The organism is Aquitalea sp. LB_tupeE, assembly GCF_013391415.1.
Classification (GTDB): domain Bacteria; phylum Pseudomonadota; class Gammaproteobacteria; order Burkholderiales; family Chromobacteriaceae; genus Aquitalea.
Genome location: NZ_JACAXB010000042.1, coordinates 56,187 through 113,857 on the forward strand (window position 1 = coordinate 56,187; position 57,671 = coordinate 113,857).

Below are 57,671 nucleotides of genomic sequence, written 5' to 3' on the forward strand. Positions count from 1 at the left end.
GCGGCTTTGTCATTGATAACAACAAGGGGCTAAGCCATGCAAACCCGCTTTACCGGCAGCGATCAATACGTTGCCACCGACGACCTGATGATGGCAGTCAATGCCGCCATCACGCTGCAACGCCCTTTGCTGGTGAAAGGTGAACCTGGCACCGGCAAGACCATGCTGGCCGAGGAAATTGCCGCCAGTCTGGGACGCAAGCTGATTGTCTGGCCGATCAAATCCAGCACCAAAGCACAGCATGGTCTGTACGAATACGATGCAGTCTCGCGCCTGCGCGACTCTCAACTTGGCGACGCCAAGGTCCATGACATCAGTAATTACATTATCAAGGGGCAGCTGTGGCAGGCCTTCGAGGCAGACACTGCCCCGGTATTGCTGATTGATGAAATTGACAAGGCGGACATTGAGTTTCCCAACGACTTGCTGCGCGAACTGGACCAGATGGAGTTTTTTGTCCACGAAACCCAGCAGTTTGTCAGTGCCCGGCAGCGCCCCATCATCATCATTACCTCTAATAACGAGAAGGAACTGCCAGATGCTTTTCTGCGCCGTTGCTTCTTCCATTACATCCGTTTTCCTGATCCGGCCACCATGCAGACCATCGTGGACGTACACTATCCCGGCCTGCAACAACAGCTGGTCAGCCAGGCACTGGAAGTCTTTTTTGCTATCCGCGAAATGCCCGGCCTGAAGAAAAAACCCACCACATCCGAATTATTGGACTGGCTGAAGCTGCTGGGCAGCGAAGGCATAGACAGCGCACAACTGGCTGCCCAACATCAGTCATCCAGCCTGCCACCACTGGCAGGTGCCCTGTTCAAGAACGAGCAGGACCTGACGCTGCTGGAGCGCCTGAGCAAAATGGCAGGCTTGCGCCGTGGCTGAGGCAGATATGCTGGCCGCGTTCCGTGACACGCTGCGGCTGCAAGGCAAGAGCCCGAACACGCTGGCTGCCTATCAGCGTGACCTGCAAGGCCTGCAAGTGCTACTGGGCAGCCGGGACATCCTGCAGGCGAAGACCGATGACATCCGCAAGGCCATGGCCACCCTGCATGCGCGTGGTCTGGGGAGCCGCAGCCTGGCACGCAAGCTCTCATCGTGGCGACAGTTCTACGACTGGCTGCAACAAAAACAGGCCATCGAGATCAACCCCTGCCTGGGCCTGCGCGCCCCCAAGCAGGACAAACCGCTGCCCAAAGCACTGCCGGTAGATGGCACCGCCGCCCTGCTGGAGCATATTCCGCATGACGAAACCCTCAGCCTGCGCGACCGAGCCCTGTTCGAACTGATGTACTCCTCCGGCTTGCGCCTGTCCGAAGCGGTAGGGCTGGACCTGGCTGATATGGATTTGCAGGAACAGCTGTTGCGGGTACGTGGCAAAGGAAACAAGACACGCTTACTGCCGATAGGACGTACCGCACTGGATTATCTGCAGCAATGGCTGGCCGAGCGGCAAGCCGAAGCGGGCTGCACCGCTGTGTTTATCGGTCGGCACGGCCACCGGCTCAGTGCACGACAAGTACAAAAACGCCTGGCGGAATGGTCAATCCGTACCGGCATGGACCGCCATGTGCACCCGCACATGCTGCGTCACTCATTTGCCAGCCATCTGTTGCAGTCCTCTGGCGATTTGCGGGCGGTACAAGAGCTGCTGGGCCATGCCAATCTGTCGACAACCCAGATCTACACCGCGCTGGACTTTCAACATCTGGCCAAGGTGTACGATGCCGCCCACCCCAGAGCCAAGAAAAAAGAAGAGCAAGAATAAAGACCCGGACATGCCGGGTCTTTTTCGTTTGCCATCCGCCGCAGGACAAGCGGCTTGATTAATGACAGCGCAGGTTTAGATACGTGCAGGCACGGCAGCCAGTACCGCCTTGAGCAACTGCCAGGCCTTGCCTACCGACTCCACCTCGACCCGCTCACCCGGCGCATGCGCACCACGGATGGTCGGACCAAACGATACCATGTCCATCGCCGGGTATTTGGCACCGATAATGCCGCATTCCAGGCCGGCATGAATCACCTGCACGCCGGATTCTGCGCCGAATTCTTGCTGGTAAACCTGCTGGAACAAGGCCAGTAGCGGGGACTGCGGGTTTGGTGCCCAGCCCGGATAGCCGCCTTCCATTTCCACGGTAAAGCCAGCCAGTCCAAACAGGCTTTCCACTTCGCGCGCCAGCATCCAGGTGCCGGAATCCAGCAAGGAGCGCACCATCAGGTTGGCAAATACCTTGCCGTCCTCCACGCGCACCACACCCAGATTGTTCGAGGTTTCCACCACGCCGCTGACACGCTGGCTCATGCGCTTCACACCATGCGGTGCCGCATGCAAGGCGGCCAGAATGGCGGCCTGGTCAGCCTTTTCCAGCACGCTGTCGGAATGCGTGGCTTCTGCCAGCACGCTCACGCCTTCATCCACCCCGGCCAGTTCGAAGCGCAGCAGCGACTGGAAGGCATCCAGCTTGGCGGCGACACGCGCAGCATCCTGCTCCGGGTACGCAACTGTTGCCGTGGCTTCGCGGGCTAGCGCATTACGGGCAGTGCCACCGCTGAAAGTAAGCAGTTGCAGATCGGTTTCGGCTTCCAGCTCGCGCAGCAGGCGCACCAGCAACTTGTTGGCATTACCGCGACCCAGATGAATATCGGCGCCGGAATGGCCGCCTTTCAGCCCCTTGATGTACAGCTTGACGACCTGATAACCGGCAGCAAGAGGGCGGGTGCGATACTCCCGCGTGACATTTACATCGACACCGCCAGCGCAGCCCATGTAGAACTCGCCCCACTCTTCGGTATCGATATTGATCATCATGCTGCCTTGCAGCAAACCCGGCTCCAGACCCAGCGCACCACCCATGCCCGCTTCTTCATCCAGCGTCATCAGCACTTCAACCGGGCCGTGTACCACATCGTCACTGGCCAGCACTGCCAGGCCCATGGCCACACCGATACCGTTATCGGCACCCAGGGTGGTGTTTTCGGCGACCAGCCAGCCATCTTTCAACACCGGGCGGATCGGATCTTTGAAAAAATCATGCTCGGTACCGGCATTGGCCTGGCACACCATGTCCAGATGGCCTTGCAACACCACACCCACACGGTTTTCCATGCCGGGCGTGGCAGGCTTGCGCACAATCAGGTTACCGGCAGCATCAACAACACTGGTCAGACCGCGCAACTCGGCCCAACCTTTCAGGTAATCACGCAACGCTTGCTCATGCTTGGAGGGACGGGGAATTTCACACAAGGTTTGGAAATGTTCCCATACTTCCGGCGGCTGCAGCTTGGCAATGTCGACCACAATGTTTCCTTATGACTATGCGGGGCAATGGGCATATTTTTGTGCCATCACCCAGGGATCAGGGCATGGTCTGTCACGGACAGACCACTTTTGTACACAATCGACTTTATCATGCACCAGCGCGCTGGTCATGTGGCAGTGCGCAACAATCTGCACCAAGCAGCCAACGCCATCCCTGCACAGCCATGCAGCGCGACTTGTGATACCACTTGCAAGCCGCGCTGCCGCACAGTCAAGCCAATCAGGCCAGGCAGACTGCGGGCATTGGCGTAGTCACCTCACCCACCCTGGCATCACGCATATAATGGTCCAGCAGCAAGCGCATGAACTGGTGACTCTTGCAAATGGCATTTTGCAACGCGGTGATGGTCTGCTTGTCCGGATGCAGCCCCACCAGCGCCACGATGATCTCCAGTGCTTCCCAAGGATGGGCATCATCATACTTGGCATGCAGCTTCAGCCACTTCATGGCCTTGGCACGGACCGACTCATCAAACAGCTGGGCGTAACGATCTTCCGAGCATACGCGGGCGGACCACTCGCCAGTGGCACCTTCAATGGCATAGTTGGTGGCCGCCATGGCAACCGCCAGCGACTCCCGGTCGCACACCTGCCAGCACCATTGACTCAGGCTCAATGTTTCTAGTGCCTGATGGCCGCTGAGCATGGCCGGGATGTCCACGCCAGATGCCGTCGCCCAGTTATGCCAGTGATCTGCATGGTTCTGTTCCACACGGATATTGCGGATCAGATAGCGCCGCGCCATATCCTGACCGGGATGTTGCCCGTAACGGATTTTCAGCAGGTTCATCGCCATGTACTGCGGGAACTGTTCGATCACCGGCCACCCCCCGGACAGAAATGCCTTATGGGTGGCATGGTCCAGCCGGGCTTCTTTCATGCAGGTAAACAGCTCGTGGTTCACCACCAGGCTTTTGTAACGGTCACAGTGATAAACCATTTCCTGTGTCCATTCCGGATAGCTGGTGACCTCCATCAAGGGACCTGTCCGAACAAATAGATGCTGATCTAGCATGTTTTCACTCTTCCTCAAAATGTGCCTGCCTCACTCCCGCCTTGGCAAGCGATAGGCAGCGACTTCCGGTTTGCCGAAAGGCGGGGAAATGAAAGGCGCCGGCTCGCCAATGTAGTAGCCCTGGGCATAGTCCACGCCGATTTCTACCAATACCTGCATGATTTCGGGAGCACTGACAAACTCTGCAATGGTTTTCTTGCCTGTCACATGCCCGATGCGGTTGATCATTTCCACCATGGCACGGTCTACCGAATCCTCGACCATGTCCTTGACGAAACTGCCATCAATTTTCAGGTAGTCCACTTGCAGATGCTTCAGATAAGCAAACGACGACATGCCGGTACCAAAATCATCCAGCGAGAAATGACAGCCCAGCTCGCGCAATTCGCTGATAAAGCGGGTAGCCTTTTGCAAATTGGAAATGGCACTGGTTTCGGTGACTTCAAAGCAGATCATCGACGGCGGAATGGCGTAGCTCACGAATTGGCGCCGGATGAAATCCAGGAAGTTGTCATCACACAAGGTGGCACCGGACAGATTGATGGCACACACTGCAATGGAGTGATCCCCATGGGCATGCATATGCCACAAGGTCTCGAAAGTCTGGCGTACCACGATGCGGTCGATATCCGGCATCAGGCCAAAACGCTCGGCAGCCGGGATGAAAGCGCCAGGCAGAATGATGGCGTTCGCCTCGTCACGCAGGCGCAGCAAAACCTCGATGTGACGACCGGTCTTTTTGCCTTCCGGACGAACCGGAACGATTTCCTGAAAGTAGAGACTGAACCGTTCTTCTTCCATGGCCGTGCGCAATCGCTGCACCCAGGCCATTTCAACCGAACGCACTGCCAACTCGGTGTCTTTGGAACTGTAAAGCTGAATCCGGTTACGACCCTTTTCCTTGGCCATGTAACAGGCAATATCCGCTGCTTGCAGGCTTTCGGCCAGGGTGGCACCCGCCTCGCCCAGAAACACCATGCCAATACTGGCACTGATGGAAAACGGAATGCCTTCCCAGTGGAAACCAGCCTGCTGTACTGCCCTGCGCAGGCGATCTGCCTTGTCCAGCGCGACGTCGATCCGGCAATCTTCCAGCAGCACACCGAACTCGTCGCCACCCAGCCTTGCCAACACGTCAGACAGTCCAAGCTGATCTTGCAATACGCGGCACACCTGGCGCAGCAATTCGTCACCCGCTGCATGCCCATTGGTGTCGTTAACCAGTTTGAATTGATCCAGGTCGACAAACAGCAGGGCGTGGGAGGTATCCGTTACCATCATGCGACTGAGAGCCCGCGTCACACGCTGCTCGAATTCGCGCCGGTTATATAGTCCGGTCAGCGCATCATGCGCCGCCTGCCAGCTCAGATGATTGATGTACTGCTGTTCGATGGACTTGTCGTGCAACACCAGCACCAGGCCATCTATCTCGCCGCGCGAATCATGAATGGGTGCAGCCACCAGGGAAATCATGTGGCTGCTGCCATCCACTCCTTGCAGGCGCAGGCTGGGATAGGTCTGCTTGTTTGCGCATTGCGCCCGCAACTGGCTGCTACCTAACTGATCCAGATTGCTGCCCGACAGGTCAATCATCGAAAACACATCTTCGAAGTAGCGGCCCAGCACCTGCTCACCGCCGCCTATCATGTGCAAGGCCACCGCATTCAGGTAGCGCAGCTTGCCGGACAGATCAATGGTGATCACCGCATCGCCAATGGAATTGAGCGTGGTCTCCGCCCTGTCCTTTTCGGCCTTCAGTTCGGCTTCAAAACGGGCGGATTGACGCAGCAACACCTGCACTTGCCGCACAGTCAGCAGCAGCAGCCCCAAACCAACCAGCACATTAACCCACCACAACAAGGCAGTAGCAAAGCGCGACCCCTCACCCAGCACTTCAGAAAACGCACGCGCAGGGGCCTTGAGTTCTTCGTTGATTTCAACAATGCGCCGGCTCAAGGCCATCAGCTCGTCTTCGCTGATATAGCCATGAGTGAAACCATCATGCAGTCGTTCGGCAATATTGGAAATTTCGATGACATAGCCATCACCGATCTCCCAATAACGAATGGCCTGGCTCAGATAGCTGACATGACGGAACCAGCGGAAAGTGGTAATGACGTTATCGATGTCACCGGGATGATTGCCCCCTTGCAGCAGGCCTGCCCGCGCAGCTTCCAGATCAGGCACGGCACGATCCAGTGCCAGGCGGGCCTGCCGGTCCCCCAGCTGAATGGAAATGGCACTCTTATAGGCATGAAAGTCCTGCTCGGAACGGCTGCCTGCATAGCGGCTGAGGTAATAAATGGCGTCTTTCTGGGCTTTGGACCACAAGCCCTCACCACCGACATAAGCACGAATGGTGGACAGGACATTCAGGCTGATGATGCTAAGCAACAGCAATGCGCCAACAATGGCCACAAAAGGCCAGACCACCCGGATCAGGTTGCGGTTGCCGTTTGCTTTCATAGCGGACATTCCCTCTCAATAACACAGAGCTGCAATTGCGTTGACATACGTCGGCCATCCCGCCGACCGGCGGCGTCATGCGGCCGAAACTGCCCCGGTGGCCGCATCCTGCACAGACTGGAGATACGATTCGTGAAGCAAGGAAATGCTGGCACTTTGACTGTGCGAGCAAGCACTGCTCTATTGAATGACTGCATACATCTATTAATGTTATTTAAATGTGAATCAAGCATTCTGTCAATGCTGCATGCTTTGCTGATAGCATATTTTATCTGAATACTGCATGTGAATACCGACAGTCTGATGGCAGGCAAAGGGCTGATGCAGCCTGGCAGGGTGAGGTCTGCCAGGCTGGAAGGATTTGGGAAGGAATTGACAGCGCTTACAGCATATTGCAGTACCGACTCAACCAAGGCGGCCAGCCAGCATCACAGGGTAAAATCCACCGGCACCAGCCCGGCAGTGAAAGACCGTGCGGGGATAATGCACAGGCGGCAGGAGGATACATCACACCGTCAGAGCAGACTCCTCGCCTTGCTCTTGCTGCAAACGCCACATTTCAGCATAACGCTCGTTTTGTTCCAGCAATTCACGGTGCGTGCCCCGCTCCAGCACCTTGCCATCATCCAGAACGATGATCTGATCGGCATCGACAATGGTAGAAAGACGATGGGCAATGATCAGCGTGGTGCGGTTGGCGGAAATAATGGCCAATTCATGCTGGATGGCTTTTTCGGTACGCGAATCCAGTGCACTGGTGGCTTCGTCAAAGATCAGAATGGCCGGATTCTTCAGAATAGTGCGCGCAATGGCCACGCGCTGCTTTTCTCCACCCGACAATTTCAGGCCACGCTCACCGACCTGTGTGTCATAACCATCAGGCAGGCTCATCACAAAGTCGTGAATATGCGCAGAACGGGCAGCCTCGATGACTTCATCCCGGCTGGCACCCGGTCGTCCATAGGCGATGTTGTAATAGATACTGTCATTAAACAGCACCGTATCCTGCGGCACGATGCCGATATGCGCGCGCAGACTGTCCTGGGTAAAGGCACGCAGATCCTCACCATTAATGGTGATACGCCCCGCGCTCACATCATAAAAACGGAACAGCAAACGGGCCAGCGTGGACTTGCCCGCCCCGCTCGCCCCGACCACTGCCAGCGAACTGCCAGCCGGAATGGCAAAATCCAGCCCGTGCAAAATGCTGCGCTTGGCATCATAGCCAAAATCCACCTGCTCGAAACGGACACTGGCATCACGGCTGGCCAGCAGCTTGGCCCCTGCCGCATCGTCCACTTCCTGATGGGTGGACAACAGTCCGAACATGCGCTCGATATCCGCCAGCGAATGTTTGATTTCGCGGTAGATAAAGCCAAGAAAGTTCAGCGGGGTGTACAGCTGGGTAATAAAGGTGGCCACCAGCACCACATCCCCCACCGTCATCTGGTGCTGCACCACGCTGCGTGCAGCCAGCACCATGATCAGCGTGACGCCACTGGCGATGATGATGCCCTGCCCGGCATTGAGCATGGACAGAGAAACCTGGTTCTTGATGGCAGATGCCTCCCACGCCGCCAGGTTACGGTCGTAGCGTTCTGCTTCGTAGGCTTCGTTATTGAAATACTTGACCGTTTCGTAGTTGATGAGCGCATCAATGGCCTTGGCATTGGCGCGTGAATCCAGGTCATTCATGCTGCGGCGGAATACCGTGCGCCATTCGGTCACCACCAGCGTGAAGCCGATATAGATGGCAATGGTGCCCAGCGTTACTGCGGCAAATTCCCAGGCATAACGATGAAACAGAATGAAAGACACCATGCCGATTTCCAGCAGGGTGGGCAGAATATTGAACACCATGAAGTTGAGCAGGAAACCGATACCCTTGGTTCCGCGCTCGATATCCCGGCTCATGCCGCCGGTCTGGCGCTCCAGATGAAAGCGCAACGACAGCCGGAACAAATGCTGGAACACGCCGCGCGCCACACTGCGTACCGCGCCTTGAATCACACGGGCAAAGATGGCGTCGCGCATTTCCCCCAGCACGCTGGAGGTCAGCCGCGCCAGGCCGTACCCCAGTAGTGCCATCACCGGCACCGCCAGCAGACTGGCCGGGACAGACAACTGGTCGACAATGTCTTTCAGATAAAGCGGCACGGTGACTGCCGCCACCTTGGCCAGGATCATGCAAGCCAGCGCCAGCAGCACCCGGCCCTTGAACGCCCACAAATAAGGCAGCAAGGTTTTCAGGGTTTGCAAGTCGTTACGATTCTCTGGTGCCGGGCCACTATGGGTAAAACGCATGAACACATCCTGTCAAGACGACTGGCAAACGCCAGTACAGTAAAAACCAAATTTCTCTGCAATCACCCGCAGGCCGTAAGCAAAAACTTGCTATAAGCGCGCTGGCGCTGGCACTCAGTGCAGCACGCGCGGTGCCACCAATGTCATTTCCGGAATGGTGACATCAAAACGCGTACCGTCATCGGCCAGCATCTGGTAACTGCCACGCATGGCGCCATACGGCGTTTTCAGATGGGTGGCGCTGCTATATTCAAATGTCTGCCCCGGTTCCAGCCGTGGCTGCTCGCCCACCACACCCATGCCACGAACTTCCTGCTCCTGATTATTGGCGTCACTGATGATCCAGTGACGGCTAATCAGTTGCGCAGGCTCGGTGCCGGTATTGGTCAGACGGATACGGTAGGCAAAGACGTAGATGTCGGTTGCCATATTGGATTGCTCGGCAACATAGTGCGGCTCGGCCTCCACTTCAATCCGGTAGGTTTTGTCAGCCATCTTCATTTCCTTGTGGTGGGTACTGCATTTTATCGCGCCATGCTCCGGTGGCGCGGTAGAATATGCGCCTGTTTGATGAATCCATCCGTGATTGCAAGGTAGACCATGCGCGACTTCCGTATTGCCCCCAGCCTCCTTTCCGCCGATTTTGCCTGTCTTGGCCAGGAGGTACGCGACGTCATCGCCGCCGGAGCCGACATCATTCATTTTGATGTCATGGACAACCATTATGTCCCCAATCTGACGGTTGGCCCGCTGGTTTGTGAAGCCATCCGTCCGCATACCAAAGCCCCGATCGATGTCCACCTGATGGTGAAACCGGTGGATAGCCTGGTGCCGATGTTTGCCAAGGCGGGCGCCGACATCATCACCTTCCATCCGGAAGCCTCCGAACACATCGACCGTACCCTGGGCCTGATCAAGGAATCCGGCTGCAAGGCAGGCCTGGTATTCAATCCGGGCACATCGCTGTCCTATCTGGACCACGTGATGGACAAGATTGACATGGTACTGATCATGTCGGTCAATCCCGGCTTTGGCGGTCAGTCCTTCATTCCGCATGCACTGGAAAAAGTGCGCGCCGCGCGCCAGCGTATCGACGAGTATACCGCCAAGCACGGCGGTGAAATCTGGCTGGAAGTGGATGGCGGGGTGAAAGTGGACAATATTGCTGCCGTTGCCGCGGCCGGTGCCGACACCTTCGTGGCCGGTTCCGCCATCTACGGCCAACCGGACTACCAGGCGGTGATTGCCGCCATGCGTGCCGAACTGGCCAAGGTGGCCTGATGCAAGCCGCCATCATCAGCGGTGCCTCCCGCGGCCTGGGCCTGGCCTTGTGTGCCGACCTGCTGCAGCGCGGCTGCATAGTGGTGGGCCTGGCGCGGGAACACAGCCCGGCGCTGCAAGAGCTGGCCCAGCGCCATCCGCAGCGCCTGCATTTCCTGCGCGCCGACCTGGCCGACAGCGACAGCCTGCACGGCATCATGGCCGAGGCCTTGCAATGCCTTCCGCTGGAGCACATTACGCAATTGCTGCTGATCAACAATGCCGGTGTGGTCAGCCCCATTGCCAGCGCCGGTTTCTATCCTACGGTGGAAGTATCCCGCGCCTTGGCCATCAACCTGGCAGCCCCCATTCTGCTGACTGATGCACTGCTGCGCCTGACCGATACGCTGGAATGCGAACTGCGCATCGCCTGCATTTCGTCAGGAGCCGCCGTCAAGGCCTATCCGGGCTGGGGCATCTATGGCAGCAGCAAAGCCGGGCTCGACCACTTTTGCCGCCATGTGGCTACAGAACAGCAAGCCGGCAATGTGCGCATTGCCGCCATTTATCCTGGCGTGATCGACACCGACATGCAGGCCAGCATTCGCCAAAGCGACCCGCAGCAGTTCCGCGAACTGGGGCGCTTTACCGCACTCAAGCGCGATGGCGGCCTGAGCACGCCGCAGCAAGCGGCCCGCAAGATTGCCGATTACCTGCTCAGCGCCATTTTCGGCGCGGAAACCGTGCTGGATATCCGGCAATTGCCCGATCCAACCGAATAACCGTTACCCATCAAGTCATGAACCTGAAACACATCAAAGCCCTTGCCTTCGATCTGGATGGCACCCTGGTTGACTCCATTCCCGACCTGGCCGCTGCGGCCAACGCCATGCGCGAGCATCTGGGCCTGCCCGCCCTCACCGACCTGCGCATTCAGGCGCATGTTGGCGACGGCATTGCCAGCCTGGTTCACCGCGCCATTACCGACGAACGTCACGGCCAGGCCGATGCCGCCGTCTGGGAACAAGGCTTCAACTTCTTCGTGCGTTATTACCACGCCCATCTGACGGACAACACCACGGTTTATCCGGGCGTGCGCGATGGCCTGGGCCTGCTGCGCGCCTTGCAGCTGCCGGTAGTGGTGGTTACCAACAAATCGGAATATCTGGCGGTACCGCTGCTGGAACAGCTGGATTTGCGCGACGCCTTCAGCCTGATCATCGGCGGCGACACCCTGGCAGAGAAAAAGCCTTCCGCCCTGCCCTTGCAGCATGTTTGCGATGTGCTGGGCATCCAGACCAGCGAACTGGCCATGGTGGGCGACTCGGAAAACGACGTCCTGTCCGCCCGTGCAGCAGGCGCCACCGCCATCGCCGTGAATTACGGCTATGCCGATGCCAGCCAGTTGCAAGCAGACCTCATCATCGGCAACCTTGCCGAACTGTACGATTTGATGAAAAAATAAAGCCCATACTTTTCATTCCACATGGATAAAGCCTGCATCATGACTTTCCTGCCCGCACCGGCCAGTTGGCGATGGCAACGCTGAGCCACATTCTGTCCATCCCTTTTGCTTTCAATCCGGTTTCAAGGTAGCGCACGCATGACGCATGAAGAATTCAACAAACTAGCCCAGGCTGGTTACAACCGCATTCCGGTCACGCTGGAATTGTTCGCCGACCTGGACACCCCGCTGTCGGTCTATCTGAAGCTGGCCAACCAGCCCTACTCCTATTTGCTGGAGTCGGTGGTGGGTGGCGAGCGCTTTGGCCGCTACTCCTTCATCGGCCTGCCGGCCACCACCCGCCTGCGCGTCAATGCAAACAAGGTGCAGGTGGAATATGGCGACAAGGTGATCGAGCAATATGAAGGCGACCCGCTGGCCTTCATCGAAAGTTTCCAGCAACGCTTTAGCGCCCCGCCTGTTGAAGGCCTGCCGCGCTTTACCGGCGGCCTGGTCGGTTATTTCGGCTATGACACCATACGCTATGTGGAAAAGCGCCTGGCCGACACCCGCAAGCCGGATCCCATCGGTACGCCGGACATTCTGTTGATGGTGTCCGAAGAGCTGGCTGTGGTGGACAATCTGTCCGGCAAGCTCTATCTCATCGTCTATGCCGACCCGGCTGTACCCAATGCACTGGTCAAGGCAGAAAGCCGTCTGGCGCAACTACGGGCTCGCTTGCGTGAACCCATGGACATCCCGTTGTCGCTGCCCTCGCAAATCAGCAAGGCGGTTTCCGAATATGGTCAGGAAGAATTCAAACAGGCCGTCGAACAGTGCAAGCGCTACATTGTGGATGGTGACATCATGCAAGTGGTGCTGGCCCAACGCATGCAAATGCCCTACGCCGACTCGCCGCTGTCACTGTACCGGGCGCTACGCAGCCTGAACCCGTCGCCTTATATGTTCTTCTACCATTTCGACGACTTCCATGTGGTGGGTTCATCGCCGGAAATACTGGTACGGCGCGAACAGGAAACCGTCACCGTGCGTCCGATTGCCGGCACCCGCGTGCGCGGCAAAAACCGCGAAGAAGACGAAGCACTGGCAGAAGAACTGCTGGCCGACCCCAAGGAAATTGCCGAACACGTGATGCTGATGGACCTGGGCCGCAACGATGTGGGCCGCGTGGCCAATACCGGCAGCGTCAACATTACCGACAATATGGTGATCGAACGTTACTCCCACGTGATGCATATTGTTTCCAGCGTGGAAGGCAGCGTCAAACCGGAAGTCTCCAATATCGACATCCTCAAGGCTACCTTCCCTGCCGGCACCTTGTCCGGTGCACCCAAGGTACGGGCCATGGAAATCATTGACGAGTTCGAGCCCACCAAGCGTGGCGTTTATGGCGGGGCGGTCGGTTATCTGGGTTTCAACGGGGATATGGATCTGGCCATTGCCATTCGTACCGCCGTGGTCAAAAACAAAATGCTCTACGTGCAATCAGGCGCCGGCATCGTGGCCGATTCGGTTCCGGAATCGGAATGGCAGGAAACGCAAAACAAGGCCCGTGCGGTGATTCGCGCGGCTGAGCTAGCCCAAGCCGGCCTGGATGCATAACAGGAAAGCAATCAACAACCCCGCTAATGCGGGGTTTTTTCTTTTCAGGCAGGCTGCAATACCAACTTTCTGGCATCCTGCCTCATCAGGTAAAGCACAAGAAAGATCATCGGCAAGGATGCCAGTGGCCAACCGACCAATCGGAATATCAGCAGATTGACTCCGACAAACCAGGACTCCTGAGTCAACAATACCCAGCAAGCCGCCGATATAAGCGCGGCAACCAGTTTGTTGACACAAACCAGAAAAATATCATTCAGCCCATACACACCATCCATGAAGTCATGCTGATTACCAGAAAAAATTCCAACCATAAAATATATGACTGCATCAAGAATCAGATATAGGATAATTAATCCACTACGTTCGATATAATAGAACCAGAGTGTAATAATGAGCAAATTGATCAACAAAATTGACCACCCCCTACGCCACCCTAATAACACTCCAGCCACGAACAGAAAATCACCTGCAAAATAAAAACTGATTCCAACCCGCAAATAAAGTAGCACACTCACAATCCACGAAAGAAACAACATCAACACCAACAGTGAATAGCGATATACTGACTGAGGAAATGAAAAGAACAAAGAACCACGCAACACGGCACGATCATGGCAAAACCGTAACAAAAAGCCTCGCAGCATGATCAACGCTACAAAATGAATAAGAACGTAAGGCACACACTTCATCATCGCCCCCACGCTGTACCTGACCATTTCAAATAAATCATTAATGTTGTACATTTTCCACTCCCTCAAAATGACTGCATACCTGGACTTGCCATACACCAATCCAAACCGTACTGGATGGTATTTATTAAGCAAGCAAACCAGCCACGCACAGAAAGGCCAGCAAAACAGCCTTCCAATCTAACAAGTGCCACCCTAAGAGATAATCAGATATTTCCGGTAATCAATAACAAATTATTAATACTTCTTTGTTTAAGATCGCCCCCATCCAAGCTCATACAGGTATAATCAGCCTATCGTCCCACCCACGACTGTCAGTCCGCCGCCGGCCCAAGGCCGGGACAGAACATGGCCGACTTAAAGAGAATCCTGTTACATGACCCGTTTGTTCAGCACCCTGCGCACCTTGACCCTGGCTCTCTCCATCACCAGCAGCCTACCGGCAATGGCCAGCAATACCGATACGCTCATCAGTGCCCGCGACGCCTACCGCAGCAACAATCTGGGCAAGCTCACCGCCATTGCAGGCGAGCTGCCCGCCAGTTACATCCTGAAAGACTATCCATCCTACTGGCTCACCCTGAAGGCACTAGACCGGGACAATGACAGTCAGGTCATCGGCTTTCTGAACAGCGTGCGTGAAGGCTGGATGCCAGAGAAAATCCGCAATGAATGGCTGAAGAAACTGGGCAAGCGCGAGGACTGGGACGGCTTTGCCGCTGAGTGGAAAAAACTGCCTGCCGAGGGCCGGGATGAGGAATCCTCCTGTTACAGCCAACTGCTGGACCTGCGCCAAGGTAAAAAGCCGGACGATCTGGACCGCTTTCTTGACATGCGCGCCACACCGGATGGCTGCAATCAGCTGATCACCGCTGCGGCGGCCAAAGGCATGCTGAGCCAGGACTGGCTGTGGCGGCGGGTTCGCCTGTTGCTGGCCGGCAATTTTGTCTCACAAGCCAGGCAACTGGCCGATGCCACCAATCTGCCGCTCAGTAATGCTGCCCTCAGCAATCCGGCCACGGCCAGTGCCGACTCCCCCGGCGGGCAGGAGGCCATGGTATTTGGCATTGTCAGCAAGGCACGTAATGACCTGGGCGGTGCGGCCAGCCGTCTGGCTGCCGTGGAAAGCGCGCTAAGCAAGGATCGTAGCGCCTTTGCCTGGGGCCAGCTCGCGCTGCTATCTGCACGCAAACAAGCAATGGGGCAGGCTTTGCAATGGTATGCCAAGGCAGACCCGCAGCAATTGACTGCCGATCAATGGGAATGGTGGGCACGTGCCGCCCTGCGCGGCGAGCAATGGGCTGTGCTGGAGCAGATTACCCGCAACATGCCGGCCAGCGTGGCTGGCAAACCCGCATGGCAATACTGGCGCGCCCGCAGCCTGAAACAGCTGGGCCGTGGCAATGAAGCACCCGCCCTGTTTGCCAAAGCCAGCATTGGCCACCACTACTATGCCTTGCTGTCGCTGGAGGAGCTGGGCAACACTCTGTCCACGCCAGCCAGCAAGACAGTGCCCAACAATGCCGATATAGCCGCCATGCGCGCCAACCCGGCCATCCAGCGCGCACTTGCCTTGCTGGATATCAGCAATAGCGAAGGGCGAGCCGAATTGCGCAGCGATGCACAGCGGGAATGGCGCTGGGCCATGCGTGGCCGCAGTGACATGGAACTGCTGGCTGCCGCGGAAATTGCCCGTCGCGAAGCCTTCTACGACATGGCCATTTACAGCGCCGAACGCACCAAGGAAGACCACGACTACTCGCTACGTTACCTCACGCCGTATCGTGACATTACTCAGCGCTATGCCCGCCAGCTGGACGTGGATGACGCCTGGGTTTACGGCCTGATCCGCCAGGAAAGCCGTTTCATTGTGGTTGCCCGCTCCGGCGTGGGGGCATCCGGCCTGATGCAATTGATGCCAGCAACGGCCAAATGGGTGGCAAAGAAAATGGGCCTGGGGAGCTTCTCGGTGAATGACATCGAAACCAATGTGCAACTGGGCACCTGGTATTTGCGCTATGTACGGGACAATCTGTCCGGCAATGAAGTCATGGCCACCGCCGCCTACAATGCCGGCCCGGCACGTGCCCGCGCCTGGCAGGATAGTCGCCCGCTGGATGGCACCATTTATGCAGAAACCATTCCATTCAGCGAAACCCGCGACTATGTTCAAAAGGTGATGGCCAATGCAGCCTACTACGCCAGCACTTTCGGCCATGACAATATCTCGCTCAAAACCCGCATGGGCACCATCCCGGCACGTTAAGCAAAACCCGTAACAGGAGAAAACAATGCATGAGCAGCGTATTTGCCTGATTGGCGGCAGTGGTTTCATTGGCAGCTATATTGCCGAGCGACTGGCAGAACAGGAAGTGTCACTCACCATTGCCACCCGCAACCGCGATCGTCATAAATCCTCGCTGATTATCTTGCCCAAAACCGAGCTGGTATCCACCAATGTGCATCACCCGCTGGCCTTGCAGGAATTGCTGGCAGGCCACGACGTGGTGATCAGCATGGTCGGCATTCTGCATGGCACGCGCAAACAGTTCGAGACCGCCCATGTGGAGTTGCTGGACAAGATCATTGCCGCCTGCCACAAGCAAGGCGTCAAGCGCATCATTCATATCAGCGCGCTGGGTGCTGACCCGCACGGCCCCAGTGACTACCAGCAAACCAAGGGTATAGCCGAACAGCATGTGCGCGATAGCGGGCTGGACTGGACCATCCTGCGTCCCTCTGTGGTATTTGGCCGTGGCGACAGCTTCCTCACCCTGTTTGCCAGTCTGCTGGACAAGCTGCCGCTACTGCCGCTGGCTGGAGCACATACCCGCTTTGCCCCGATCTGGGCCGACGACCTGGCCCGTGCAGTCGTCGCCTGCTTGCAACGCTCCGACACCATCGGCCAAAGCCTGGACCTCACCGGCCCTGCCAGCTATACCCTGGCCGAACTGGTGCGCTACATCGGCCGCCTGCGCGGCACTGCACGTCCCGTCATCCCCTTGCCTGCTGGTCTGGCCATGTTGCAGGCAGGGTTGATGGAAATGCTGCCCGGCCCCACCCTGATGAGCCGTGACAACGTCCGCTCGCTCGGTGTAGACAATATCAGCCCTCACCCCTTCCCGGCGGACTTGCTGGGCTTTAGCCCCACGTCGCTGGAAGTGGTGGCACCGCAGTATCTGGGTCAGGACGAATTCAATCTTGTGTTGTCGGCTTATCGCCGGGAAGCTGCGCGCTGATGCAGATATACAAGGTAGGAGGCGCGGTACGCGACCGTTTGCTCGGTCTGCCGGTAAAGGACCGTGACTGGGTGGTGGTGGGCGCCAGTGTCGAGGCCATGCTCAGCCAGGGCTATAAACCGGTGGGCAAGGATTTCCCGGTCTTCCTGCATCCACACAGTCACGAAGAATATGCACTGGCCCGCACTGAGCGCAAAACCGCCAAGGGTTATCACGGCTTTGCTTTTCATGCCGAAGAAAACGTCACGCTGGAGCAGGATCTGGCCCGACGCGACCTCACCATCAATGCCATGGCCGAGGATGAACAAGGCCGGCTGATTGACCCCTATCACGGCCAGCAGGACCTGCGCGCAGGTATATTGCGTCATGTCAGCCCGGCCTTTGCCGAAGACCCGGTGCGTATTTTGCGCCTGGCCCGTTTTGCCGCCCGCTTCGGTTTTTCCGTGGCAGATGAAACCCTGCTGCTGATGCGCAATATGGTGGCCACCGGTGAAGTAGACGCCCTGGTGGCCGAACGCGTATGGCAGGAAATGGCCAAGGCCCTGATGGAAGACAAGCCGTCGCGTTTCTTTCTGGTATTGCGCGAGTGTGGTGCCTTGCAACGTATTCTGCCGGAAATCGACGCCTTGTTCGGTGTGCCGCAGCGGGCGGATTACCACCCGGAAATCGACACCGGCGACCATGTCATGCGTGTCATCGACATGGCAGCCAGCATGCAGCAGCCATTAGCGGTGAGGTTTGCCGCCCTGACCCATGACCTGGGCAAGGCGCTGACGCCAGCCGATGTGCTGCCACGTCATATCGGCCATGAACAGCGTGGTGAAAAACCCTTGCTGGCACTGTGCGAACGACTGCGGGTTCCGGCGGAATGCCGTGATCTGGCGCGCATGACCGTGCTCAATCACACCAAGATTCACTGCACTGGTGAAATGAAGCCCGCCACCATCTTGCGGCTGTTCAAAGACTGCGATGCACTACGCCGACCAGAACGTTTCCGACAGATGCTGTGTGCCGTGCTGGCCGATGCCCGTGGCCGCTTGCATTTTGAAAACTGTGCCTATCCGCAAGTGGAGTGGATGGAGCATCTGCTGCAAGCCGCGCTAGCGGTAGACGCCGGAACCATTGCCCGCAATTGTGACGACCCGCGCCAGATCCCGGCCCAGGTAGAGGCGGCCCGCGTTGCCGCCATTACCCGGGCACGCCAAGCCTTGCCGCCCGCCACGGCCTGATGATGCCGATGTGCTAAACTGCCCGTTCCCCAGCCCAGGAGAACCCATATGAAAACCGTCCTCAGCCTGATGTTGCTGGCACTGAGCGCCAGCGCACTGGCCAACTCTGCCTGCGATAAACCCAAGAACGATTTTGACGGTCTGTATTGTCTGAACAAGGTATACAGCCAGGCAGACAAAGACCTGAATGAAAGCTATGGCGAGTTAGCGAAAATGCTGGATGCCAATGGCAAGAAATCACTCAAGAACGGCCAGCTGGAATGGATACGCCAGCGTAATGCCGACTGTAGCTATAGCGACGCGCGTGGCTTCTTTGTCAATCTGGATTGCGCCACCCGCACCACCATCGATCGCCTGCAGTTCATCAATGACCGCAAACGCGAATGCAAGAGCTCTGGCTGCATGAACAGCAAGCTGCAATAAGCCCGCGCAATGACACACCAGCCCTGCTGCCCTGGCGCATCAGGGCTTTTTGTTTGGCTCTGCCAGCGGGCAGCGCAACGCACCTGCCGTAATGGCGCGTGCCAGACGGCTGGCCACTGCCGGGGATGACAGGCGGGCTTCTTCCTGCGGGTTCACAATTACGCCATGCTCGATCAGCACCGCAGGCTGGCTGGCGGTCTTGAGCACGACCAGGTCATCAAACCAGTAAATGCCCAATGCGGGATCGGCCAGCGGGCGATTCTCGCCAGAAATCGGTTCGGCATGATGCAAGGTGGGTCGTTCGCCCGCCTCCTGCAAGGACAAGGCAATCTGGCGCGCACAGGCCAGGCTGGTTTCGGCAAACGGGTTCTTGCGTGATACAAACAGGGAATAGCCCTGAAAACGCCCTGCTTCCGGCAAATATTGCGGCTGGACCGAATCGTGATGGACCGACAGCAATAACTGCCGCCCCTGCGCCAACTGGGTGCGTTCGGTCAATTGCCTGATATTGCCTTGCTCACCAATCACGGTGACATCCACACCTTGCTCGCGCAGCATGCCGGCCAACAGCAAACCGGCACGCCGGTTGAAACTGAACTCAGTCTGACCGCTGGCACTGCGCGCACCCGGAGCCTGCAGGCTGTGGCCGACATCCACCGCCACCGATTGCAGCGCGGCTGCCTTGGCTGACCAGGAGAGCGCAGCGCCCAGACAAATGCTTAGCCAGGACTTCAGCATGGCTTTGTCGCCTCTTGCTGGCGCACACGTTCGAACAGACAGACCGTAGCTGCCATCGCCACATTCAGCGACTCTGCATGACCCGGCATCGGTATTCGCACCCGGGCATCAGCCAGCGCCAACAAGGCCGGGCTCACACCTGCGCCTTCATTACCGAACACCAGCGCCACCGGACCGGTCAGATCCTGGCTATACAGCGAGCAACTCCCTTCCAGATAAGTCACCAGCTTGCGGCCGGGAAATTGCGCCAGCGCGCTTGTCAGATCCACCTGCTCGTGAATGTGCAGCACAAAATGGGCCCCCATGCCGGCACGTAGCACTTTGGGGGAGTAAACATCGACACAGCCCTTGGACAGCAGCACCTCACGCACGCCAGAAGCGGCAGCACAACGCAGGATGGTGCCCAGATTACCCGGGTCCTGGATGTCTTCCAGCACCACGCGTGCGGCATCTGCCGCAGGCTGCGGCGGGCATGGACGCAGGCACAGCGCCAGCAGCTCGGGCGGACTGGCCAGCGCACTCACTTTGGCCATGATGCTTTCAGGCAGCATGATGACGGCAACACCGGCTGGCAATCGGGCCAGCAAGGTTTGTACTTCAGGGTGGTCGCTGGCCGCTTCGTTCAGGTACAGGCGTTGCGGCGACTGCCCCGCATCCAGGGCCGCAGCAGTCAGGTGGATGCCTTCGAGCACCATCACATCCTGCTTGCGCCGCTCCCGGCTGTTTTGCACCAGCCGGGTCAGCTGCTTGATTTCGTCGTTATGGGGCGAGCTTATGGTTTTAACGGTGTACAACATGCATCAATGGTGGGGCGTCAGCCTGGCCACCAGTTCCTTGAAACGGTGGTAGCTGGTGTCGTCAATCACGCGTCCGCTGCGGCCATTGTCCACATAGAACACCCCGACCAGACGATGGCCAAGGTACAGACTCATGATGGCGAATTCACTATCACCGATATGATCGAAAAAATCGTCCTGGTATTTGCGTACCAGTTGGTTACGCACACTCTCCGGTGCGTGGAAGCTTTGCGCCTTACTGGTGAGCAAGGTAAAGAAGGTGCCGGGTTCCAGCTCTACCGCCAGCTTGCGCAGCACATGGCCCTCTGCCAGGCCCACCTGGTATTTGAGGCGCAGGCTGTGGCTGTCGTGGTCGTAGCGGTAGTACAGCACGCGTTCGAACTTGAGGTCGTTAGACAGATGGCGGATCGATTCGCGAATGCCTTGCTCCAGCTGGTCCGGGCTGGTCAGTGTCACTGCCTTCTTCATCTCGGGCCGCTTGTATTCACCCTCGATAAACAGCAAGGCCCGCGCCGGGTAGGTATACGCAGGAGCGCGGGGTTGGCGTGCCACCGTGAGGCAAGCCTGCACCACCCCCAGATAAACCTGCTGCTGGCTGATACCGATCAACTTGCCCACCACATCCAGGCCGACATTCCACGGCCCGCGCCACCAGCCCTGCTCCAGGGTGTTGGCGGTGGCCACCGCCAGCTTGAGCAATTGCTTGCGCTTGCTGGGCGCACCGCCACCTAGCAAGGTAAGCAGGCCAATGGGCAGCGGGACGGCACGCACAAACTGCTCCAGCAACTTGGAATAGTCGGTCTCGAAATGATCGGCCACTTCTTGCAGCAAGGGCTTGTCCGGCAGCTGATTGCGGTAAATCAGGTACAGACAGGCCGGCAGGTTGTAGATCAGCGCGGCAACAAAACAGTCTTCCACCTTGTGCTCGCCGGAAATGGACAGCCATTCCTTGATGATGAGCGCGGCTACTCGGCTACGGCCCAGCCAGTCTTCCACCGCCTCCACCACCTCGGCATCCAGCTTGTCCGGAATGACGTGCATGGCGGTGAGTTTGCCAAAACGCCCCACCACGGCCTCCAGCCCCATCAGCATCAGGGTTTGCTCAACCGATGGAATGGATTCATTGCGTTGCAGAGCACGGGAGGAGCCCACCACGCGCAACAGGTCGAACAACAGCAGCGGGTCGGACAGGCAAAGATTGGCCAGATCAGTAAAACTGATCAGATCGTTGTTTCGGGCGCAGGCGTCCCTGACACCTTCCAGCGTGCCAGGCAGAATCGGCCAGCGTCGTTCGGAGATGGACTGAAACCAGTTAGCGAGATCCATGAGGGTGGCACCAGATCAGCAATTCTTTCTGCAGCGGTCCGCCAAGCGGAATCCGGCTATCAGGTTGGACATCGGGAACCGTGAAGGTATTGCTCACCAGCACACTGGCAGGCGCACCTTCGGTCAGGAATTTTTGCCAAACACGCGGCATGGGTGCAGGAGACAAAAAGGCATATACCACATCGTGCCTCCCCCAGTGCTCCTTCCAGAAACTGCGGCAGCCGAACTCAAGCCTGGCCGGGCGACGGGCAACATGCCAGCGCAACCACGCCATCAACCAACTGCCCCAGGCATTTTCCAGCGCCAGAATATGCAGATCGGGGCGCAACGCCGCCAGTTGCATGGCCAGACGGCCATCACCACATCCTGCCTCCAGCACCCGGGCATCCTGCGGCAGATATGCGGCCAGCTTTTCTGCTACTTCTTGTGCAGAACGGTATAGCGGCACCCGCTCGGTCAGGGCATTGCGTCCCAGCGCAAAGGTCAGCATCAGGCAGGACAGATAAACCCAGGCTGGCAAACCCAGTTGCTGCAACAGAACCACCGCAGGGACAAACAGGCCGTGAGCAAATTTCTGCCAGCCCGGCAAGCGCCAGACATAAGCGAGCAACACGGCAAACATCGCCTGCAAGACGGCCCATGCTTGCGGCTGCATGGCCGGTGCGACAAAGAACCAGGCCAGCAAAGCCGCCAGCAGTTGCAGCAGCACATGGCGCAACAAGCCCAGGCGCATGCGGACTTATTCTGCCTTGGCCGGGGCGGCTTCCGCCGGGCCGATCGGACCGATGGGTTCCTGACTCAGCGGCGGCTTGACCCCGTCGTTCTGGATGGCCTGCTCCGCATCCTTGTTGAGTACCACAATGGTGATACGCCGGTTTTCCGGGCTGAAAACATTGCTCTTGATCAGCGGGTTGGCCGCAGCCACACCCACCACCCGCATCACCTTGTCATCCTGCAGGCCGCCGGCGACCAGTTCACGCCGGGCGGTATTGGCACGATCAGCCGATAGCTCCCAGTTGCTGTAACCGTTTTGCCCGTTACCGAAAGGCGTGGCATCCGTGTGGCCGGAAATGCTGATCCGGTTGGGCAGCTGGTTCAACTGCTGGGCCAGTTGCTGCAAGAGCACGCGGGTATGCGGCAACATGCGGGAACTGCCCGAATCAAACATCGGCCGGTTCTGCTCATCGACAATCTGGATTTTCAACCCTTCCGGCGTCATTTCCAGCTTCATCTGGTTCTTGTAGTCCTTCAGCACTTGGCTTTGCTCGACACTGGACTGTATTTTCTGCTGCAAATTATCCAGCGCCTGCTTTTCCAGTACCTTGCGCTCTTGCTCCTTGCTGCTCTTGTTGACCTGGCCGGCTTTCTTGGTCAGGTCGTTACCACCGCCCTTCACTACCGAGGTGGCATCACCGGCACCATCGCCACCGGACATGGCCACTTTCAAGGGTGTCTTGAAGTATTCGGCAATGCCATTGAGCGTGCCTTGCGAGGCAGAGCCTAGCAACCACATCAGCAGGAAGAAGGCCATCATCGCCGTCACGAAGTCGGCATAGGCAATCTTCCAGGCACCGCCATGATGGCCGTGCCCGCCTTTTTTGATGCGTTTGACAATAATGGGGCGTTGCGATTCGTCAGCCATGATCCAACCCTGTTACGCTTATTTCTTGGCCTGCTTGACGTGGTCTTCCAGTTCCTTGAAGGACGGACGATCGGTCGAAGTCAGCACCTTGCGGCCAAATTCCACGGCAACCTGGGGCGCGTAGCCATTCAGGCTGGCCAGCAGGGTCACCTTGATGGTCTGGAATACGCGGGTGCCATCACCCAGCTTGTGTTCCAGAATGGTGGCCAGCGGGGCCACAAAGCCGTAAGCCAGCAAAATACCGAGGAAGGTCCCCACCAGCGCGTGGGCAATCAGCATGCCCAGCTCGGATGGCGGTGCGCCTACCGACTCCATGGTATGCACCACCCCCATCACCGCAGCCACAATACCGAAGGCTGGCAAGCCGTCAGCCAGGCCCTTGACGGCGCTGATCGGCACTTCGCCTTCGTGATGGTGGGTTTCGATTTCCACATCCATCAGGTTTTCGATTTCGAAGGCGTTCAGGTTACCGCCCACCATCAAGCGCAAATAGTCACAAATGAACTCAACAACGTGGTGGTCATGCAGTACCGCCGGATACTTGGAGAACACCGGGCTGGCTTCCGGATTTTCCACATCGGCTTCTACCGACATCAGACCTTCCTTGCGCACCTTGGACAGGATTTCAAACAGCAAGGTGAACAGCTCCATGTAAAAGGCCTTGTTGTAGGGCGAGCCTTTGAAAACAGTGGGCAGCGCCTTGATGGTGGCCTTCATCGGTGCACCACCGTTGGCAACCACAAAAGCGCCAGCAGCTGCACCAGCAATCATGACCACTTCCAGAGGCTGCATCAGCGCCCCCAGATGACCCCCTGCTGCAACAAAGCCCCCCAGCACGCAGCCGAGGAGAAGAAGGTAGCCGATTCCGACAAACATTGGTTTGATCCTGTAATTGTGATTATCGCGATTCGATTTTCCGTCATGGGCTGTCCGACACAGGCATCCCCGCCACCACCGGAACAGACATCAGGCCACAGCCTGCTTTCCTTGTCGGCTACACCAGCAACCAAGCACCTGACAAGGCAATGACAGCACGAATAATAGCATGGCATGCCTTGCTTGCAGCGCGCCTGTCTTTATCTTTTGTAGCCCTGATTATGCCTGGCTGCCATCTTGCCACCCGTGCTGCAAATAAAAAAACAGGCTACCTGAAGGTAGCCTGTTACCGAGATTGGCATGCGGCGGATCAAACCAGACCGCGCGCCTTCAGTTGCTGTTCAAACTCCACCATGCACTTGGCGGCGGTTTCCAGCATCTGGTCAATTTCTTCCTTGCTGATCACCAGCGGCGGTGCCGATACGATATGGTCGCCGCAGGCACGCATGATCAGGTTGTTCTTGAAGAAGATATCGCGGCACATGGTGCCGATTTCGCCAAAGTCGGGGAACAGTTCGCGGGTAGCCTTGTTCTTTACCAGGGTAAACGCCTGAATCAGGCCTACACCACGCACATCGTCCACATGCTCGAACTGGCTGAACACTTCGCGCCAGCGCTTTTGCATATAGGGGCCGGTGTCGTTCTTCACACGGTCAACAATGCCTTCGTCACGCAGTGCCTTGACGTTGGCGTGTGCCACGGCAGCGGCAACCGGGTGGCCTGAGTAAGTAAAGCCATGGTTGAAGTCACCGCCTTCGGCCAGCGTGGTAGCCACCTTATCGTTGACAAATACCGCGCCAATCGGCTGATAGCCGGAGGACAGACCCTTGGCAGTGGTGAAGATGTCCGGCTTGAAGCCGAATACCTGCTGACCAAACCATTCGCCGGTACGACCAAAACCGCAGATGACTTCATCGGCCACCAGCAGGATGTCGTACTTCTGACAGATACGCTGGATTTCCGGCCAGTAGGTGGACGGCGGCACAATCACGCCTCCCGCGCCCTGGATGGGTTCACCCACGAAGGCGGCCACTTTGTCGGCACCGACTTCCAGAATCTTGTCTTCCACCCACTTGGCGGCAGCCAGGCCGAATTCTTCCGGCGTCATGTCTTTGCCATGCTTGTACCACCACGGCTGCTCAACATGAACGATACCCGGAATCGGCAGATCGCCCTGCTCGTGCATGTAAGTCATGCCACCCAGGCTGGCGCCACCGATGGTGGAGCCGTGATAGCCATTCCAGCGCCCGATCAGGGTTTTCTTGTCTTTCTTGCCCTTCACATCCCAATAACGACGCACCATGCGGATCATGGTATCGACGGATTCGGAGCCGGAGTTAGTGTAGAAAACATGCTTGAAGCCTTCCGGCGCCACTTCGGACAGCAGGTGGGACAGCTCCACCACCGCCGGATGCGTGGTCTTGAAGAAGGTGTTGTAGTAAGCCAGCTGCTCCATTTGCTGCTTGGCTACTTCCGGCAGATCCTTGCGACCATAACCGATATTGACACACCACAGGCCGGCCATGCCGTCGAGAATCTTGTTCCCTTCGGAGTCGAACAGGAAAATACCCTCTGCCTTGGTGATGACACGTGCACCCTGCTGGTTCAGCGAGTTGGTGTCAGTAAACGGGTGCAGATGGTGTGCTGCATCCAGTTCGCGCCATTCGGTCGTAGTACGTTGGTTCTGCATAAAAGCTTCCTCTCTACTATCTCTCCAGCCCTCTGGGGGCTTATTGTTGGGCTGACCGGAATCGGCCAGCCTCAGGCTGCAACACGACGCATCCCTTGCCAGACCCGGACTTGCGGGCGGCGGGATCACGTTGTCTGTTGCAACTGCCACTACCCCGACATCCGGCATGCCGGATGTCGGCTACCGATCATCGCTGACCGGCAGCACTCACCTGAATCTTCTGCTTATACGTGCAAGAGCAGGAACTTGCGCTCCCACGGGCTGATGACGCGGAAGTATTCGGAGAATTCCTTCTCCTTCATGCCCAGGTACATCTTCACAAAGTGTGGGCCCATGACTTCCGGAATGTCCGGGCAGGCAGCCAGACGCTTGAGCGACTCTTCAGCACCATGCGGGAACTGGAAAGGCAGCTCGTAAGCATCGGTGGACATCGGCTCGCGCGGCTTGATCTTGTTGACGATACCCAGGTAGCCACAAGCCAGCGTGGCGGCCATGGCAATGTACGGGTTCACATCCACACCAGGTACGCGGTTTTCCACACGGCGGGCCGCCGGGGAAGAATGCGGTACGCGCAGGCCGACGGTACGGTTGTCGTAGCCCCACTCCACATTGGTCGGTGCCGCGGTGTACGGGCTAAGGCGACGGAAGGAGTTCACGTACGGTGCAAAGAACGGCATCACTTCCGGAATGTAGTGCTGCATGCCGCCAATGAAGTGGAAGAAGATGTCGGACGGGCTGCCATCTTCATTGGTGAACACGTTCTTGCCGGTGTTCTTGTCGATCAGGCTCTGGTGCATGTGCATGGCCGAGCCCGGCTCGTTTTCCATCGGCTTGGCCATGAAGGTGGCGTACATATTGTGGCGGAATGCCGCTTCGCGCACGGTACGCTTGAACAGGAAGACCTGGTCGGCCAGATCCAGCGGATTACCATGCAGGAAGTTGATTTCCATCTGGGCGGTGCCGATTTCGTGAATCAGCGTGTCCACTTCCAGATTCTGCGCATGGCAGTAGTCGTAGATATCTTCGAACAGCGGGTCGAATTCGTTCACCGCGTCGATGGAGTAAGAACGGCGGCCGAATTCGGCACGACCGGTACGACCGATCGGAGCGGACAAGGGAATGTCCGGATCCGGGTTCGGCGACATCAGGTAGAACTCCATTTCCGGTGCCAGCACCGGCTCGAAGCCCAGCTCGTCAAACAGGCCCAGTACGCGCTTGAGCACGCTACGCGGCGCCACGTCCACCAGTGTGCCATCGGCACGGTAGCAGTCATAAATCAGCTGGGCGGTGGGGTCGACAGCCCAGGGCACAAAGCGCAGGGAGTTCGGATCCGGGGTCAGCACCATGTCCGGGTCGGTCAGGTCCAGCATGCTGTCGTCCGGATAGTCGCCGGTTACAGTCTGGATCAACACCGCTTCCGGAAGACGCATTTCCGGGTCGGAGACAAATTTATCTTTGGGAACAATCTTGCCGCGTGCCACGCCGGTCATGTCCGGTACGATGCACTCGACTTCCGTGATGCGATGTTCGCGCAGCCAATCATTGATTTGATTCATGTTTTCCTCTACTTCCATAGTGGCCGGTAAACCGGCTCTGGATGACGTGCGTCTCAGCCCTGGCGGCTGGCACGACGCGCGCGGCAAGCGTCACCGAACGCGTTGAAAATGGCCATGGACACCGGGTTTTCCCAGTATTTCCATTCCGGATGCCACTGCGCGCCATAGGCAAAGCCTTTGGCATCCTTGACCCGGTATGCTTCCACCAGCCCGTCATCCGCCACGCCTTCCGCAATCAGGCGGTCGGCCAGACGTTTGATACCTTGCTGGTGCAGCGAGTTCACCTTGACTTCATCCTGCCCCAGCCAGCTCTTGAGCAAGCTGTCCGGTTGCAGGTGCAAGACATGTGCCAGACCATACATCTCATCCAGATTCTGAGTATCCGGCTCGCGATGATCGCGAAAGCCTGGCTCTTCCTGTACGTGCTGGAAAAGTTCGCCGCCCAGTGCAACATTGATTTCCTGGAAACCACGGCAAATACCCAGAAGCGGGATGCCTTCTTGCAGAAGAAGGTCGATGAACGGCAGCGTGGTTGCGTCACGTGCCGGATCATGAAGTGTTCCCTGGCGGCTGGCTTCTCCGCCATAACGATGTGGCTCTACATTGGACAGCGAGCCTGGCAACAGCACGCCGTCCACAAACTTGAGATATTCACGCAGTGGCGCATCTTCACCCAGCGCCGGAATCAGCACAGGGATACCACCAACGCCACCTGCGGCAGCTGCAATGTATTTCTCGCCAACCGCGTGAAATGGCAAACCGCTAACCAGTTTGACGTCACACGGAATGCCGATGATCGGTTGCTGCATAAGGACCTCGTTTACTCGATTTAAGTATCCGCCTTGCGGATGCCGACAGTGACTACCCTACCGCTTGCTGCTGCACCTTAAGAAACAAGTTTGCTGCGTCAGTGAAAACAAGCACACCACCCCACCTTGCCTGAGTGGTGCTGACATACCGCATCTGGACAGTCAGGCTCGCAACCACAGTGAAGGGCCGAAACAACTGGGCAGCTGAAAGTATGTTGTCACCGTGCAGGATACCAGCACGAAACAGCATGCCACGGTTCTTGCAACAAGCCAAGGTTTGATCAAATATACTGTTGCAGATGTTTAAAAAAATCCACAGCGCACTTGATTCATGGGGTCGATTCTGGCTATAAACTCGAAAACTTGCAAAATAATTTGATTTTGCGACGCAACAACAGATGCAGGATACGATCAAAAACCCGTATGATGGAACGTCTAAAATTCTTAACATAGATGGAAACCGCCAGATGGATGTTGGAGCACGATTGAGAGTGGTCAGAGAGCGCTTCGGACTCTCGCAACGCGAGCTTGCCAAACGGGCAGGCGTGACAAACGGCACGATCTCGCTGATCGAGCAAAATCGCGTCAGCCCGTCGATCAGCTCCTTGAAGAAAGTGCTGGAAGGCATGCCCATGACCCTGGCCGAATTCTTTACCTTTGATGTAGAGCCGCAACAGCCACGCGTGTTCTATCAGGCCAAGGATTTACCCAATCTGGGCAATGATCAAATCAAATTACTGCTGGTTGGCACTGCGCACGAACGGCGTGACATTGCCATCCTGAAAGAACATTACGAACCGGGTGCCGACACCGGGCCTGACATGCTGATGCATGAAGGTCAGGAAGGTGGTGTTGTCATTGCCGGTTCGATTGAACTCACGGTCAACAATGAAACCCGTGTCCTGGGTCCGGGCGACTCTTACTATTTCGACAGCAAACTGCCGCACCGTTTTCGCAATGCCGGCAAGGAGATCTGTGAAATCGTCAGCGCCAGCTCGCCGCCCACATTCTGATTGACGGTTGCCAGTCACGAGCAACCGGGATCACCGCACATAACATCAGGAGAACACCAATGGCTCGTACCCATGCACAGTGGAAACAGTTTGCTGCCGAACTCAATATCGAAGGCCGCGCCTTCATCAACGGTGCCTACACCAGCGCCGCCGATGGCAAAACCTTTGACTGCATCAACCCGGCCAACGGCCAGAAGCTGGCGGACATCGCCTGGTGTGGCGAGGCAGAGGTGAATGCAGCGGTCAAGGCAGCCCGTGCCGCTTTTGAGTCGGGTGCATGGTCCGAACTGTCACCGCTGGCACGTGGCAAAATCCTCAAGCGTTTTGCTGCGCTGATTCGCGAACACGGTGACGAGCTGGCCCTGCTGGAAACCCTGGACATGGGCAAGCCGATTGGCGACTCCACCACGGTGGACGTCCCGGGTGCGGCGTATTGTGTGGAATGGTTTGCCGAAGCCATCGACAAGATCGGCGGCGAAGTGGCCCCGGTCGACCCCAAGCTGGTAGGCCTGGTCACCCGTGAGGCCATTGGTGTAGTGGCTGCGGTGGTGCCGTGGAACTTCCCCATCCTGATGGCCAGCTGGAAATTCGGCCCGGCACTGGCTGCCGGTAATGCCGTCATCGTCAAACCGTCGGAAAAATCGCCACTTACCGCCATTCGCCTGGCCCAGCTGGCCAAGGATGCCGGTATTCCAGATGGTATTTTCCAGGTATTGCCGGGTGCCGGTGAGGTCGGCAAGGCGCTGGCCCTGCACATGGATGTCGATTGCCTGGCGTTCACCGGCTCCACCGGTGTGGGCAAGCTGATTGCCGCTTATGCCGCGCAATCCAACCTCAAGCGCGTGTGGCTGGAGCTGGGTGGCAAATCGCCCAATATCGTACTGGAAGACTGCGCCGACATCGCCAAGGCAGCCCGCACTGCCGCCGGTGGCATTTTCTTCAATATGGGTGAAATGTGCACTGCCGGTTCACGCGTACTGGTACACAGCAAGGTGAAGGATCAATTCCTGGCTGAATTCAAGAAGGCTGCCGAAGGCTGGTACCCGGGCGACCCGCTGGACCCGACCACCAGCATGGGGGCTATCGTGGACAAAATCCAGTACGACAAGGTGCTGTCCTACGTGGACAAGGGCATCAGCGAAGGTGCCGGCCTGATTTGTGGCGGCAAGGCTGCCCATACCGACAAGGGCCTGTTCATTGAGCCGACCGCTTTTGATTGCCAGCGCCCGGACATGACCACCTGCCGCGAGGAAATCTTCGGGCCGGTATTGTCCGTCATCACCTTCGATACCATCGACGAAGCCGTCCGCATTGCCAACGACACCGAATACGGCCTGGCCGCCGCAGTATGGACTTCCAATGTCAGCACCGCGCATCAGGTCTCGCGTCGCCTGCGTGCCGGTACGGTATGGGTAAACTGCTACGACGAAGGCGGTGACATGAACTTCCCCTTCGGCGGCTTCAAGCAATCGGGCAATGGCCGCGACAAATCGCTGCATGCACTGGAAAAATACACCGAACTGAAGAGTACGTTGATCAAGCTGTAAACCCTTAGCATCAGTCGCAAACATGCGGGCCTTTGCCAGTGATGGCAAAGGCCTGTTTTATTGCACATGTCACGTACAGGCTTACAAGGTGTATTGCTGGATGATGCCGATTTGTCTTTCAGCCAAGGTCAGCAACTGACCTGCATTACGCGCAGCGTCTGCTGCACTGACAGAAGATGCTTCTGCCATTTGCACCACCTGCTCAATACGACCGGCAATGCTGTTGGCCGACTGTCCCTGTTCGGCAATGGAAATCGCCATCTCCTCCACCATTTTGACCGTGCTGACCGTAGCATCACCAATCTTGTTGATCGCCTGATCCGCATCATCAGCCCGGGACACACCCAAGCGCGCCAATTCTTCGGCAACTTTCATTTGCTCGGTGGCCTGGCTCGACTTTTCACGCATGGCATGGATGGTTTGTGCGATTTCCTGCGTGGAAACCGATGTACGCTCCGCCAGCTTGCGCACCTCGTCCGCCACCACCGCAAATCCCCGCCCCAACTCCCCTGCCCGGGCAGCCTCTATTGCCGCATTCAAGGCCAGCAGATTGGTCTGGTCAGCAATATCCTTGATCACCAGCACCACGGCATTCACTGTACTGCTATGGTTTTCCAGCTCCCGGATACTGACCCCGGACTTTTCTACTGCCTGAGAAATTTCACGAATGTCCTGAATGGTCTGGGTAATGGTGGCAGAACCCTGGTTTGCCAGTTGCCCGGCCTCTTGAGCCAGCGTGCGGGCATAGGCGGTACGTTCGGCAATATGATTCACCGCAACCGTCATTTGTTCGATTGAAGTAGCCATGCTGGCAGAAGCCTCACTCTGCTGACTGGAGGCCTGAGCCACTTCGCGGGCTGACTGGCTAAAATCTTTTGATGAATCCATCACCGCTCTGGCACTGGCTTCCATTTTGCCGAAGTCCTGATGCAAATTCTCGATCAGGGCATTCACCGAATCCAACACATCACAAACCTCATCCCTACCCTTTCTGACATGACGCATTGTCAGATTCTTGTCCCTGTTCAATAAATAAATAACGGACTTCATTTCAGCCAGGCCTCCAACAATAGCCCGATAAACATTTAAATAAACGACTATCAACAGGAAAAAGGAAATGATAGCAACAGATGACAGCACCAACACATCTCGCGTAGAAGCTGATTGATCTTCCCTTTGAATGACTTCAGCAATCTTCATATTGTAAGCAACATGCTCACGAATAGCGTGCAAGAAGGCCTCGGCAGCATTTTTGACATCACCATGTAAAAAATGAGGAATGGCAAGCACACGACCAGATTCCGTATCTTCCAGAGCGAGAGCAGCCAGGGTGGTTTTCTCATACTGATCAAAAACTTTCTTGTCTTTTATTAAAAGCTCCTTATCCTCTTCATCGTATATATCATTTTTTTGATATTGATCTAATGACTTCTTTAGCCGTACTGACGAGGCCTGAAACAGCTGCTGTAATTTCTTGCGCTCATCGGCAGAATTAACCAGCAAGGTCTTGTTAGCATCTATGCGCATTTCCACAAACGCATCAACCGCGCCATTCAAATCATTGACCGATGGAAGCAAGTTATTCAAGGCATCATCCAATCTGCGATCAGCCATCTTTTCAAAACTGACCGCCATCACCACCAATAGCAGCATGGCAAATAACGAAACCAGAATAGCCATTAATAATCTTGATGAAAGTTTCATCACTCACCTCAGTCATTTGGCGGGAAATATCTTGCTTATAGCACTCTCATCATCAGCTACAAGCATCACCAAACAATGCATAGCCTGCCTTAAGTACAGGTTAAAATATCTGCAGAAGAAACGGCCATCATCTAAGTACGTTGAATAGCTCCTAACTTATTTAATACATTCACCCCCAATCAACCAGCACCATTCATCAAGCCACATTCATAATGGCAATAAAAAAGGCGCTTCCGCGGAAGCGCCTTGGTGCAACATGTATACGGGGCAAGAAGCTTAAGCACGCACAGCGACCCTGGGTCTGCTGACATGACCACCAATGAAACCTGCTGTCAGACCTGAGCAGCCATATTCAATGCCACTGCCTCGGCCACACGGATGCCATCCACACCGGCGGACAGGATACCACCTGCATAACCAGCTCCTTCCCCTGCCGGATACAGACCCTTCACGTTCAGGCTTTGCAAATCCTCACCACGGGTAATACGCAGTGGCGAGCTGGTGCGGGTTTCTACGCCGGTCAACACGGCGTCGTGCATGTCGTAACCACGGATTTTCTTGCCGAACTCCGGCAAGGCTTCGCGCATGGCGGCAATGGCAAAATCCGGTAGTGCGGTGGACAGATCGGTCCAGTGCACGCCAGGCTGATAGGAAGGCTCCACCGAACCCACCGCGGTAGAGGCTCGCCCAGCCAGAAAGTCGCCTACCAGTTGGGCCGGCGCTTCGTAGGTGCTGCCACCCAGCACATAGGCGTGGCTTTCCAGTGCACGCTGGAAGGCAATGCCGGCCAAGGCGCCACCCGGATAGTCTTCCGGGTTGATGCTCACCACCATGCCGGAGTTGGCATTGCGCTCGGCACGTGAATACTGGCTCATGCCATTGGTCACCACGCGCCCCTCTTCCGAAGTGGCTGCTACCACCTGGCCGCCCGGGCACATACAGAAGCTGTATACCGCACGGCCATTGCTGGCGTGATGCACCAGCTTGTAGTCGGCAGCACCCAGAATAGGGTGGCCGGCATACTTGCCCCAACGCGCCTTGTCGATCATGGTTTGCGGGTGCTCGATGCGGAAGCCGACCGAGAAGGGCTTGGCTTCCATGAACACGCCACGCTGGTGCAGCATCTCGAAGGTATCGCGCGCACTGTGACCCAGCGCCAGAATGACATGGTCCGCCTCGATCTGGCTGCCATCAGCCAGCGTCACACCGCGGATATGACCATTGTCGATATGCAGGTCGGTCACGCGTTGCTGGAAGCGGATTTCACCACCCAGGGCTTCGATTTCCGCGCGCATTTTTTCCACCATGCTCACCAGGCGGAAAGTGCCAATGTGCGGCTTGGCGATAAACAGGATTTCTTCCGGCGCACCGGCCTTCACGAACTCGGTCAGCACCTTGCGGCCCAGATGCCGCGGGTCCTTGATCTGGCTGTACAGCTTGCCGTCCGAGAAAGTACCGGCGCCGCCTTCACCAAACTGCACGTTGGATTCCGGGTTCAACACATTCTTGCGCCACAGGCCCCAGGTATCCTTGGTGCGCTCACGCACTTTCTTGCCGCGCTCCAGCACGATGGGCTTGAAACCCATCTGGGCCAGCACCAGTGCAGCCAGCAGGCCACAGGGGCCGAAGCCCACCACCAGCGGGCGCTTCTGCAGCGTGGCCGGTGCCTGGGTGACAAAGTGATAGCTGGTATCCGGCGTGGGCAGCACATGGGCATTGCCCTTGAAGCGGGCCAACAGTTTGGCCTCGCCTTCCACTTCCATGTCGATGATGTAGGCCAGGCTCATCACACCGCGACGCGCATCATAGCTGCGCTTGAACACGGTGTAGCTTTTCAGCTCGGTCGGTTTGATACCCAAAAAGGCCACGATGGCATCGCTCAGTTCTGCTTCGCTGTGATCCAGCAGCAGTTTCAATTCAGTAATGCGTAACATGCTGATTCCGATACTCAGGTTGCTGTCTATTCAACAAGGGCCGTATTGTAGGAGGGACGACCTGCAAAAGCAAAACCGGCCACAATGGGCCGGTTCTGCATAAAGGAAAACAGGCTTAGTCGCGGAAGTTGTTGAACTGCAGTGGTACACCGTTTTCCTTGTCGTCGGCGATTTCCTTGCGCAGCAGGGCAATGCATTCTTGCAGCAAATCGCGCTTGGCACCGGACACGCGCACTGCCTCGCCCTGGATGCTGGCCTGCACTTTCAGTTTGGCATCCTTGATGATCTTGACAATCTTCTTGGCCATCTCGGTTTCCAGGCCTTCCTTCACGGTCAGCACTTTCTTCACCTTGTTGCCGCTGACCTTTTCCAGCTTGCCATACTCCAGGCTGCGTACATCCACGCTGCGCTTGGACAATTTGTTGACCAGGATATCGTTGACCTGATCCAGCTGGAATTCAGCGTCGGCATACAAGGTGATGTCCTTGTCGGTCTGCTCGATGCGGGAATCGCTGCCTTTGAAATCGTAGCGGGTGGATACTTCCTTGTTGGCTTGCTCGACAGCGTTGCGTACTTCTACTTTATTGACTTCGGAAACAATATCAAAAGATGGCATGGCATGATCCTGTAAGGCTGAATAGCGCAATGGCGCAATTTTAGAGACTGTATGCCGCCTTGTCACCCGCAGCGCCTGGATATCAACAGCATCTTGCCTGTCCGCACTCGCAAAGCATGACGCTGGCACATTCTGCTTGTCGTTTGTGCGCAAATCTTCAATCATGCTGTTTTAACCCGCTCAGGCTAGCAATCATGATCGTTACCGCAGAACAACTGGCGGCCTTCACTATCGCCGCCATGCTAATCACCCTCTCCCCCGGACCGGACAATCTGATGGTACTGAGTCTTGGCATCGCCAAAGGTCGCCGCCAGGGGATGGCATTTGGCCTGGGCTGCGCGCTGGGTTGCATTACTCACACCATCCTGGCGGCACTGGGTGTCAGTGCGCTGATAGCCGCCTCCCCCATGGCGTTTGGTCTGCTGAAGATCGCCGGCGGCAGCTATCTGGTGTATCTGGGCTGGCAAGCCATCCGCAGCCGGGGCAGCAGCCTGAAAGTCGACAAGGGCGCTATTGATGACACACCGCTGTCAGCGCACTTTCGCAAGGGCCTGATCGCCAATACCATCAACCCCAAGGTGGTGCTGTTCTTCCTGGCCTTCCTGCCGCAATTCGTCGATCCGGCCCAGGGTCACAGTGGTTGGCAAACGGCCATTCTGGGACTGATCTTCACTGCACAAGCAGCGCTGCTGTTTGGCAGCCTGGGTTATTTTGCCGGTGCCATTGGTGGCTGGCTGAACCGTACGCCCAAGGCCAGCCAGTGGCTGGACCGCATTGCCGGCAGCATTTTCATCGCACTGGGCCTGCGCCTGATTTTGTCGCCACAGCGCTAATCTGCCGCTGGATTCCCCTGCCCTATACGCAAAACGGGTTGGCACAAGCCAACCCGTTTTTATTTGTCCGTGCCGCCCTTACTTGAGCACAAGAAACTCCACCAGCACGTTCTTGAAGATAAAGCCCACCACACCAAAACCCAACACCAGAAACAGAATGGCCGTGCCCATCTTGCCAGCCTGGGATTTCTTGCCCAGATCCCAGATGATGAAGCCCATGAAGATGATAAGGCCGGTCAGACACACAGCCATGGATATATCGGTAAATTGCTCTTCAGACACCCTGATGTTCCTTGATGAATGCTGCAATTGGCTCAGTGGCTGGCGCATGCACAAGCCGGCCAGCAGGACAAAGCCGATACGATACGCCGCATCAGCCTGTCTCTCAACTTTTCCGTCGGGATTTCCTCTGCCCCAACAAAAAACCGCCCGAAGGCGGTTTTCTTCACAGCGTGCCGATCAGCCGCGCTTGAGCTTGGCGTTGGCAGCAATCCGCATGCGCAGGGCATTGAGGCGAATGAAGCCGGCAGCGTCAGCATGGTTGTAAGCGCCGCCGTCTTCGTCGAAGGTGGCGATGTTCGGGTCGAACAGGGAGTCGGTCTTGGATTCACGACCAACAACGATGACATTGCCCTTGTACAGCTTCAGGCGTACCCAGCCGTTAACGGTGGCTTGCGAAGCGTCGATCAGGCCTTGCAGCATCTGACGCTCCGGGCTCCACCAGTAACCGGTGTAGATCAGCTTGGCGTACTTCGGCATCAGCTCATCCTTCAGATGGGCCACTTCGCGGTCCAGCGTGATGGATTCGATGGCGCGGTGTGCCTTCAGCATGATGGTGCCGCCCGGGGTTTCGTAGCAGCCACGGGACTTCATGCCCACGTAACGGTTTTCCACGATGTCCAGACGACCGATACCGTGCTTGCCACCCAGACGGTTCAGTTCGGTCAGTACTTGTGCCGGGGTCATGGCCACGCCGTTGATGGCGGTGATGTCACCCTTTTCGTAGCTCAGCTCGATGTATTCGGCCTGGTCCGGGGCATTTTCCGGGCTGACCGTCCACAGCCACATATCTTCTTCCGGCTCGGCAGCCGGGTTTTCCAGCACAGTGCCTTCGTAGGAAATGTGCAGCAGGTTGGCATCCATGGAGTACGGGCTGCCACCATTCTTTTTCTTGCTGATGTCGATACCATGCTTTTCGGCATAGGCCAGCAGCTTTTCACGGGACAGCAGGTCCCATTCGCGCCACGGTGCAATCACCTTGACGTCCGGTTTCAGAGCGTAGTAACCCAGCTCGAAACGCACCTGGTCATTACCCTTGCCGGTAGCGCCGTGCGATACCGCATCGCCGCCCACGGCGTTGGCGATTTCGATCTGGCGCTTGGAGATCAGCGGACGGGCGATGGAAGTACCCAGCAGGTACTCGCCTTCGTAAATGGCGTTGGCACGGAACATCGGATAAACGTAGTCGCGCACGAACTCTTCGCGCAGGTCTTCGATAAAGATGTTTTCCGGCTTGATGCCCAGCGCAATGGCCTTCTTGCGGGCCGGTTCCACTTCTTCACCCTGACCGATGTCGGCAGTGAAGGTCACCACTTCACAGTGGTAGGTGTCTTGCAGCCATTTCAGGATGACGGAGGTATCCAGGCCACCGGAGTAGGCCAGCACTACTTTTTTGATGTCAGACATGATGCGTTTTCTTTCCAGCGAATCTAGTGGGTTGTCCTGCCGGTTCAGTCGTACTGATGACCAAGCAGCAGATATTCGATCAGGGCTTTCTGGGCGTGCATGCGGTTTTCCGCCTCGTCCCATACCACGCTCTGCGGGCCGTCGATGACCTCGGCGGTCACTTCCTCGCCGCGATGGGCAGGCAGGCAGTGCATGAACAATGCGTCCGGCTTGGCATGCTTCATCAGCTCGGCATTTACCTGATAGCTGGCAAATGCTTCCAGGCGAGCGGCACTTTCAGCCTCGTAGCCCATGCTGGTGAACACGTCGGTGGTCACCAGGTCAGCGCCTTCCACCGCCTTGACGGCACTGTGGCTGGGTTCGAAGTGCTCCGGGCCGTAATGCTCACCATCCAGCACGGTCAACTCGTAGCCCACCGGCGTGGCCACCTTGAGCTTGAAACCAAGAATCTTGGCCGCCTGCAGCCAGGTACGGCATACATTGTTGCCATCGCCGATCCAGGCAACAGTCTTGCCCTTGATCGAGCCACGATGCTCAATGAAGGTAAAGATGTCCGCCAGAATCTGACAGGGATGGTATTCATTGGTCAGGCCATTGATGACCGGCACTTTGGAATGCGCAGCCAGACGCTCTACCAGCGATTGTTCGTAAGTGCGGATCATGATGATATCGCTCATGCGCGACAGCACCCGTGCCGTATCTTCAATCGGCTCACCGCGCCCCAGCTGGGAGGTCTTGGTATCCAGGAACATCGCATGACCGCCAAGCTGGGCCATGCCGGCTTCAAAGGAAACCCGCGTACGCGTGGAATTCTTTTCGAAGATCATGGACATTACGCGGCCTACCAGCGGCTGATACAGCTGTTTTTCGCTGTGTCGTCGCTTCAGAACCTTGGCACGCTCGAAGATGTGACGATACTCCTCGTGATTCAGGTCGCTGAATTGCAGGTAATGTCCTACTTGCTTCATGGGTAAGATTTCCAAAAAAAAAGACCATCGCGCATAGAACACGGTGTGTGTCTTCATGCGCAATGGCACATTACTACACGCAGGTCTCAAGTCAGTTAACTGGTGTCGCAATACCGTATCAATTGGATACTGGATTTATATATTTGCGACAATTGTTATATTTATCGGAAATTGACCATTCTGACAAGCTCTCAGCCGAACAACAATCTGTCAGGCAAATGCGAAAGCTCCCTATCTTTTAGCACTCTGACATACATTTCCCCACCATCTTCGGCCAGTCCGTGCATTTCTATGGTTTTTTGTGTCTTTTGCAGACGCGCCAGATAAGACAGGATACTGTCGTCAATCACCTGCCCCGGCACCAACACGGGAATGCCAGGCGGGTAAGGAACGATCTGGTCGCAACATACCCGGCCATTCAGTGCGGCATTGGGGCGACCATCGTCATCCAGCAAGGGCAGGCGCTCGCCAGCTTCATAAAAGGCATCGCGCGGCAGGCAGGCCAGGCGGGAAAAGCGCGGAATTTCCGGCATGCGGCCAACCGCACGCGGTGCACGCTTCTCCTTGGCCAGCCGCAGCAATGCGTCATACAACCGTGACACCTTGCTGCGCGTGGTGCCCATGGTCAGCAACAGAGTGATGGTGCTGAAGGTGGATTTCTCCACTTGGATGTTATAGCGCTCGAACAGCGCGTGTTGCAGTTCGTCGGTGGTAAAACCGGACTGGCTGATATCCACGGTGAGCTTGGTCGGGTCCAGCCGGATGCCATCTTCTCGCATTTCTTCGGGCAGCAGGTCTTCCAGCTCCAGTATGCGGAAAGCCCCGGTGGAGTTGATCTTGTCGCGCAGCTCCTCTGCCAGCTTCAGCGTGCGGTCCAGTAGCCGGTAGCCCTCGGTCACCGCTTGCTTGCGCGCCACGTCCAGACTGGCAATCAGGTTGTACTGCGGGCTGGTGGAGGTATGCATATTGAAGTTTTCCCGGAACAGATGCTCGTCAAATCCGGGGTCATTCACGTGAATCATGCTGGCTTGCGAGAAGGCAGACAAAATCTTGTGCGTGCTTTGCGTGACATAGTCGGCACCTGACTCCAGTGCTGTCGGGCGGAAGGCCGGGTGAAAACGGGCAAAACCGTACCAGGCCTCATCCACGATCACCTTGATGCCCTTTTCGTGCGCGGCTTCGATGATGGGCACCAGATCATAACGCAAGCCATCGTAAGTGCAGGAAGTCAGGATCAGCACCCGCGCGTCCGGGTTGGCTTCAATGGCGGCAAAAATGGTGGCTTTGGGCACCGGGCCGAAAATGCCGTACTGCTTGTTGATGGAGGAATCCAGATACACCGGCAAGGCACCGGACAGAATCACCCCGTGATGCACGGATTTATGGCAATTGCGGTCCAGCAGCAGCTTGTCACCCGGCGCCAGCAAGGTCTGGAAAATCACCTTGTTGGAAGTCGATGTCCCGTTGGTGGCGAAATAGGTCTTGCGCGCTCCAAAGGCTTTGGCAGCCAGCTTTTGCGACTCGGCAATCACCCCGGTCGGGTGCAGCAGCGAATCCAGCATCGGCACGGAGACCGACAGGTCGGCCCGCAACATGTTCTCGCCAACAAAATCGTAAAAATCCCCCACCCACGGGCTGCCCTTGAGCGAATCACCACCAGCGTGGCCCGGCGTGTGCCAGGAATCCTTGGCCATGCGCACATATTGCTTGAGCTTGTCGTAAAACGGCGTGGCAGATTTTTCAGCCAACTCGGCGGTCAGAATGCGGAACCAGCCGTTGTAGTCGGTTTCGTCGCGGTAAAAATAGCCATCCACCGCATGGCTGGCGAGGTTTTCCACCAGCACACGCTCGTCGTCATCCATCAGCAAGACATACAAGGATAATTCCGGCCGGAAATCACTGATCTGGTTGGCCAGCGTCACTGCCGCCTGATTCAGGCCCTTCTCTTGCAACTGCTTGTCGACCAGCACGGCCTGGATATCGCCATCACGCCGAATGATGTCCATTGCCTCCTTCAGACGGGAGGCGCCAATAAAGGTCAGGCCATAAGGATTTTCCAGCCGCACGGCCACGGCACCCAGCCCGGCCAGAACGTCGGACTGCCACTTTGCATCATCGCTTACCACCAGAACGCGGCTAACGGGTGTCATCAACTCATTTCTCCTGTGTGCAGAACACTGCGTACTTGTTATTTGTCTGTCCATGCGTACGCAACACGTCTCAGTCAATTCTTGTCACAAGCCACCCGCGTTCACGCGAAGCTTGTGCCGTTGCTGATCACGCTTGATGAATTTGGCTATCGTATCCACAAGCTGAGTGCGTCGTCATTTTGCAAAGCACCATTTGCGCACAAACGAAAATCCATGACGCTTTAGCCGCTAAATCAGCCTCAGCTTGCGGTACAATCGCGCCATGCTGACCGATGCCGAAAAAGACGCCATTCGCGACCACTACCGCACCATTGCCGACAACCTGCCAGGCTTTCGCCCACGTGCGGCACAACGGCGCATGCTGGCCGAGATCGCCAACGCCCTGTCCCGCAGCCTGGAAAAGCAAGGCGACGCTTATCCCAACCGTGAGGGTGAAAGCATCGCGGTGATCGAAGGGCCAACCGGTGTCGGCAAAAGCCTGGCCTACCTGCTGGCTGGTGGCGTGATGGCAAGGTCTCGTGGCAAAAAACTGGTGGTCACCAGCGCCACCGTCGCCCTGCAAGAGCAACTGGTTAACCGCGACCTGCCCTTCGTGGTGGAAAACAGCGGCCTGCCGCTCACCTTCGCGCTGGCCAAGGGCCGTGGTCGTTATCTGTGCCCGCAGCGCATCTACGCCCTGACTGCCGAAAATGCCCAAGGCCAGTTGCTGGCCCCGGATCCGATGCTGGCCTTGTGGGACCGCAAACCACAGGCTGGCGAAATAGAAGCCCTGCGCAGCATGGCAGACGAGTTCTACTACCGCCGCTGGAATGGCGATCGCGACACTTGGAAAGAGGTAATCGAAGACGGCCTGTGGAGCCGGGTCACCAACGACCGCCACGGCTGCCTGAAAGCTGCCTGCCCCAATCGCCCGGAATGCCCGTTCTACTTGGCACGCGACACACTGGAAACCGTAGACGTCATCGTGGCCAACCACGACCTGATGCTGGCCGATGTTTCCATGGGCGGCGGCGTCATCCTGCCTGCGCCGGAAGACAGCTACTACTGCATTGACGAGGCACACCATCTGGCCAAGAAGGCCATCAATCAGTTCTCGGCGGAACATTCGCTGGCCCAGGCCATGGGCTGGCTGGACAAGGTAGCCCCCACTGCCGCAAGGGTGGAAATGCTGACCAGCAAGGTGGAAATCACCGCACAAGCCATGGATGCAGCCAGCGCCTGCATGGAAACGCTGAATGAATGGTTGTGGCTGCTCAGCGGCGAAGAAGCCCTCAGCGCCAACAGCGAAAACATGGAGCCCACCTGGCTGATGGAAGACGGCCAGTTGCCGGAGCGACTGCAACAGCCGGCACGCAATATGGCCATGGCCGCCCGCGCTATCTTCAAACATCTGGCAGCACTGAACGATGCGCTGACCGAAGCACGCAAGGAAAAAGGCAGCGATACCACACAAATTGACAAAGCCGCCGCTGATATTGGTTTTCTCAATGGCCGGGCCGAACAGCTGATGGCCGTGTGGGATCTGTTTGAAAAGGAAACAGAAGAAAGCGCGCCGCCCATTGCCAAGTGGATCACCCGCCGCATTGAGGGCAAAGGGGACTATATTTTCTCCGCCTCCCCCGTCAGCGCAGCAGCCAGCCTGGCGGCTACCTTGTGGCGTCGTGCCGCCGGTGCCGTGCTCACTTCGGCCACCCTGCGCTCGCTTGGCGCCTTTGACCTGCTGCTTGGACAAACAGGATTGAAATGGCTGCCGCAAGTGACTTGCGTGGCCCTCGACTCACCCTTCAACTTTACCGAGCAGGGTGAACTCTACCTGCCACCCATGCTGACCAGCCCCAAGGACCCGCAAGGCCACACCAGGGAAATCGTCGAATGGCTGCCCAAGCTGATTGATACCGGCGAAGCTGTCGGTACGCTGGTGCTGTTCTCCTCTCGCAAGCAGATGCAGGATGTGGCGGCTGCCTTGCCGGAGAACCTGCGCAGCCAGTTGCTGATTCAAGGCGAGATTCCCAAATCCGTCTTGCTGGAAACCCACCACAGCCGCCTCAAGAATAACCAGGCCAGCGTCATCTTCGGGCTGGACTCCTTCTCCGAGGGCCTGGACTTGCCCGGGGAAAGCTGCGTCCACGTCATCATTGCCAAACTGCCATTTGCCATGCCGGATGACCCGGTCGGCAAAACCCTGTCACGCTGGATAGAAAAGCGTGGCGGCAACCCCTTTGTCGAACTCACCGTTCCTGAAGCTTCCATCAAACTGATTCAGGCCGTTGGCCGGCTGATCCGCACCGAGCGCGACTATGGCCGTGTCACCATTCTGGACAACCGGCTGGTGAAACAAAGTTACGGAAAAAAACTGCTGTCCTCATTACCGCCATTCAAGCGCATCTGATTTTCAGGTAAAATTGCGGGTAAACCCGCTATTGCCTTGCAACAAAGACAGTCCAATACAACAACACTGTCTTTGCTATAGATAAATACAGAGACCACACCTTAAAGAGCACACTCCGGTTAATCACCATGATTTGCAATCCATATGAAGTAGTCATCCAGGGACTCACCTCCGAAGGCCGCACCTTCCGCCCCAGCGACTGGGCAGAACGTCTGGCAGGCATCCTGGCCTCTTTCGGTGGCGATCAGAAACTTTCCTACCACGCCTTCGTCCGCCCCATGTTGCTGGAAGGCGTGCGTTGCGTTGCCGTCGACAAGAAGCTGCAGAAGATTGATCCGCAGGTCTTCCAGTTTCTGATGGATTTCGCCAAGGACAATGATTTGCGTATTGTCGATTGTCGAACCCTCATCGACGAGATCTACCCCAACAAGTTTTTGGCATAAATACAACAAATCCGGTTTGGCGAGGCTTGATCTGCATCATTACTGCAACATCATCGTCACATTTTGTGGTTAAACTTCGACAGTACTGACGTCCTGGACGGCTCAAACATAGAGTTCCGCCACAGCCAGTACGCATAACGAACACAAAACCCCTGATGGAGCACTGATGATGCATAAGAAAAGCTTAGCCGCACTGGTTGCAACCCTGTTCGCCGTTCCGTTCGCCGCTCACGCCGACGTAACCATTTATGGTTTCCTGAGCGCTGGCTTTGAGTCCGCATCCGCAACAGGCGGATCTACGCCATACGCCAGTCGCGCTCGTGTTGTTGACAACAACTCTCGAATTGGCTTCAAAGGCTTCGAAGACTTGGGCAATGGCACAAAAGCGATTTGGCAAGTTGAACAAAGCCTGAAAAACTTCGAACAAGGTGGCACTACTGATGCTGGCGTGACTGCCACCTTCGCCACTCGTAACTCATTTGTTGGCCTGGACAATGCGGACTTAGGTAAGGTTTACGCTGGCTATAGCGATAGTGCTTACAAAACCCTTACCGCTGCCGGCATTAACCTATTTCAGGACTACACGGCAGAAAACAATGGCTCCGGTACTGGTGTTTACAGCCGTGGTGAAGCCCGCCTGAAAAACTCCATTCACTATGTCAGCCCGACATGGTCTGGCCTCCAGTTCGGTGCATCTTATGGAGTTGATGAAGCTAAGACTGCCACCGCTAATAAATCGCGTGTATCCCTTGCCGGAAACTATACCAATGGTGGCCTCATCGTTGCTGTGGGTTTTGATCGTCAGAATGACACCAGCACCAGCAGCACAGGTGCTACCACATTCACTTATGCTGCATCTGGCTCAACCGCATCTAGCGTAGCAACAAGCAACTCTGGTCAGAACACCACTTACACCAAGCTGGCAGCTAGCTACAAGTTTGCTACCGGCACCCTGATTGGTGCCGGTTACGAATTTGGTCGTTTTGGCAGCAGTAGCATTGGTAGCAATCTGAAGCAAGATGATTGGACTGTGTCCTTGTCGCAAGACTATGGTCCTTTCGTATTCAAGCTAGAATATAGCCAGCTGGGCCAATTGAAAGGCAGTGCAACACCTGACGACTATAAAGCCAAGGAATATACTGTCGGTATCGATTACAACCTATCGAAATCCACCAAGGTTTATACCTACTACGCCAAAATTAACAACAATACCAAGCAAAATGCTAACTTCTACAACAACAGCATTTATAGCACTTCCTATAGCAGCAGTACTAATACTGCAGCCGCTTTGGCAGCTGGAGACGACCCGAAAGCCTTCGGTGTTGGTCTGAAAGTTGCGTTCTAAGCTGAACATCGCTTAGCAACAAACTGTAAAACGGGCATCCTGCGGGGTGCCCGTTTTTTCATCATTTGCTAGAATGGAACATTGCCGCACACACCAAGACCACCACAATGAGCGTTGAACTGAAAACAGCCGCCGATATCGAGAAAATGCGTATCGCCGGCAAGCTTGCTTCCGAAGTACTCGACTACATCACTCCCTTTGTCAAACCCGGTGTCACCACCGAGGCCATCGACAAGCTTTGCCATGACTACATGGTCAATGTGCAAGGCTGCATTCCGGCCCCACTGAATTACGCACCAGATGGCCACAACCCCTATCCCAAGTCGATCTGCACCTCGATCAACAGCGTGGTGTGCCATGGCATTCCCAATGACAAGCCGCTGAAGAACGGCGACATCATGAACATCGACATTACCGTCATCAAGGATGGTTACCACGGTGATACCAGCCGCATGTTCTATGTTGGCGAAGTCAGCGAGCACGCCCGCCGCCTGTGCAAGATTACCTATGAATGCATGTGGCGCGGCATCGAAAAGGTCAAACCGGGTGCCACCCTGGGGGACATCGGCTATGCAATTCAGCAATATGCCGAAGCCAGCGGTTACAGTGTGGTGCAAGAGTTCTGCGGTCACGGCATTGGCAAGCGCTTCCACGAAGAACCGCAAGTCTTGCACTACGGTCGCCCCGGCACCGGCCTCAAACTTGAAGCCGGCATGATTTTCACCATCGAGCCGATGATCAATCAGGGTAAACGACATCTGCGCATGATGGGCGATGGCTGGACAGTCGCCACCAAGGACCGCAGCCTGTCAGCACAGTGGGAGCACACCATTCTGGTAACCGAAAGCGGCTATGAAGTACTCACGCAGTCTGCCGGCACACCGGCCAAGCCTGCCTCGCGCTGAGTTTTATTAGCAATACAACAGTAAACACCCGCTTCAGGCGGGTGTTTTTGTGTAAATACTGGTTAAGCCGCAAGAGGGAAACTATAGTTAAAGCCGTGATCTGAACGTAATTTAAGCGAGCGTGACATGTTAACCATCGGCAGCAATTCCAGCACTCTGAGCGCACAGTCCCAACTGGAGAAATCGCGCAAGAAAACCGAACAGACACTGGACCAGCTCTCTTCAGGCACACAACTGAACAATGCTGCGGTGAATGCCGCAAATACTGCCCTGTCCCAATCGCTTGAGGCTCAGGTTCGCGGCGACAACCAGGCCAGCAGCAATGCGCTGGATGGCATTTCCATGGTGCAAACCGCGGACAGCGCACTATCCCAATTGCAGAGCAATACCCAGCAGATTCAGGAATTAGCCATTCAGGCAGGTAATGCCGCGCTCAACAGCAGCAACCGCCAGGCCTTGCAACAACAGGCGGATCAGCTGACCCAAAGCAACTCGGCCATTATCCAGAACACCCAGTACAACGGCACATCACTACTGAGCAGCAATAACAGCCTGCAATTTCAAGTGGGGCCCAATGGCGGCAGTGGCAACCAGATCAACGTCAGCACCAGCAATCTGTCAGCCTCGCCATCCAGCGGGGGCCTTAACAGCTACAATGCGAATTTGGCAGCGACGGGTACCATTGACCTGTCCAGCCCTGCCAGCGCCATTGCAGCACAATCCCAGATGCAATCCGACCTTGCCACTATTGGCAACTCACGCACTCAGCTAGGGGCAGCCAGCAATCAGTTTGCTGCCGCCATCGACAATCTGCAGAATGCCTCCCTGAATGCCCAGGCCGCCAATAGCCGCATCAGTGACACCGACTTTGCAGCAGCCACAGCGCAATTGGTACAGCAACAAATCCTGGGCCAATCAGCCATTGCCGTACAGGCACAAGCCAATCTCTCACAGCGCAGCGCGCTCAGCCTGCTTGGCTAATGCTCAGGCAACTTTCCATACTCAAGACACTCCAACACTGATTGAACGTTGTTTATCACCGTCAGCACAGGCCTGAAAAAGCCTGTGCTTTTTATTGATAGAAGGAGTCGACCATGCCCAGCCAACCATCCATCATTGTTTCCAGTCTTGATTACGAAAGGCTGGCAGCCTGGATGGAGCGCATGCCGGAACAGGACAAGGCGACGCTGGTCGCGCTGGAAGCCGAGCTGGAGCGCGCCGAAGTGGTAGAGCCGGAAGACATTCCTGCGGGCATCATTACCATGAACAGCACCGCGCGGGTACGCATTGATCAAAGCGGCGAGGAAAAGCTGCTGACCCTGGTGTACCCCAATCAGGCCGATGGCACAACGGGACATGTTTCTGTTCTGGCCCCAGTTGGGGCAGCACTGCTAGGCCTGGCCGAAGGTCAGTCGATTGACTGGCCCACGCTGGCAGGGCAAACCCGACTCACCGTCCTGGAAGTCACCTACCAGCCTGAAGCAGCCGGCGATCTGCACCGTTAATAAAATAGCCAGTCAACAGACTGGCTATTTTCATGTTGGCAGGACAGACTTACCAGCAGCGCTGAATCATCTGCCCCAGCTTGATCAGCTTGCCATGGAAAAAATGACCAGCCCCAGGAAACACCAGCACCGGCAAGTCCTGTGGACGGGCCCAGTCCAGCACGGCGGACAGTGGAATCACCTCGTCCTCTTCACCATGAATCACTAGCGTATCCGCGGGCACCGGTGGCGTTGGAATGGTGTACTTACCCACCGCCACGCCCATCAGCAACAACTTGTCCGCCTCAATCACGGCACGGGTGCGCGCCGCGACAAAGCCGCCGAACGAGAACCCTGCCAGTGCCAGCGGCAGTTGGCCATGCACGGTGCGGGCATGTTCGACCACGGCAATCACATCATCCACCTCGCCAACCCCATGGTCGTGCTGACCACCACTCTCCCCCACCCCGCGCAGGTTCGGACAGTAGCAGGCATAACCCAGTTGTGACAGCGCCTTGGCGGCTGTCTGCACCACTTTGTTGGTATTGGTGCCGCCCTGCAGCGGATTGGGATGGCAAATCACGGCAATTCCCTGCGGCTCGCCTTGCGGCAAAACCACGATGGTCTCCAACTCGCCAACCGGGCCGGAAATCACACACTTGTTCAGGGCTTTCAACATCAGATCTTCAACCTTTCAACAATACGTCCTGCCACCATGTGCTCATCGATGATTTCGTCGATGTCTTCGCGGTCGACAAAGGTGTACCAGGTCTCTTGCGGATACACCACCATCACCGGCCCATCATCACAGCGCCCAAGACAGCCCGCCTTATTGATACGAATCTTGCCATCACCCGCCAAACCCAGCGCCTTGACCCGGTCCTTCATGTAGCCCAGCAGCTCACTGGAACCGTGGTTATTGCAGCAATCCTCTCCGGCAGCACGCTGGTTGCAGCAGATAAATACATGTTTGTCGAAAAAGCTCATGAACTACCTTTCGTGAACGGATGCAGACTCGCGGCACCCGGTATCCAGATCATCAGGCGGTGTTAACCGTCACTATCCGCCCAGCCGCTGATACCCAAGGTGGCGGCATTTTCAAATTTGGCGTGCTTGCCGACAAAGGCCAGGCGCACCGCACCGGTAGGGCCATTACGGTGCTTACCGATAATCGCCTCTGCCATGCCCTTCACTTCCACGTTTTCCGGGTTGTAGTACTCTTCCCGGTACATGAAGATGATGATGTCAGCATCCTGCTCGATGGCGCCAGATTCTCGCAAATCAGACATCATCGGGCGCTTGTTGGGACGCTGCTCCACTGCCCGTGACAGCTGCGACAGCGCAATCACCGGCACCTGCAACTCCTTGGCCAAACCCTTCAGACCACGGGAAATTTCACCCAGTTCGGCAGTACGGTTATCACCACGGCCGGAACCGGACATCAACTGCAAATAGTCGATCACGATCAAGCCAAGCTTGCCACCATGCTGACGTGCCAGGCGACGCGCGCGTGCGCGCAGCTCCAAAGCAGTGAGCGCCGGTGTTTCGTCGATATACATCGGCGCCTCCGACAGCTTGCCAATGGCGTAGGTCAGTTTTTGCCAGTCCTCGTCACCCAGCTTGCCGGTACGCAACACATGCTGATCCAGCCGCCCTACCGAGCCCAGCATACGCATCACCAGCTGTGCACCACCCATTTCCATGGAGAACACCGCCACTGGCAAATGCGCCTCCACGGCCACATGCTCGGCGATGTTCATGGAGAAAGCCGTTTTACCCATGGACGGACGGCCAGCCACAATCACCAGATCCCCCGGCTGCAAACCGGATGTTTTGGCATCCAGGTCGATAAAGCCGGTGGGAATACCAGTGACTTCGTCCGGATTATCCCGGCTGTAGAGCATGTCAATGCGCTCAACAACCTCTTTCAGCAGGCCAGGCATCTCCAGAAAGCCCTGCTTGGACTTGGCCGTGGATTCGGCAATCTGGAACACCTTGCCCTCAGCCTCATCCAGCAACTGGGCTGCATCGCGGCCCTGTGGCGTGTAGGCCGACTCGGCAATCTCCGCCCCCACCACCGCCAGTTGTCGCATGATGGAACGCTCGCGAACGATTTCGGCATAACGACGGATGTTGGCGGCGGACGGCGTGTTCTGCGCCAGCGTTGCCAGGTAAGACAAACCACCGACATCCGCCAGCTCGGCGTTCTTGTCCAGCACTTCGGATACCGTCACCACATCGGCCGGACGGCCCAATTCAATCAGACGGGCAATATGCTTGAAGATAAGCTTGTGGTCATGGCGGTAAAAATCCGCCTCGGACACTACGTCCGCAATCTTGTCGAAAGCACCATTATCCAGCATCAAACCGCCAAGAACCGATTGTTCAGCTTCGGTCGAATGTGGCGGTGTGCGCAAGGATGCCATGGCACCATCAAAATTTTCGTACTGTTCGGTCATGGAGACTCAATGAAATGTGCAACAGGCAAGAACCCGGATCAGGTGGCAATTCTAGCAGTTTTTGCCGGCTACATAGCCCGATGACCAGGCCCACTGGAAGTTGTACCCACCTAACCAGCCGGTAACATCAACAACTTCGCCTATAAAAAACAGGCCTGGAACGTCCTTGGCTTCCATGGTTTTGGAAGACAAGGCCTTGGTGGAAACCCCGCCGCGCGTCACTTCGGCCTTCTTGTATCCCTGTGTGCCATTGGGCTTGATGCGCCAATGCTGCACCTGCTCAGCCAGTTGCAAGCGCTTTTTGGATGTCAAATCCTTCAGCCGAAGATTGAAACCAAGCCGGCTCAACCACGCCTCGGCAAAACGCTTAGGCCAACCGAGTTCGGCTAACGCATTACTCAACAGTTGCTCACTGCCCTGCCGCTCGTCCAGAAATGACGCAACATCACAATCAGGCAGCAGATTGATAACCACATCCATTCCAGGTTCCCAGTAAGAGGAAATCTGCAAGATGGCCGGGCCAGACAAGCCTTTGTGAGTAAACAGGATCTGCTCGCGAAAACGCCCCTTGCCTGCGCAAACTTCCACATCCAGCGACACCCCGGCCAGTGGAGCAAAGGCCTCTGCATCCTCGACATGAAAAGTCAGCGGCACCAAGGCCGGACTCAGCCCAGTGACCGGCAACCCGAACTGCTCGGCAATTCGGTAACCCAGCGGCGTAGCCCCGATTTGCGGGATGGACAAGCCACCGGTAGCCACCACAAGCGCATGCGTACTGAAGACACCTTCGGTGGTTTCAAGCACAAACAAACCTGTTTCATCTTTGGTAACAGTACTGATGCTAACGCCCATCTGACGGAACACCCCGCCTTTTTGACACTCGGAGTCGAGCATATCGATGACCTGCTGACTGGAATCATCACAAAACAACTGCCCCAGTTTCTTTTCGTGATAAGCAATGCCATGCCGTTCAATCATGGCAATAAAATCCTGCGGACCAAACTGTGCCAGTGCCGAGCGACAAAAATGCGGGTTTTCAGATAAATAGCGCTCTGGCTTCGCATCATGGTTGGTGAAATTACAGCGACCACCGCCGGAAATACGAATTTTCTCGGCCAATTTGTTTGCGTGATCCAGTAGCAAGACCTTGCGCCCGCGCTGGCCCGCAATAGCGGCACACATCATGCCAGCGGCACCAGCCCCCAGCACCACGACGTCGAATGACTTATTCATATTCTTACTTTACTTATTTAGTCAACTATTGGCGATCAAGTGTTGAATCCAGTACACTTGCTGTTACAGTTATCCGCTAGATTCGGCTTTCGCAATTTCGCAAGCCCAATTCTCAACAAGGAGAGCATGATGGAACACAAACTGCCGGAACTGCCTTACGCACTGGATGCGCTGGCCCCCCACATCTCCAAGGAAACCCTGGAATTCCACTACGGCAAGCATCACCAAACCTACATCACCAACCTGAACAACCTGATCAAGGGCACCGAATTCGAAAATGCCTCGCTGGAAGAAATCGTCAAGAAATCTTCCGGTGGCATCTTCAATAATGCCGCTCAGGTATGGAACCACACTTTCTATTGGTTTGGCCTGGCTCCGAATGCTGGCGGCGAACCGACTGGCGCGCTGGCTGATGCCATCAACGCCAAGTGGGGCTCCTTCGAAGAGTTCAAAAAAGCCTTCACCCAGACTGCTATTGGCACCTTCGGCTCCGGCTGGGCCTGGCTGGTGAAGAACAGCGATGACTCCCTGGACCTGGTATCCACCAGCAATGCCGCCACCCCGCTGACCACCGACAAGACTCCGGTCCTGACCTGTGACGTGTGGGAACATGCTTACTACATCGACTACCGCAATAGCCGTCCGAACTATCTGGACAGCTTCTGGAAGCTGGTAAACTGGGACTTCGCTGCAAAGAACTTTGCTGCCTGATCAGACCAGATAAAACAAAGGGCCTTACGGCCCTTTTTTTATTGCTCAATGCAATCCAAGCAACAGACAGGACCGGATTCCGGCCCCGTCCGTCAGATCATTACTGTTCGCTTTGATCGTTCAGCTGCTGCTTGCCCATCTTGATGGGGTACTTTTGGCGCAGCGTCTCCAGATAGCTACCCAATTGGCTGCGTGCTGCCATCTGCACCATGGCCCCTGCCAGTTGAGTCCGCTCTTCATCTGTCACCGCCGCCCCAGCCCCCACACTGGCAATCTGATAAATGGCATAGTCGCCATTATCATGCTTGCTAGCAGCAAAAGCCGGCAGGGTGCTGATTGCCGCAGAGAATACCGCCCGCACATCACCCGGAATCATATTGCCAGGATTACGACGCGAAACAGTTTGCAGTTCACCCCACTTCTGACCGTCCACACCCTTTCCAGCTTTAAGCTGAGCCAGCAGGGCCTGACCTTGTTTTTCAGCCAGCTTGGCACCCTCGGTGGCAATCAGCTCACTCTTGATGACATCACGCACTTCATCCAGTTTCTGCTGACGCTCCGGCTGATGATCAGCCACACGTACCACCACCAGATTACCGCCACCAATATCAACAGGTTCACTATTGTGCTTTTTCTTCAGCACATCATCACTGAAGGCCGCATCCAGCACCTTGGCATTGGCCAATACCGGGTCAGCGGACTTCTTGTCACGAGATAGCCAGTCAGAATGCTGAATCTGCAACTTCAGCGCATCTTGCACACCCTTTAGCGAGTCAGCCTGCTGATAGGCAACTTCTGCCAGCTTGTCCGCCATGCTGCGCAATTGACCAGCAGCCTTCTGCTGCTTCAGTTTGGCTTCCACCGCGGCCTTGACTGCGTTGAAGTCCGACTGCTTTATCTCATCCAGTTTGATGATGTGGTAACCGTACTCGGTTTCCACAACCTCGCTAATCTTGCCTGCCTGCATGCGGAACGCGACATCATCAAAAGGCTTGACCATCGCACCACGGGCAAAGAAGCCCAGATCGCCACCATTAGCTGCCGAGCCCGGATCTTGCGATTTGGCTTTGGCCAGCTCAGCAAACTTGCTCGGGTCAGCACGAAGCTGTTTGAGCAAGGCCTCAGCTTCAGCCTTTACCTTGGCCTTATCCGCCGGCTTGGCATCCTTGGGAACAGTCAGCAGGATATGCGACGCCCTGCGTTCTTCACCAGACAGATCTGCCTTGTGCTGCTCGTAGTATTGCTTTACCTCAGCATCCGTCACATTGAGCGTGGCCGCCACAGACTGCGGAGAGAGCAGCACGTAATCCAGCTTAACCGATTCGGCCGTACGGAAGCGCTTGGCATTGGCGTCATAAAAACCCTTCAACGCCGCATCATCCGTTTTGACCTGGGACGCAAAGTCAGCCGGTTTCAACAGCAGCAGGCGAACCTGACGCTCCTGTGCCATCAAACCACCCATGCGCTCCACTACACTGCGAGAAACAAAACCAGTGCCAGCAAAATTGTTGATCTGATTTTGCAACATGATGTCACGGCTGATTTTGGCTTCAAACGCCTCGGGCGACATATTGCGTGCCGCCAGGAATTCTTTATAGCGCGATGCGCTGAATTGGCCGTTTTCCTGCAGTTCAGCAATGCCGGCAATCACTTTACGCAATTGCTCGGGACTAACAGTTGCACCGCCATCCTGAGCGGCTGCAAGCAACAAGTCCTGACGGATCAGATCTTCCAGAGCTTGTTGACGAGTCGCGGCATCAGAAGGCTGTCCTTCCAGAAGGCGGTCCAGGTCCCGCTTGTAAATTTTGGCGGAACCCACCTTGACCAGATATGGGTCTTCCACGGCAGAGGTATAACTACCCACACCAAAGCCAACAAAGGTCAGCGCAACCGCGCCCAGAATGACTTGAATGGCAATTTTATTATTCTGAACAAAATCGAACATGGCGATATCGGCGCAAGCCACCCCATTGGTAAAAAAAAAGGTGAACGACTGAACACGTTCACCTTTTCTGTAGATTCTGGCGGAGTGGACGGGACTCGAACCCGCGACCCCCGGCGTGACAGGCCGGTATTCTAACCAACTGAACTACCACTCCAAACTGTGGTGGGCGTTGACGGAGTCGAACCGCCGACATTCTGCTTGTAAGGCAGACGCTCTACCAACTGAGCTAAACGCCCGCTATAAAACCTTGCCGTTATCTCTAACGACAAGGTTGCAGATTATAGCGCGTCTTTCAGTGCTTTGCCAGCACGGAACTTCGGAGAACGTGCAGCCGGGATCTTGATGGTTTCGCCAGTTTTCGGGTTGCGACCGCTGCGTTCAGCACGCTCGCCAACATAGAAAGTACCAAAACCTACCAAAGTCACGGTGTCGCCCTTTTTCAGAGCGTCGGTAACAGCGGCAACCATACCATCCAGTGCCTTGGCAGCTGCAGCTTTGGAAATATCAGCTTCAGCGGCGATTGCATCAATCAGTTCAGACTTGTTCACGTAAGTCCCCTTTCGTCGTTCTTCGGTCTACGTAATTCGGATAAAAACCGCTTGCTTTATAGCAAGGTCAAAATCCTTGTGTCAAGCGGCTTCCAGAGGAATATTGCCTTTTGGCAAAGCCATCCGGAAAGCACAAGCGGCCCGGTAATTTAACTACGGCTGCAACATACTGATTTTTAATGCGTCATTACGGATACACCAGATGCACCTTCCGGCGCGGGGTGCAACTCGTCCGGCTTCGTGCCATCGGGCAAGGGTTCGGGCTGACGCTCCAATGCCAGGGCCAATACCTCGTCGATCCACTTAACGGGATGAATCTCCAGCTTCTGCTTGATGTTGGCAGGAATATCCACCAGATCCTTGGCATTGCCATGCGGGATCAACACATGCTTGATTCCACCACGGTGCGCAGCCAGCAGTTTTTCTTTCAAACCACCAATGGGGAGCACTTCCCCACGCAAGGTGATTTCGCCCGTCATTGCCACGTCAGAGCGTACCGGAATTCCCGCCAGAACGGAAACAATTGCAGTCGTCATGGCAATGCCGGCACTCGGTCCATCCTTGGGTGTTGCACCTTCAGGCACATGAATGTGCATGTCATGCTTTTCATGGAAATCCGGCTTGATTCCCAAGGCACGCGAACGACTGCGCACCACGCTCATTGCCGCGGTGATCGACTCCTGCATCACCTCACCCAATTGGCCGGTACGGACGATATTACCCTTACCAGGCAAGGAAACCGCCTCAATAGTGAGCAGCTCGCCACCCACTTCGGTCCAGGCGAGGCCCGTCACCTGACCAATACGGTTTTCCTGCTCGGCCACGCCATAATCAAAGCGATGTACGCCCAGATATTTGTCGAGGTTCTTTGCATTCACCGTAACCTTGGCAGCCTTGTTCTTGCCGAGCAGCGTGCTGGTCACCACCTTACGGCAGATCTTGGCAATTTCCCGGTCCAGGCTACGCACGCCAGCTTCACGTGTGTAGTAGCGCACGATGTCACGCAAGGCACTCTCATGCAACACCAGCTCACCATCCTGTACGCCATTAGCCTTCATTTGCTTGGGCACCAGGTACTTCAGCGCGATGTTGACCTTTTCGTCCTCGGTATAACCTGCAAGACGGATGATCTCCATGCGATCCAGCAAGGCATGCGGAATATTCAGCGAATTGGCCGTGGCCACAAACATCACATCAGACAGGTCGTACTCAACCTCGGCGTAATGATCGACGAAAGAGTGATTTTGCTCCGGATCCAGCACTTCCAGCAAGGCAGATGAAGGATCGCCGCGGAAATCAGCCCCCATTTTGTCCACCTCATCCAACAGGAACAGCGGGTTCTTCACCCCAACCTTGCTCATGTTTTGCAATACCTTGCCCGGCATCGAGCCGATATAGGTACGACGATGGCCACGAATCTCGGATTCATCCCGCACACCACCCAGGGCCATGCGCACAAACTTGCGATTGGTCGCACGGGCAATGGACTGCCCCAGAGAGGTCTTACCCACCCCTGGCGGCCCTACCAGGCACAAAATAGGCGCTTTGAGCTTGTCGACACGCTGCTGCACCGCCAGGTACTCCAGAATGCGCTCCTTGACCTTTTCCAGGCCAAAGTGGTCCTCATCCAGCACCGCCTCGGCATTGGCAACATCCTTGTTGATCTTGGTCTTTTTCTTCCAAGGCAACTCAAGCAAGGTATCGATGTAATTGCGCACCACCGTCGCTTCCGCCGACATGGGCGACATCATCTTGAGCTTTTTGAGCTCAGCACCGACTTTGTCCTTGGCTTCTTTCGGCATACCTGCCAGACGAATTTTCTTTTCGAGCTCGTCGATGTCGCTGACTTCATCCATGTCACCCAGTTCTTTCTGGATGGCCTTGACCTGCTCGTTCAGGTAGTACTCGCGCTGACTCTTTTCCATCTGACGCTTGACGCGCCCGCGAATGCGCTTTTCTACCTGCAAGATATCGATTTCGCCTTCCAGCTGAGACAACAGATGCTCAAGCCGTGCGCGCACATCAAACATCTCCAGCACTTCCTGCTTTTGCTCAAGCTTGAGCGGCAGATGGGCGACGATGGTATCCGCCATGCGACCGGCACGCTCAATACCAGCCAGCGAGGTCATGACTTCCGGAGGAATTTTCTTGTTGAGTTTGACGTACTGTTCAAACTGGGCCAGCAAGGCACGGCGCATGGCCTCGGACTCAGTGGAGTCTTCGCCATCAGCAGCCAGCGGCGTGATGGTGCCGACGAAGCAACCACCATCCTCTTCAACCTGGGAAATTTGCGCGCGCTGACGCCCCTCGACCAGCACTTTTACGGTGCCGTCCGGGAGTTTGAGCATTTGCAGCACCGAGGCAATCGTGCCGACGCTGTAAAGATCATCCGCTTCCGGCTCGTCCTTGGAGGCGGAGCGCTGGGCAACCAGCAACACCTGCTTGCCTTCGTCCATGGCACTTTCCAGCGCCCTGATTGACTTGGCTCTGCCGACAAACAGCGGAATGACCATATGAGGAAAAACAACCACATCCCGCAACGGGAGCAGGGGCAATGTGGTTTCTTCGCGGAGTTCTGCGGGTTGGGGCATATCACCTAACCTTGCGTACGTGAAACATTGCATGAAAGATGGGGCGGTCATGCTGAAAATCAACACCCCATACTAAATCAGTTTGGCGACATTACAAAAGAAAACCGCCCATGAAGGGCGGCTTTCTCTGCGACTGAACAAACTCAGGCAGACTGCGCCTGCTCATCCTTGTCACGATAGATAAACAAAGGCTTTTCACCTTTTTCGATAACCTTTTCATCCACCACGACTTTTTCCACATTTTCCATGGATGGCAGTTCGTACATGGTATCCAGCAGCACACGCTCGATGATGGAGCGCAAACCACGCGCACCGGTCTTGCGGATCAGTGCCTGCTTGGCAATGACACGCAATGCAGACGGACGCACTTCCAGCTCGACGTTTTCCATGCGGAACAAGCGCTGATACTGCTTGATCAATGCATTTTTGGGCTGCGTCAAAATGGTGACCATGGCCTCTTCATCCAGCTCTTCCAGCGTAGCCACTACTGGCAGGCGACCAATCAACTCGGGAATCAGACCAAAACGGATGAGGTCTTCCGGCTCTGCTTCCTTGAACAAGGCAGAGGTGGACTTGCTGTCATCCTTGGAGCTGACTTCCGCGCCAAAACCGATCCCACCCTTTTCCGACCTGCGGCGAATGATCTTTTCCAGACCATCAAATGCACCACCGCAAATGAACAGGATGTTGGTGGTATCCACCTGGATGAATTC

At 56.3% G+C, this 57,671-nt stretch carries 50 protein-coding genes and 2 tRNA genes (1 of these 52 only partly in view); 20 read left to right on the forward strand and 32 right to left on the reverse strand.

The window, feature by feature from the left end; genetic code table 11:
* Positions 1 to 36: 36 nt before the first annotated feature.
* Together HWX34_RS20120 and xerC are read left to right on the forward strand one after the other, a co-directional pair.
* A complete protein-coding gene (locus HWX34_RS20120) occupies positions 37 to 888 on the forward strand; it encodes a MoxR family ATPase (protein WP_178973951.1) in 852 nt (283 codons plus the stop codon).
* Positions 889 to 895: 7 nt separating this feature from the next.
* Entirely contained in the window at positions 896 to 1,771 is an 876-nt protein-coding gene (gene xerC / locus HWX34_RS20125; protein ID WP_178973999.1) for a tyrosine recombinase XerC, read from the forward strand.
* Positions 1,772 to 1,846: 75 nt separating this feature from the next.
* Here the strand turns inward: xerC and HWX34_RS20130 are convergent, their stop codons facing one another.
* The 5 genes from HWX34_RS20130 to apaG all read right to left on the reverse strand — a co-directional run bounded on the left by HWX34_RS20130 (position 1,847) and on the right by apaG (position 9,605).
* Positions 1,847 to 3,304 (reverse strand): aminoacyl-histidine dipeptidase, encoded by a 1,458-nt coding sequence (locus HWX34_RS20130; RefSeq protein WP_178973952.1) that lies wholly within the window; start codon positions 3,302 to 3,304, stop codon positions 1,847 to 1,849.
* Positions 3,305 to 3,545: 241 nt separating this feature from the next.
* The gene (locus HWX34_RS20135; RefSeq protein WP_255497656.1) at positions 3,546 to 4,301 is read right to left on the reverse strand and encodes a TenA family transcriptional regulator; all 756 of its coding nucleotides are present in this window, start codon (positions 4,299 to 4,301) and stop codon (positions 3,546 to 3,548) included.
* A 69-nt stretch (positions 4,302 to 4,370) separates the two neighbouring features.
* Positions 4,371 to 6,815 carry an EAL domain-containing protein gene (locus HWX34_RS20140; RefSeq protein ID WP_178973954.1) on the reverse strand — a complete coding sequence of 815 codons (2,445 nt, stop codon included), beginning with the start codon at positions 6,813 to 6,815 and terminating at the stop codon, positions 4,371 to 4,373.
* A 498-nt stretch (positions 6,816 to 7,313) separates the two neighbouring features.
* Positions 7,314 to 9,110, reverse strand: a complete 1,797-nt coding sequence (locus HWX34_RS20145) for an ABC transporter ATP-binding protein/permease (RefSeq protein WP_178973955.1) — start codon at positions 9,108 to 9,110, stop codon at positions 7,314 to 7,316.
* 114 nt (positions 9,111 to 9,224) lie between these two features.
* Positions 9,225 to 9,605: a Co2+/Mg2+ efflux protein ApaG gene (gene apaG, locus HWX34_RS20150; protein WP_178973956.1), complete on the reverse strand. Its 381-nt coding sequence runs from the start codon at positions 9,603 to 9,605 to the stop codon at positions 9,225 to 9,227.
* Between the two features lie 105 nt (positions 9,606 to 9,710).
* Here apaG and rpe point away from each other — a divergent pair, with 105 nt between their 5' ends.
* The 4 genes from rpe to trpE all read left to right on the forward strand — a co-directional run bounded on the left by rpe (position 9,711) and on the right by trpE (position 13,437).
* A complete protein-coding gene (rpe, locus tag HWX34_RS20155) occupies positions 9,711 to 10,391 on the forward strand; it encodes a ribulose-phosphate 3-epimerase (protein WP_178973957.1) in 681 nt (226 codons plus the stop codon).
* Positions 10,391 to 11,152, forward strand: a complete 762-nt coding sequence (locus tag HWX34_RS20160; RefSeq protein ID WP_255497626.1) for an SDR family NAD(P)-dependent oxidoreductase — start codon at positions 10,391 to 10,393, stop codon at positions 11,150 to 11,152. Before rpe ends, HWX34_RS20160 begins: the two co-directional genes overlap by 1 nt.
* A 17-nt stretch (positions 11,153 to 11,169) precedes the next feature.
* A complete protein-coding gene (locus HWX34_RS20165; protein WP_178973958.1) occupies positions 11,170 to 11,835 on the forward strand; it encodes a phosphoglycolate phosphatase in 666 nt (221 codons plus the stop codon).
* Between the two features lie 138 nt (positions 11,836 to 11,973).
* Entirely contained in the window at positions 11,974 to 13,437 is a 1,464-nt protein-coding gene (gene trpE / locus HWX34_RS20170; protein WP_178973959.1) for an anthranilate synthase component I, read from the forward strand.
* A 44-nt stretch (positions 13,438 to 13,481) separates the two neighbouring features.
* Here the strand turns inward: trpE and HWX34_RS20175 are convergent, their stop codons facing one another.
* Positions 13,482 to 14,183: a hypothetical protein gene (locus HWX34_RS20175; RefSeq protein ID WP_178973960.1), complete on the reverse strand. Its 702-nt coding sequence runs from the start codon at positions 14,181 to 14,183 to the stop codon at positions 13,482 to 13,484.
* Positions 14,184 to 14,505: 322 nt separating this feature from the next.
* Between HWX34_RS20175 and HWX34_RS20180 the strand changes: the two genes are divergently transcribed.
* The 4 genes from HWX34_RS20180 to HWX34_RS20195 are packed head-to-tail and all read left to right on the forward strand — an operon-like array spanning position 14,506 to position 19,020.
* Positions 14,506 to 16,395 (forward strand): lytic transglycosylase domain-containing protein, encoded by a 1,890-nt coding sequence (locus HWX34_RS20180; protein WP_178973961.1) that lies wholly within the window; start codon positions 14,506 to 14,508, stop codon positions 16,393 to 16,395.
* A 25-nt stretch (positions 16,396 to 16,420) separates the two neighbouring features.
* Complete coding sequence (locus tag HWX34_RS20185; RefSeq protein ID WP_178973962.1) at positions 16,421 to 17,368, forward strand: complex I NDUFA9 subunit family protein; 948 nt, start codon at positions 16,421 to 16,423, stop codon at positions 17,366 to 17,368.
* Complete coding sequence (locus tag HWX34_RS20190) at positions 17,368 to 18,597, forward strand: multifunctional CCA addition/repair protein (protein WP_178973963.1); 1,230 nt, start codon at positions 17,368 to 17,370, stop codon at positions 18,595 to 18,597. Before HWX34_RS20185 ends, HWX34_RS20190 begins: the two co-directional genes overlap by 1 nt.
* Positions 18,598 to 18,645: 48 nt before the next feature.
* Positions 18,646 to 19,020, forward strand: a complete 375-nt coding sequence (locus HWX34_RS20195) for a lysozyme inhibitor LprI family protein (protein WP_178973964.1) — start codon at positions 18,646 to 18,648, stop codon at positions 19,018 to 19,020.
* A 39-nt stretch (positions 19,021 to 19,059) separates the two neighbouring features.
* Here the strand turns inward: HWX34_RS20195 and HWX34_RS20200 are convergent, their stop codons facing one another.
* The 9 genes from HWX34_RS20200 to HWX34_RS20240 form a co-directional block, all read right to left on the reverse strand.
* Positions 19,060 to 19,758, reverse strand: coding sequence for an N-acetylmuramoyl-L-alanine amidase (locus HWX34_RS20200; protein ID WP_178973965.1), 699 nt, complete (start codon positions 19,756 to 19,758; stop codon positions 19,060 to 19,062).
* A complete protein-coding gene (locus HWX34_RS20205; protein WP_178973966.1) occupies positions 19,752 to 20,555 on the reverse strand; it encodes an RNA methyltransferase in 804 nt (267 codons plus the stop codon). The genes HWX34_RS20200 and HWX34_RS20205 overlap by 7 nt, the downstream gene beginning before the upstream one ends.
* 3 nt (positions 20,556 to 20,558) lie before the next feature.
* Positions 20,559 to 21,881 (reverse strand): HDOD domain-containing protein, encoded by a 1,323-nt coding sequence (locus HWX34_RS20210; protein ID WP_178973967.1) that lies wholly within the window; start codon positions 21,879 to 21,881, stop codon positions 20,559 to 20,561.
* Entirely contained in the window at positions 21,868 to 22,614 is a 747-nt protein-coding gene (locus tag HWX34_RS20215) for a class I SAM-dependent methyltransferase (protein ID WP_178973968.1), read from the reverse strand. Before HWX34_RS20215 ends, HWX34_RS20210 begins: the two co-directional genes overlap by 14 nt.
* 6 nt (positions 22,615 to 22,620) lie before the next feature.
* Positions 22,621 to 23,523, reverse strand: a complete 903-nt coding sequence (gene motB / locus HWX34_RS20220; RefSeq protein WP_178973969.1) for a flagellar motor protein MotB — start codon at positions 23,521 to 23,523, stop codon at positions 22,621 to 22,623.
* Positions 23,524 to 23,541: 18 nt separating this feature from the next.
* Entirely contained in the window at positions 23,542 to 24,399 is an 858-nt protein-coding gene (gene motA / locus HWX34_RS20225) for a flagellar motor stator protein MotA (RefSeq protein WP_045848622.1), read from the reverse strand.
* Positions 24,400 to 24,709: 310 nt separating this feature from the next.
* Positions 24,710 to 26,089: an aspartate aminotransferase family protein gene (locus tag HWX34_RS20230; protein WP_178973970.1), complete on the reverse strand. Its 1,380-nt coding sequence runs from the start codon at positions 26,087 to 26,089 to the stop codon at positions 24,710 to 24,712.
* A gap of 224 nt (positions 26,090 to 26,313) precedes the next feature.
* On the reverse strand, positions 26,314 to 27,645 hold the full coding sequence (locus HWX34_RS20235) for a glutamine synthetase family protein (RefSeq protein WP_178973971.1): 1,332 nt from the start codon (positions 27,643 to 27,645) through the stop codon (positions 26,314 to 26,316).
* A gap of 53 nt (positions 27,646 to 27,698) precedes the next feature.
* Positions 27,699 to 28,454, reverse strand: coding sequence for a gamma-glutamyl-gamma-aminobutyrate hydrolase family protein (locus HWX34_RS20240; RefSeq protein ID WP_131360723.1), 756 nt, complete (start codon positions 28,452 to 28,454; stop codon positions 27,699 to 27,701).
* Positions 28,455 to 28,921: 467 nt separating this feature from the next.
* Here HWX34_RS20240 and HWX34_RS20245 point away from each other — a divergent pair, with 467 nt between their 5' ends.
* Together HWX34_RS20245 and HWX34_RS20250 are read left to right on the forward strand one after the other, a co-directional pair.
* Positions 28,922 to 29,467 (forward strand): cupin domain-containing protein, encoded by a 546-nt coding sequence (locus HWX34_RS20245; protein WP_178974001.1) that lies wholly within the window; start codon positions 28,922 to 28,924, stop codon positions 29,465 to 29,467.
* Positions 29,468 to 29,526: 59 nt separating this feature from the next.
* Entirely contained in the window at positions 29,527 to 31,014 is a 1,488-nt protein-coding gene (locus HWX34_RS20250; protein WP_178973972.1) for an aldehyde dehydrogenase, read from the forward strand.
* Between the two features lie 81 nt (positions 31,015 to 31,095).
* Here HWX34_RS20250 and HWX34_RS20255 read toward each other — a convergent pair whose 3' ends face one another.
* The 3 genes from HWX34_RS20255 to HWX34_RS20265 all read right to left on the reverse strand — a co-directional run bounded on the left by HWX34_RS20255 (position 31,096) and on the right by HWX34_RS20265 (position 35,268).
* A complete protein-coding gene (locus HWX34_RS20255) occupies positions 31,096 to 32,718 on the reverse strand; it encodes a methyl-accepting chemotaxis protein (RefSeq protein ID WP_178973973.1) in 1,623 nt (540 codons plus the stop codon).
* A gap of 332 nt (positions 32,719 to 33,050) precedes the next feature.
* Positions 33,051 to 34,652: an NAD(P)/FAD-dependent oxidoreductase gene (locus HWX34_RS20260; protein ID WP_178973974.1), complete on the reverse strand. Its 1,602-nt coding sequence runs from the start codon at positions 34,650 to 34,652 to the stop codon at positions 33,051 to 33,053.
* A 115-nt stretch (positions 34,653 to 34,767) separates the two neighbouring features.
* Positions 34,768 to 35,268, reverse strand: coding sequence for a YajQ family cyclic di-GMP-binding protein (locus HWX34_RS20265; RefSeq protein ID WP_178973975.1), 501 nt, complete (start codon positions 35,266 to 35,268; stop codon positions 34,768 to 34,770).
* 194 nt (positions 35,269 to 35,462) lie between these two features.
* Between HWX34_RS20265 and HWX34_RS20270 the strand changes: the two genes are divergently transcribed.
* The gene (locus HWX34_RS20270; protein WP_178973976.1) at positions 35,463 to 36,101 is read left to right on the forward strand and encodes a LysE family translocator; all 639 of its coding nucleotides are present in this window, start codon (positions 35,463 to 35,465) and stop codon (positions 36,099 to 36,101) included.
* Between the two features lie 78 nt (positions 36,102 to 36,179).
* On the opposite strand, the gene HWX34_RS20275 is transcribed toward HWX34_RS20270, so the two are convergent.
* The 4 genes from HWX34_RS20275 to HWX34_RS20290 form a co-directional block, all read right to left on the reverse strand.
* Complete coding sequence (locus tag HWX34_RS20275) at positions 36,180 to 36,353, reverse strand: DUF2788 domain-containing protein (protein ID WP_233160942.1); 174 nt, start codon at positions 36,351 to 36,353, stop codon at positions 36,180 to 36,182.
* Positions 36,354 to 36,560: 207 nt separating this feature from the next.
* Complete coding sequence (locus HWX34_RS20280) at positions 36,561 to 37,787, reverse strand: argininosuccinate synthase (protein WP_045848611.1); 1,227 nt, start codon at positions 37,785 to 37,787, stop codon at positions 36,561 to 36,563.
* 44 nt (positions 37,788 to 37,831) lie between these two features.
* The gene (argF, locus tag HWX34_RS20285) at positions 37,832 to 38,755 is read right to left on the reverse strand and encodes an ornithine carbamoyltransferase (protein ID WP_178973977.1); all 924 of its coding nucleotides are present in this window, start codon (positions 38,753 to 38,755) and stop codon (positions 37,832 to 37,834) included.
* Positions 38,756 to 38,946: 191 nt separating this feature from the next.
* Positions 38,947 to 40,905 carry an aminotransferase class I/II-fold pyridoxal phosphate-dependent enzyme gene (locus tag HWX34_RS20290; protein ID WP_178973978.1) on the reverse strand — a complete coding sequence of 653 codons (1,959 nt, stop codon included), beginning with the start codon at positions 40,903 to 40,905 and terminating at the stop codon, positions 38,947 to 38,949.
* Between the two features lie 262 nt (positions 40,906 to 41,167).
* Here HWX34_RS20290 and dinG point away from each other — a divergent pair, with 262 nt between their 5' ends.
* The 6 genes from dinG (at position 41,168) to rnk (ending at position 47,492) form a co-directional block, all read left to right on the forward strand.
* Positions 41,168 to 43,294 carry an ATP-dependent DNA helicase DinG gene (dinG, locus tag HWX34_RS20295; protein ID WP_178974002.1) on the forward strand — a complete coding sequence of 709 codons (2,127 nt, stop codon included), beginning with the start codon at positions 41,168 to 41,170 and terminating at the stop codon, positions 43,292 to 43,294.
* Between the two features lie 128 nt (positions 43,295 to 43,422).
* Positions 43,423 to 43,737, forward strand: coding sequence for a DUF3579 domain-containing protein (locus tag HWX34_RS20300; protein ID WP_045848607.1), 315 nt, complete (start codon positions 43,423 to 43,425; stop codon positions 43,735 to 43,737).
* Positions 43,738 to 43,903: 166 nt separating this feature from the next.
* On the forward strand, positions 43,904 to 45,082 hold the full coding sequence (locus HWX34_RS20305) for a porin (protein ID WP_255497643.1): 1,179 nt from the start codon (positions 43,904 to 43,906) through the stop codon (positions 45,080 to 45,082).
* A gap of 107 nt (positions 45,083 to 45,189) precedes the next feature.
* Positions 45,190 to 45,987: a type I methionyl aminopeptidase gene (gene map, locus HWX34_RS20310; RefSeq protein ID WP_178973979.1), complete on the forward strand. Its 798-nt coding sequence runs from the start codon at positions 45,190 to 45,192 to the stop codon at positions 45,985 to 45,987.
* Positions 45,988 to 46,113: 126 nt separating this feature from the next.
* On the forward strand, positions 46,114 to 46,968 hold the full coding sequence (locus tag HWX34_RS20315) for a flagellin (RefSeq protein ID WP_178973980.1): 855 nt from the start codon (positions 46,114 to 46,116) through the stop codon (positions 46,966 to 46,968).
* 113 nt (positions 46,969 to 47,081) lie between these two features.
* A complete protein-coding gene (rnk, locus tag HWX34_RS20320; RefSeq protein WP_178973981.1) occupies positions 47,082 to 47,492 on the forward strand; it encodes a nucleoside diphosphate kinase regulator in 411 nt (136 codons plus the stop codon).
* A gap of 49 nt (positions 47,493 to 47,541) precedes the next feature.
* On the opposite strand, the gene HWX34_RS20325 is transcribed toward rnk, so the two are convergent.
* From HWX34_RS20325 to HWX34_RS20340, 4 genes are all read right to left on the reverse strand, one after another.
* Entirely contained in the window at positions 47,542 to 48,150 is a 609-nt protein-coding gene (locus tag HWX34_RS20325; protein ID WP_178973982.1) for an alpha/beta hydrolase, read from the reverse strand.
* Positions 48,150 to 48,458 carry a ferredoxin gene (locus HWX34_RS20330; protein ID WP_178973983.1) on the reverse strand — a complete coding sequence of 103 codons (309 nt, stop codon included), beginning with the start codon at positions 48,456 to 48,458 and terminating at the stop codon, positions 48,150 to 48,152. The genes HWX34_RS20325 and HWX34_RS20330 overlap by 1 nt, the downstream gene beginning before the upstream one ends.
* Positions 48,459 to 48,520: 62 nt before the next feature.
* Positions 48,521 to 49,930, reverse strand: a complete 1,410-nt coding sequence (gene dnaB, locus HWX34_RS20335; RefSeq protein WP_045848601.1) for a replicative DNA helicase — start codon at positions 49,928 to 49,930, stop codon at positions 48,521 to 48,523.
* A 51-nt stretch (positions 49,931 to 49,981) separates the two neighbouring features.
* Positions 49,982 to 51,163, reverse strand: coding sequence for an NAD(P)/FAD-dependent oxidoreductase (locus tag HWX34_RS20340; RefSeq protein ID WP_178973984.1), 1,182 nt, complete (start codon positions 51,161 to 51,163; stop codon positions 49,982 to 49,984).
* A gap of 129 nt (positions 51,164 to 51,292) precedes the next feature.
* On the opposite strand from HWX34_RS20340, the gene sodB reads away from it, so the two are divergent.
* Positions 51,293 to 51,874, forward strand: coding sequence for a superoxide dismutase [Fe] (gene sodB / locus HWX34_RS20345; protein WP_178974004.1), 582 nt, complete (start codon positions 51,293 to 51,295; stop codon positions 51,872 to 51,874).
* A gap of 100 nt (positions 51,875 to 51,974) precedes the next feature.
* Here the strand turns inward: sodB and HWX34_RS20350 are convergent, their stop codons facing one another.
* From HWX34_RS20350 to clpX, 6 genes are all read right to left on the reverse strand, one after another.
* Positions 51,975 to 53,819, reverse strand: coding sequence for a SurA N-terminal domain-containing protein (locus HWX34_RS20350; RefSeq protein WP_178973985.1), 1,845 nt, complete (start codon positions 53,817 to 53,819; stop codon positions 51,975 to 51,977).
* Positions 53,820 to 53,896: 77 nt separating this feature from the next.
* Positions 53,897 to 53,973: transfer RNA gene (locus tag HWX34_RS20355), tRNA-Asp, on the reverse strand.
* A 6-nt stretch (positions 53,974 to 53,979) separates the two neighbouring features.
* Positions 53,980 to 54,055: transfer RNA gene (locus HWX34_RS20360), tRNA-Val, on the reverse strand.
* A gap of 42 nt (positions 54,056 to 54,097) precedes the next feature.
* Complete coding sequence (locus HWX34_RS20365) at positions 54,098 to 54,367, reverse strand: HU family DNA-binding protein (RefSeq protein WP_043572292.1); 270 nt, start codon at positions 54,365 to 54,367, stop codon at positions 54,098 to 54,100.
* Between the two features lie 176 nt (positions 54,368 to 54,543).
* Entirely contained in the window at positions 54,544 to 56,958 is a 2,415-nt protein-coding gene (gene lon, locus HWX34_RS20370) for an endopeptidase La (RefSeq protein ID WP_178973986.1), read from the reverse strand.
* A gap of 143 nt (positions 56,959 to 57,101) precedes the next feature.
* Positions 57,102 to 57,671, reverse strand: the 3' end of a protein-coding gene (clpX, locus tag HWX34_RS20375) for an ATP-dependent Clp protease ATP-binding subunit ClpX (protein ID WP_178973987.1). The gene runs 711 nt beyond the window's last position; only the last 570 of its 1,281 coding nucleotides appear in the window; its start codon lies off the right edge, out of view; the stop codon is at positions 57,102 to 57,104.

Bases quoted from the DNA above. Each gene is read 5' to 3' on its own strand.
- HWX34_RS20190 (WP_178973963.1), top strand. From the start codon at position 17,368: ATGCAGATATACAAGGTAGGAGGCGCGGTACGCGACCGTTTGCTCGGT.
- HWX34_RS20300 (WP_045848607.1), top strand. From the start codon at position 43,423: ATGATTTGCAATCCATATGAAGTAGTCATCCAGGGACTCACCTCCGAA.
- HWX34_RS20280 (WP_045848611.1), bottom strand. From the start codon at position 37,787: ATGTCTGACATCAAAAAAGTAGTGCTGGCCTACTCCGGTGGCCTGGAT.
- HWX34_RS20350 (WP_178973985.1), bottom strand. From the start codon at position 53,819: ATGTTCGATTTTGTTCAGAATAATAAAATTGCCATTCAAGTCATTCTG.
- trpE (WP_178973959.1), top strand. From the start codon at position 11,974: ATGACGCATGAAGAATTCAACAAACTAGCCCAGGCTGGTTACAACCGC.
- HWX34_RS20290 (WP_178973978.1), bottom strand. From the start codon at position 40,905: ATGACACCCGTTAGCCGCGTTCTGGTGGTAAGCGATGATGCAAAGTGG.
- argF (WP_178973977.1), bottom strand. From the start codon at position 38,755: ATGAAGCAAGTAGGACATTACCTGCAATTCAGCGACCTGAATCACGAG.
- motA (WP_045848622.1), bottom strand. From the start codon at position 24,399: ATGTTTGTCGGAATCGGCTACCTTCTTCTCCTCGGCTGCGTGCTGGGG.
- dinG (WP_178974002.1), top strand. From the start codon at position 41,168: ATGCTGACCGATGCCGAAAAAGACGCCATTCGCGACCACTACCGCACC.
- HWX34_RS20200 (WP_178973965.1), bottom strand. From the start codon at position 19,758: ATGCTGAAGTCCTGGCTAAGCATTTGTCTGGGCGCTGCGCTCTCCTGG.
- apaG (WP_178973956.1), bottom strand. From the start codon at position 9,605: ATGGCTGACAAAACCTACCGGATTGAAGTGGAGGCCGAGCCGCACTAT.
- HWX34_RS20270 (WP_178973976.1), top strand. From the start codon at position 35,463: ATGATCGTTACCGCAGAACAACTGGCGGCCTTCACTATCGCCGCCATG.
- HWX34_RS20120 (WP_178973951.1), top strand. From the start codon at position 37: ATGCAAACCCGCTTTACCGGCAGCGATCAATACGTTGCCACCGACGAC.
- HWX34_RS20235 (WP_178973971.1), bottom strand. From the start codon at position 27,645: ATGAATCAAATCAATGATTGGCTGCGCGAACATCGCATCACGGAAGTC.
- HWX34_RS20195 (WP_178973964.1), top strand. From the start codon at position 18,646: ATGAAAACCGTCCTCAGCCTGATGTTGCTGGCACTGAGCGCCAGCGCA.
- HWX34_RS20140 (WP_178973954.1), bottom strand. From the start codon at position 6,815: ATGTCCGCTATGAAAGCAAACGGCAACCGCAACCTGATCCGGGTGGTC.
- HWX34_RS20245 (WP_178974001.1), top strand. From the start codon at position 28,922: ATGGATGTTGGAGCACGATTGAGAGTGGTCAGAGAGCGCTTCGGACTC.
- HWX34_RS20210 (WP_178973967.1), bottom strand. From the start codon at position 21,881: ATGGATCTCGCTAACTGGTTTCAGTCCATCTCCGAACGACGCTGGCCG.
- HWX34_RS20160 (WP_255497626.1), top strand. From the start codon at position 10,391: ATGCAAGCCGCCATCATCAGCGGTGCCTCCCGCGGCCTGGGCCTGGCC.
- sodB (WP_178974004.1), top strand. From the start codon at position 51,293: ATGGAACACAAACTGCCGGAACTGCCTTACGCACTGGATGCGCTGGCC.
- HWX34_RS20185 (WP_178973962.1), top strand. From the start codon at position 16,421: ATGCATGAGCAGCGTATTTGCCTGATTGGCGGCAGTGGTTTCATTGGC.
- map (WP_178973979.1), top strand. From the start codon at position 45,190: ATGAGCGTTGAACTGAAAACAGCCGCCGATATCGAGAAAATGCGTATC.
- rnk (WP_178973981.1), top strand. From the start codon at position 47,082: ATGCCCAGCCAACCATCCATCATTGTTTCCAGTCTTGATTACGAAAGG.
- HWX34_RS20180 (WP_178973961.1), top strand. From the start codon at position 14,506: ATGACCCGTTTGTTCAGCACCCTGCGCACCTTGACCCTGGCTCTCTCC.
- lon (WP_178973986.1), bottom strand. From the start codon at position 56,958: ATGCCCCAACCCGCAGAACTCCGCGAAGAAACCACATTGCCCCTGCTC.
- HWX34_RS20175 (WP_178973960.1), bottom strand. From the start codon at position 14,183: ATGTACAACATTAATGATTTATTTGAAATGGTCAGGTACAGCGTGGGG.
- HWX34_RS20275 (WP_233160942.1), bottom strand. From the start codon at position 36,353: ATGGCTGTGTGTCTGACCGGCCTTATCATCTTCATGGGCTTCATCATC.
- HWX34_RS20265 (WP_178973975.1), bottom strand. From the start codon at position 35,268: ATGCCATCTTTTGATATTGTTTCCGAAGTCAATAAAGTAGAAGTACGC.
- HWX34_RS20135 (WP_255497656.1), bottom strand. From the start codon at position 4,301: ATGGAGGTCACCAGCTATCCGGAATGGACACAGGAAATGGTTTATCAC.
- HWX34_RS20315 (WP_178973980.1), top strand. From the start codon at position 46,114: ATGTTAACCATCGGCAGCAATTCCAGCACTCTGAGCGCACAGTCCCAA.
- HWX34_RS20340 (WP_178973984.1), bottom strand. From the start codon at position 51,163: ATGAATAAGTCATTCGACGTCGTGGTGCTGGGGGCTGGTGCCGCTGGC.
- HWX34_RS20325 (WP_178973982.1), bottom strand. From the start codon at position 48,150: ATGTTGAAAGCCCTGAACAAGTGTGTGATTTCCGGCCCGGTTGGCGAG.
- HWX34_RS20330 (WP_178973983.1), bottom strand. From the start codon at position 48,458: ATGAGCTTTTTCGACAAACATGTATTTATCTGCTGCAACCAGCGTGCT.
- dnaB (WP_045848601.1), bottom strand. From the start codon at position 49,930: ATGACCGAACAGTACGAAAATTTTGATGGTGCCATGGCATCCTTGCGC.
- motB (WP_178973969.1), bottom strand. From the start codon at position 23,523: ATGGCTGACGAATCGCAACGCCCCATTATTGTCAAACGCATCAAAAAA.
- HWX34_RS20215 (WP_178973968.1), bottom strand. From the start codon at position 22,614: ATGCGCCTGGGCTTGTTGCGCCATGTGCTGCTGCAACTGCTGGCGGCT.
- HWX34_RS20260 (WP_178973974.1), bottom strand. From the start codon at position 34,652: ATGTTACGCATTACTGAATTGAAACTGCTGCTGGATCACAGCGAAGCA.
- HWX34_RS20145 (WP_178973955.1), bottom strand. From the start codon at position 9,110: ATGCGTTTTACCCATAGTGGCCCGGCACCAGAGAATCGTAACGACTTG.
- HWX34_RS20255 (WP_178973973.1), bottom strand. From the start codon at position 32,718: ATGAAACTTTCATCAAGATTATTAATGGCTATTCTGGTTTCGTTATTT.
- HWX34_RS20250 (WP_178973972.1), top strand. From the start codon at position 29,527: ATGGCTCGTACCCATGCACAGTGGAAACAGTTTGCTGCCGAACTCAAT.
- HWX34_RS20305 (WP_255497643.1), top strand. From the start codon at position 43,904: ATGATGCATAAGAAAAGCTTAGCCGCACTGGTTGCAACCCTGTTCGCC.
- HWX34_RS20240 (WP_131360723.1), bottom strand. From the start codon at position 28,454: ATGCAGCAACCGATCATCGGCATTCCGTGTGACGTCAAACTGGTTAGC.
- rpe (WP_178973957.1), top strand. From the start codon at position 9,711: ATGCGCGACTTCCGTATTGCCCCCAGCCTCCTTTCCGCCGATTTTGCC.
- HWX34_RS20165 (WP_178973958.1), top strand. From the start codon at position 11,170: ATGAACCTGAAACACATCAAAGCCCTTGCCTTCGATCTGGATGGCACC.
- HWX34_RS20205 (WP_178973966.1), bottom strand. From the start codon at position 20,555: ATGTTGTACACCGTTAAAACCATAAGCTCGCCCCATAACGACGAAATC.
- xerC (WP_178973999.1), top strand. From the start codon at position 896: ATGCTGGCCGCGTTCCGTGACACGCTGCGGCTGCAAGGCAAGAGCCCG.
- HWX34_RS20230 (WP_178973970.1), bottom strand. From the start codon at position 26,089: ATGCAGAACCAACGTACTACGACCGAATGGCGCGAACTGGATGCAGCA.